The sequence below is a fragment of the Aquimarina macrocephali genome (assembly GCF_051627225.1).
In the GTDB taxonomy this organism is placed as follows: domain Bacteria; phylum Bacteroidota; class Bacteroidia; order Flavobacteriales; family Flavobacteriaceae; genus Aquimarina; species Aquimarina macrocephali.
This window is the reverse complement of the sequence record NZ_CP151795.1, coordinates 1,499,898-1,557,568: the sequence shown is the minus strand read 5'-3', so window position 1 is coordinate 1,557,568 and position 57,671 is coordinate 1,499,898. Positions and strand designations below refer to the sequence as shown.

The following is a 57,671-nucleotide window of genomic DNA, read 5'->3' as shown; positions in this document are numbered from 1 at the left end:
TAAAGCATTGGATAGCTATCTGGCGGCCTTAAAATACTCTAGTGCATCCAATAATAAAAACTTTTACTATCTAACCAAACACAATATTGGTAGCTTAAAAGAAGATATAGGAGAATTTGATGAGGCGGCTACAATATTTAAAGAAGTCATAGATTATGAAGATAAAAATAATATAAGTGGTATAGGGCATTTAGTTACCATGTTACATTTAGCAGATTCGTATAGAAAACTAGAATATAGGGATTCTGCCACCTTTTATAATACCAAAGGAATAAAAGAATCGCTTAAAGATAGTTTAGAGCTTTATCCTTTTTTTGTGTTACATGAAGGCATCAATTTATTCTATAAACAACAGTATCAAAATTCACTAGATAGTATAAACAAAGCAATGCCTTTTATAGAGGAATTTAGACCAAGAGTAGAAGAGTCATTGGTTAATACCTATATCCATTTGGCAAAACTCTATAAGGAATTTGATAATAAAGAAAAGTACCTGGAGTATTTATTAAAAATCAATCAATCGTATGACCGTTCGGGTTTTGTTTCTATAGAAATGCGAGAAGGATATGAACTATTGATTGATCACTATAAATTGGTAGATGATAAAAATAAACAGTTATACTATATTAATAAATTGTTTGCCGTAGATAGTATCCTGGATACCAATTATAAAAACCTAAGTAAAAGAATAGTGTTGGAGTATGATACACCGAAACTATTAGAAGAAAAGCAAAATCTAATTGATGCTCTAGAACAAAAGGAGAAAAAGACGAGTATAAAGTTTATCATTGTCGTCTTTTTTGCTGTGGTACTGATCATTGTTGTTGTCCTGATCTATATTAAAAATGTAAGGTATAGAAGGCGTTTTAAAGAACTAATGCATACACCAACCCTCAATACTGCTTTACCTAAAGAAGTATTGGATAAGGATCCTGCAACACCAGAAGCAATAGGGATTTCTGAGGATATTGTAAACTCAGTCTTAGAAGGCTTGCAAAAGTTTGAAGATAAACAGGGGTATGTATCGGCGAATATTACTACCGGGGAGTTGGCCAAAAAACTACAGACCAATTCTAAATACTTATCTAAGATCATTAATACGTATAAGAAAAAAAGCTTTAGTGTGTATATAAATGAATTGCGTATTGAGTATGTGATCGAAAAACTAAAGAATGAATCAAAATTTAGATTATACACTATCAAAGCAATTTCTCGCGAAATAGGGTTTAATACTACCGAAGCTTTTTCTAAATCCTTCTACAAAAAGACGGGAATTTACCCTTCTTACTTTATCAAGCAACTCGAAAAAGGAAAATATGTAACTATTTGATTTTAAATTATTTAAAAGTCTGATTTCTTAGAATACAGACTAGTAGTTCCTTTTTTTACTTTATTTTTTTAAGGTTATCCCCTACATTTGTTTTGAACTCATAACATAAAAACTCATGAAAAATCAACATCAAACAAAGAAGCTGGGATTAAAAAAACTAAACATTACCCTATTAACATCACATAAACTATCGCAGATCAGAGCTGGAGAAGTGCCAAGTGCTGCAGTTAATGGATGTGAACATTCTGTATTTGCTGATTGCCGAAGTTTTAATAAACCGCCATGTGGTAATCAAACAGATATTAATGATCTTGTTGCATATAGATAAACATTGATTACAATTGCAATACAATAAGTACTACGTATATATTAATCAAGTAGAAAAAAAATAATCGCCCTGACTTAGACAAGTCAGGGCGATTATTTTTTTAGAGGTTAGTTATTATTTCAATACTTTTGATAGGCTAACCAAAACCAACTATGCGAGCCATCTATCTTACGCTATTGATCTTCTTGTTATCATTTTTTGGGTATGGGCAACAATTTCAAATCCCGGATTCGTTACAGGATAAGAGTATTGATGAACTTGAAAATTTAAGTTATAAGTATTATCCCGATACGCTCAAATACAAAATTCAGGAAATATACGATTAAAGCTATCGCACAAGAGGTCGGTTTTAATACCGCAGAGGCGTTTTCTAAAACGTTCTACAAAAAAACAGGGATATATCCCTCGTATTTTATAAAAAAGCTGGAGGGGTAGAGTTTTGGGTTTGAGTACACACCTGTCACTTCGAGTGCCGCGCTTTTGGGTGTGGTGTATCGAGAAGCATGTTATTATGGATTCCAGCCTACGCTGGAATGACACGTCGCTGAGTGGTTATCATGTTGAGCATATTGACTACTCGTTTGTTATTCTGGCTTACGCCAGAATCCATTATGCCTGTCATTCCGGACTTGATCCGGAATCCACATTGGAGTAATAATTTTGATATGGAATTGCATTTTTACTTAATACACGCCGTCACTTCGAATGCCGCACTTTTGGGTGTGGTGTATCGAGAAGTTATTTATTCTTAAGTTAGTGGTTTTTGTTTTGTTCCTCTGTAGTTAATAAGTTCAATTATCTTTTTTTGAGGTCTTATTCTGTAGATGATGTAATTGTTTTTATCTATGACCGCCTTATGAGTGTGCTTATATTGACTTGTTGAAGGATAGATTTCGGGGTATTTCGCAATTCTTTCTATAAACTCCTTTATTTTAATCTCCAAAGCTTGTATTTCTTTATGAGTCCATTCGGCTTCTAAATACTCTAATACTTTTTCTAATCCTTTTAGTGCCTGTGGTGTCCAAACAATTTTTAACGTCATTTCTTAAAACGTTTCATTACAGTATCATTATCGATATATTCTCCTCGATTTGCTTGTGCTATTCCGGTTTTGATTTCTTCTTGTTCTTCACTATTCATTTCTGTCCACCAATCGGTTTGTTCTTCCTCAAAGACCTTTTTAAGTTTAACCAAAAGTGTTTCCTTTTGCGTTTGCAATAGTAAATGCATCAATTCTAATTTTGTAGCTTCAATATTCATCACACTCATTTTTACATTTATAACAAAGATAACTAGTTTTTGTAAAACTTTAGAAAGTATATCGAGAAGCAATCGAAGGTTTTGTTTGATAGGTGTGTTAACCATTAAAAACAAAAAAACCCGGCACTGTTATCAGGCCGGGTTTAATTTTATTTTATCAATTCACCATTTTTATCGTGAAAATGATATTCTAAATACGTGTAAGCGTCTCTAGGTACAATCTTTACCCATCGTTTATGGTTAAAATACCATTTGGATCGGGTGGATGGAAATCCTTTGGTTAAAAAAGCTGCAATAAAAGGATGCGCACTTAGCGTTATCTTTTTATGATCTTTTTTAATTAATTTTTCTAATTCGACTTTCATTTTTTCTACCAATACTATAGGCGCCTCAACTTCGCCATTTATTCCGTTTGGATCATCCTCTCGGGTTTTGATATTCATTTCTGGTCGAACGCGTTGCCGCGTAATTTGAATCAAGCCAAATTTACTTGGCGGTAAAATTTTATGCTTCGCCCTATCGTCTTTCATCTCTTCTCGCAATTGGTTGAAGAGGGTTCTACGGTTATCTGCATTATTCATATCGATAAAATCGACTACAATAATACCTCCCATATCTCTAAGACGCAGTTGGCGGGCTACTTCAGCTGCACTAATCAGATTTACTTCTAGTGCAGTATCTTCTTGGTTTTTGGCTTTATTAGATCGGTTACCGCTATTTACATCGATTACATGCATTGCTTCTGTATGCTCTATAACCAAATAAGCGCCCTTACTCATAGATACCGTCTTGCCAAAACTTGTTTTGATTTGCCGTTCAATACCATATTTTTCGAAAACAGGTATTTTAGGATTATGAAGTTTTACAATTGATTCCTTTTTTGGAGCAATTTCTTGCAGATACTCTTTGATTCGGTTGCAGAGATCTTCATCATCTACAACAATAGAAGTAAAAGTGTCATTAAATACATCTCTTAATATAGAAGATGCTCTATTCATTTCACCTAGTACTTTTGAAGGGTGATGAGCTTTGTGCAATTTTTTACACATGCTTTGCCATCGTCCCATTAGATTTTCTAAATCTTTGTCTAGTTCTGCTACTTTTTTGCCTTCTGCTACTGTACGTACAATAATTCCGAAACCTTTTGGCTTAATACTTTTTACAAGCCTTTTTAGACGTTCTTTTTCTTCTGAGGATTCTATTTTTTGAGAAATAGAAATTCGATTCGAAAAAGGGACTAAAACAATATATCGACCGGCAATCGAAAGCTCTGAGCTAATTCGAGGGCCTTTGGTAGATATCGGTTCCTTTACTATCTGTACTAATAGTGATTGATTTGATTTTAACACATTGGTAATAGTACCGTGTTTATCAATATCGTTCTCAAAAGGAAAATCCTTAAGAGAATAATTTTTTAATTTACCTGTGCTTACACGTTTTATGAATTTAAGTAATGAAGATACTTGAGGACCAAGGTCATGATAATGCAAAAATGCATCTTTTTCATAGCCTACATTAACAAATGCGGCGTTTAGACCTGGGACAGATTTACGGATTTTGGCAATAAAAATATCACCTACCGCAAAATCACTGTCGTCTTCTTCCTTATGTAATTCAATTAGTTTTCCATCCTTTAATAAGGCAAAATCCGTAGAGGAACCTGACCTAATGATCAATTCGTTGTTCACTCTGATTAGATTTTTATCCCGATAATTATCGAGATGGATTAAACAATTTTTTCACAGGAATTTTTTACAATTCCGTTGAAATAAAACAAAGATACCGGTAGTGGGGTAGTATGTTTTATTTCGATTTCAAAGAACTTAACTTTTTAAATGAAAAAAGTAGTTAGAAACTACTTTTTCTTATGGCGGTTGGCTCTTCTTCTTTTTTTACGCTTGTGCGTAGCTACCTTGTGTCTTTTACGTTTTTTACCACTTGGCATAGTGTATGCTTTTTATATTTATAATTATTTATTTTACTTCTACGTTAGTTTTTACACCTTCTACAAATACTTTTGCAGGTTTAAACGCAGGTATATTGTGTGCAGGAATTTTGATCGTAGTGTTCTTAGAAATATTACGGCCTGTTTTTTCTGCTCTGGTTTTGATAATAAAGCTACCAAATCCTCTAAGGTATACATTATCTCCACTCTCTAGTGAACTTTTCACCTCTTCCATAAAGGTTTCAACCGTTGCCTGAACATCACCTTTTTCTATTCCTAATTTTTCCGAAATTTTTGCTACAATATCTGCTTTAGTCATTATATTACCTATTTAGGGGTTTTTAAATTTTCAAGGGGGCAAATATAAGAATTTAAAATCCAAAATATCAATACTTAAGATGATATTTTCATCTTTAAACGTTTAATTTTGTAAAACTTATAATTTTACTATGATATTTTCTAAAAAACTCATTACGTGGTACTTACAAAACAAAAGATCGATGCCATGGCGAGAAACTAAAAATCCATATCATATTTGGCTTAGTGAAATTATACTTCAGCAGACCAGAGTGGCGCAAGGATTACCATATTATATATCATTTACAGAGGCTTTTCCAACAGTATTTGATCTTGCAAATGCAAGTGAAGAAGAAGTGTTAAAATTGTGGCAGGGATTGGGATATTATTCCAGAGCCAGAAACTTGCATGCCACTGCAAAATACGTTGCAAATGATTTAAATGGCGTTTTTCCTACTACATATAAAGGTCTTTTACAATTAAAAGGAGTTGGAGATTATACAGCGAGTGCAATAGCTTCTATATGTTATAAGGAAGCAGTTCCTGTTGTAGACGGAAATGTGTATCGGGTATTATCACGGTATTTTGGAATCGATACACCTATTAATAGTACAAAAGGAGTAAAAGAATTCAAAGAACTTGCAATAACCTTAATGGATCATGAGGAACCTGCAGAGTATAACCAGGCAATTATGGAGTTTGGAGCACTACAATGCAAACCCAAAAGCCCGTATTGTATTATATGCCCGCTACGAGATAGTTGTGAGGCACTAAAAAATGGAAAAGTAGAAGTGCTACCGGTTAAAATCAAAAAACTAAAAATCAAGAAACGTTACTTTAATTATTTGGTGTTTTTTACAGAAGATAAGAAAACAATTATCCAACAAAGAGTAGGTAATGGTATATGGAAAGGGTTATATGAATTTCCTTTAATAGAAAGTGACGCGATAGATATAGATACGATATCGTCTCACACTGTTTTTAGAGAAATGATAAAAGATAAAGAGTACGAAATTATACCACACCAGGAAGAACCTATAGTGCACAAATTATCTCATCAGCATCTGTATACTCGATTCTATATCATCAAATCAGATATCCCTTCAAAAGTAAACCAGGATCAAAAGATCGTTGATTATGAAGAAATACATGCATATCCCGTTCCTATTCTGTTAGGTAATTTTATAGATATATTTTTTCAGCAGAATTGATATTGAGAAAGATCTAAAACCTAAGTTAAGACGATTGGGGTATCATTTATGTATTAATTTTTTTATTACATTTACTATAAACAAAGTTATTTAAAGCTACTTTGAAAAATAAGAAGTATTAGGATAGCGTTATTTAGTACAGTTTGTCATTTCTTTGCAATGATAAACCAAAACAACAAATCATAAACTAAAATGTCTGGAACATTAAATAAAGTAATGCTTATAGGGCATACGGGTGATGAGGTAAAGATGCATTATTTTGAAGGAGGTAGTTGCATAGGTAGATTTCCTCTTGCTACTAATGATTCGTATGTAAATAAAAGCACAGGAGAGCGTGTAAATACTACAGAGTGGCACAATGTCGTAGTCAGAAATAAAGCTGCAGAAATTTGCGAGAAATACCTTAATAAGGGAGATAAGGTATATATTGAAGGTCGTCTTAAAACCAGAAAATGGCAAGATGAGCAAGGAAAAGATAGGTATAGTACAGAAATACAGTGTACAGATTTTACTTTTCTTACACCTAAGAATGAGAACCAACCTTCTGAGCACAAACCTCAGAATACACCTCAAACGAATACACCTGCTGCCAGTAATTCGCAGGAAGTTTCATCTAATTCACCAGCGACAGAAGACGATGATCTTCCGTTCTGATATGTCTAACTAAACAAAGATAATTTGGACCCTGATCCTGAACCGTTATTTATTTCACTATTTGTTTTTGATTTTATGCAAACCATTAATGTGGTTGTACTGGTAGTGCTGCTCATTTTTTCTGCATTAATATCAGGTAGTGAAGTAGCTCTTTTTTCTTTAACTCCTGCAGATCTTAAAGATGAAGAGAATGCGTCTAAGAATCTTAAGATTGTGTCTAAATTACTAGATAACCCTAAGAAGCTATTAGCTACCATATTAGTAGCGAATAATTTTATCAATATAGCGATAGTGTTGCTTTTTGATACCTTAGGTAAGATATATTTTAGCAATCTTGATTATGTTTGGTTAGGTTGGATTAATGTAAGATTTGTGGTCGAAGTAGGGGTCGCAGCATTCCTGATTTTATTGTTTGGTGAAATTTTACCCAAACTATATGCCAGTAGAAATAAAGTGAAATTTGCCAAATTTATGGCAAGACCTTTAGCAGTTCTGGATTGGATCATTGCGCCGATTAGTATGCCAATGCGTAGTATCACTGTTGGGATTCATAATCGATTAGGGAAACAGAAATCTAATTTGAGTGTAGATCAATTATCACAAGCATTAGAATTAACCTCAGACAAGGATACTACAGACGAAGAGAAGAAAATATTAGAAGGTATTGTGTCTTTCGGAAATACAGATACTAAACAGGTGATGCATCCTCGTATGGATATTTTTGCGTTAAATAGTGCAACTGCATATCAGGAAATTCTTCCTGAGATTATCGAGAAAGGATATTCCAGGATTCCGGTATATGAAGATAGTATTGATAATGTAATTGGGATTCTATATGTAAAAGACCTATTACCTTATATTAATACACCTTCTTTTGATTGGACATCTTTATTAAGATTACCGTATTTTGTGCCAGAGAATAAAAAACTAGATGATTTACTTAATGATTTTAAAGATAAAAAAAATCATCTGGCTATTGTTGTGGATGAGTATGGCGGAACCAGTGGTTTGATTTCTCTCGAGGATATTATAGAAGAGATTGTAGGAGATATTAGTGATGAGTTTGATGATGAAGATTTAATATTCTCAAAATTGGATGATCGAAACTATGTTTTTGAAGGAAGAACGGCTTTAAAAGATTTTTATAAAGTACTGAAACTCGAAAACAACGGCGTTTTTGAAGAAAAGAAAGGAGATGCAGAAACCATAGCAGGATTGTTATTGGAGATTTCTGGGAGTTTTCCGAAACGTGGGGAAATTATCAAAGTAGATCAGTATGCGTTTAAAATAGAATCGTTGGATAACAAGCGAATAAAACAAGTGAAATTGACCATTAACGAAAATGAAAATAGTTAGATTTTTTATAGTGACCAGCGTATGTATGCTATTTTCTTGTGGAGGTGAAGTATTGCCTAAGCCAGAAGGAATGCTACGATTAAGTTATCCTGCTCCCGAGTATAAGGAGCTGGTATTGCCTTGCCCTTATTCTTTTGAAAAGAATGAATTTTCAGAACTTCGTAGAGCCAGAAGAAATAAAAATTGTTGGTATAATCTAGAGTATAAAAAGCTAAGAGCTACAATGTATATTTCTTATTATGAAATTAATAATAACCTGGATTCATTACTTAGGGATGCTCAAAACCTTACTCAGGAACATGTGATCAAAGCAGATGGGATCGTGCAAACACCTTATGCAAATGAAGAAAATAAAGTATATGGTGTGTTTTATGAGGTTTCTGGCGATGCTGCTTCTCCATCTCAGTTTTATGCAACCGATAGTATTCGGCATTTTATAGTAGGTTCTATGTATTTTAAGGTGAAACCTAATTATGATTCTATACTTCCTGCTGCGAATTATTTGCGTAATGATATGAGGTATTTTATGGAAACTCTTCGTTGGAAAAAGTAAAAACTTTAAAATACGTTTATTAATAGAAGTGAAAAGAATCATTTTGTGACAAATTGAAAAAAGTTTAAACCATTTTATAGTTAATTTTCTTCCAAAAGGTATTCTGTGTACTTATAATTTTATCACTTTTGCAACTTACTTCGCAAAAATGCAAAACACAAAACTAAAATGGATATATCTGGCAGTACTCTCTCTGGTTTGGGGTAGTTCATTTATTCTTATCAAAAAATCATTGATCGGACTTACGCCACTACAATTGGGTGCTTTAAGAACGCTATTTGCGGCAACATTTTTATTCTTGATCGGGTTTAGGAGTATGCGAAAAATAGCAGCATCGGATTGGAAATGGATAATCATATCTGCCTTTGCAGGAACATTCATCCCTGCGTTTTTATTCGCCTTTGCCGAGACAGAAATTGATAGTGGTATAGCATCAATCCTTAATTCTACCACACCATTGGTTACTTTGATCCTGGGGATGTTGATTTTCTCTATGCGATTTAATAAAAACCAATTCTTTGGTGTGATTGTAGGGTTAATTGGTTGTGTTGCTCTTATATTAGAAGGAGCTTCGGTTAACCCCAATCAAAACTATTGGTATGCGTTATTAGTGCTTTGTGCTTCGGTATGTTATGCAATAAATGTAAATATCATAAAAAGATATATGCAGCATATCTCGCCTATGGCAATTGCTAACGGAAATTTTGTTGTATTAGTGATTCCGGCTTTAATCGTCTTATGTTTTTCAGATTTTTTTAAAACAGAAGTGATAACTAGCCCAAAAGTACATATGAGCTTGATGTATGTTTCTATACTAGCAATAGTAGGTACGGGTATTGCCAAAGTATTGTTTAATAAACTGGTGCAGATCAGTACTCCGGTATTTGCGACTTCGGTAACCTATACGATTCCTATTGTAGCCATGCTGTGGGGGATATTGGATAATGAGAAATTTACATTTTATCAAGTGCTAGCTTCTGGAGTTATTATCCTGGGAGTATATTTGGCTAATAGGAATAGGTAATTCTCATTCTCATATGTTGCTGTTAAACAATAAATTAACAAGCTTTTAAGGTTAAAAAACTCTTAAATTCCTTACTTTTAAGAGAGAATCCTAAAGAGCGAAACCATGAAAAAATCAACTATTCCTGTTATATATGGACTTCTTATTGCTATTGGACTTATTGCGTATTTTTTAATCCTTTCTTTGATCGGTGTACAAACAGAACCTGTTTTTAGTTTAGGAAATGGTATTATAGTAGCTCTTGGTTTGTACAAAGCCATGAAAAACTACAAGCAGGAAAAAGGAAGTGATTTTGAATATCAAAAAGGATTTATGGCAGGGCTTTTTACTGGGTTTAATGCTACAATTGTTTTTATTATTTTCTTTGCGATCTATGTAACTAATATCAATACTGATTTCTTACCAGAAATGCTGGCGAATTGGAGTTCGCATTATCATGTAGGAGTAGGAATAGTTGTGTTTGTTGCAGCAGTTATGGGGTTTGCCACTACTTTTGTGCTTACGTTATCTTTTATGCAATTATTTAAAGAAAGTTGGAATCCAAAAAAAAATCGCAATTCAAAGCCTGTAGAGGCATAAAATATTTGTCATTTAATTAATTAGCAGTATATTTGCACCCGCCTATTTAAAAATAGGCGCAGTTCTTTATTTATAAAAATAATTAATTAAACGTTACGCTATGTACGCAATTGTAGAGATAGCAGGGCAGCAATTTAAAGTTGCAAAAGACCAAAAAGTATTTGTACATCGTTTAGCAGGAGAAGAAGGAGACAAAGTCTCTTTTGATAAAGTTCTTCTTGCGGCAGATGGAGATAAAGTTACTTTAGGCGCCCCAGCTATAGATGGAGCTCAAGTAGGAGCAAAAATCACAAGACACCTTAAAGGTGATAAAGTTATTGTTTTCAAGAAAAAGAGACGTAAAGGATACCGTGTTAAAAATGGTCACCGTCAATCTCTTACAGAAATTATTATCGAAAGTATAGTAACTTCTGGAGCTAAGAAAACAGCAACTAAAAAAACTGAACCAAAAGCTAAAGCAGAGAAAGAAGTAAAAGCTTCTGCTCCTAAAGCTGAAACTAAAGCAGCCGCTCCTAAGAAAGAAGCAGCAAAGCCAAAAGCTGATAAAGAAGATTTAAGCACTAAGACAGTAGCTGAATTAAAAGACATGGCTAAGGCTCAGGGAATTTCTGGTATTTCTTCTATGAAGAAAGCAGAATTAATTGAAGCTTTACAAGGAAAATAAAAAACGGCAGGTAACCCCTGTAAGTATTAACAATATAAAACCGAAAGAAAATGGCTCATAAAAAAGGAGTTGGTAGTTCGAAAAACGGTAGAGAATCAGAATCGAAACGCTTAGGTGTGAAGATATTTGGTGGACAAGCTGCCGTGGCTGGTAACATCATTGTAAGACAAAGAGGTACAGCCCACAAACCAGGCGAAAATGTATACGCTGGTAAAGATCACACCCTACATGCTAAAGTAGATGGTTTAGTGAAATTTACTAAAAAGAAAGACAATAAATCCTATGTTTCTATAGTTCCATTTGAAGCATAAAGGATCTTTCCTTTGTAATATAAAAAACCCTTTTCTTGTATAGAAAAGGGTTTTTTGTTTGTTATAAGCTCTCTAATGCGTACTTTGGATTTAAGGAATTTTCTGTTTTGACCTCTCAGAACCGAGCGGTTAAAGACTTTTTCCCTATTCTTAAAAAAAAGAAATATATTTATCATCAAATTTAAAAACCTAATCATGAAAAAGTTATTATTATTAACATTGTTAATGACTGTTACCCTTGCTTTTAGTCAAAAAAGAAAAGATCAAGAAGGAAGTATTAAAAATCTGAAAGGTATCACAGCGTATAATTTAGTTTTCGATTACGAAAATCTTAAAGTTGACAAGTTTGATACTGAAGAAGAATTCCTGAAAAACAAAATGGAAAAGAGAGAAGCTAAAGAAGCTGGTAAAGGAGAAAAATTTAAAAAATCCTGGTTTGCTGATCGCGAAAATTTATTTGAACCAAAATATATAGAGTCTTTCAATAAACGTTTTGATGGTGGAGCTGTTAAAGTTGAAAAAGGTTTAGAAGGTGCTACTCATACTATGAAAGTTAAGACAACATGGATTTACCCGGGATATAATGTAGGTGTTATGAAACAGCCATCTAAGGTAAATGCAACAATCATTGTATATGAAACTGGTAATCCTGATAAAATATTATTCTCTACAAAATATTTTAAGGTACCAGGAAGTAATTTTTATGGAGCCGATTATAACTCTGGATACAGAATAGCCGAGAGTTATGCTAAACTAGCTAAGGAAATGGCAAAATATATCCTTAAAAAGGCAAAGTAATATTGGTTAATCTTTGGTATAACTCAAAAATAGAAAAACGATGAATACTTTAATAGCTAAAGCATTATGTTGTATCTTCTTTTTATGTATAACCTTTGATGCAACTTCACAAGATATTCCTAAATACGACTATCTTGAGGTTATTGTAATTCAAAAGGCAAATAATAGAGGTAAGGTAAAAAGAATTAAGGTTGAGGAGCAGACCTCTTTGGTGGGCAAACAAATAACCATTAAGCAATTAGAGGACCTAGAGAGGACTTCAGATTTACTGAATTATATGAATGCCGCTAATTGGGAGTTTGTAGATCGACAATCTATTGTTTCTGAAGAGAATGATCCTGTATGGATGAGTTATATCTTTAGGAAAAAGAAATAATAATACTGCTATTGTTCTAAATAAAAACCCCTTATCGAAAGATAAGGGGTTTCTTGTTTATTTCTAAAATCTAACCGCCACAGCGATCTTTTTTTAGTATCTGTAATATTCTGGTTTGTAAGGCCCTTCAACAGTTACACCAATATATTCAGCTTGATCTTTGCTAAGGTCGGTAAGTTCTACTCCAATTTTAGCAAGGTGTAATTTTGCTACCTTTTCATCTAAGTGCTTCGGAAGCATGTATACCTTGTTTTCATAACTTTCGAGATTAGTCCAAAGTTCAATTTGTGCTAAAGTCTGATTGGTAAATGAATTACTCATTACAAAACTTGGGTGTCCTGTTGCGCAACCTAGATTTACTAAACGACCTTCGGCAAGAAGTATAATGTCATTACCTCCAATATTGTACTTATCTACTTGAGGTTTGATCTCAATTTTCTCGCTTTGCGAATTTAACCAAGCCACATCAATCTCATTATCAAAATGTCCAATATTACAAACAATGGTTTTATCTTTCATTGCTTGAAAGTGTTCTCCACGAACAATATCTTTATTTCCGGTAGTAGTAATAACAACGTCCGCTTTTCCAACAACAGTTTCTAGTTTTTTCACTTCAAAACCGTCCATGGCTGCTTGTAAAGCACAAATCGGGTCAATTTCAGTAATAGTTACTATAGAACCGGCCCCTCTAAACGATGCAGCGGTACCTTTACCTACATCTCCATATCCACAAACAACAACACGTTTACCAGCAAGCATTACATCGGTAGCACGACGAATCGCATCTACAGCACTTTCTTTACATCCGTATTTATTGTCAAATTTTGATTTAGTAACACTATCGTTTACGTTAATCGCAGGCATAGGAAGTGTTCCATTTGCCATACGCTCATATAGTCTATGGACTCCAGTAGTTGTTTCTTCAGATAAACCATTAATTCCTTCTACTAATTCAGGATACTTATCTAACACCATATTAGTTAAGTCTCCCCCATCATCAAGGATCATATTTAAAGGTTTGCGATCTTCGCCAAAAAATAGAGTTTGCTCTATACACCAATCAAACTCTTCATCATTCATACCTTTCCAAGCGTATACTGGGGTACCTGCTTCTGCAATAGCAGCTGCAGCTTGATCCTGAGTAGAAAATATATTACAAGAACTCCAAGTTACTTCTGCTCCAAGAGCCTGAAGTGTTTCTATTAACACTGCAGTCTGGATCGTCATATGAAGACAACCTGCGATACGAGAACCTTTAAGAGGTTGCTCATCTTTATATTCTTCACGAAGAGACATAAGTCCTGGCATTTCTGCTTCAGCTAATTCGATTTCTTTTCTTCCCCAAGCAGCTAATGAAATATCTTTCACCTTGTAAGGAACATAAGGTACAGTTTTGGTACTCATAGTAGTTAATTTTATGTTTATGAAGTGCTTTCTGGTATTTCGCACTAAATTGTTCTAAATTCGTTCCCGAAAAATCGAATAATATTCCTTTTTCGGTTTGCAAAGGTACATAATAACTTTAAGAATTTAAATGCCTCTTTACAAAACTATAACAGTAGATGAAACTACTAATGTGTTGATTTGGAAGATTGAAGAATCTTACGAGTCCCTATGTCAGGGAATAGAATTAACACAACACTGCCAGAATAGAGTAGATAATATGAAATCTGATATGCATCGCAGAGGCTTTATGAGCGTTCGACATCTGCTGGCTGCATTTGGTTATACCGATCATGATCTGTATTATGACGAATTTGGAAAACCACATCTTAAAGATGGAAAACAAATTTCAATTACCCATTCTTATGAATTTGCAGGAATCATAATCAGTGATAAACTCGTTGGAATCGATATCGAAAAACAAAGAGAAAAGATTCATAAAATTGCGCATAAGTTTGTGAATGAATTTGAGAATGATTCTCTAGAAAAACAAAGACTGGATAAGACTCGTGCATTAACTATAATTTGGGGAGCCAAAGAATCTTTGTATAAGTTATATGCAACGGCGGGCTTGAGTTTTGAACAGCATATTTTTATTTCTCCTTTTACATTAGAATATCCATTTGTTTATGGAGCTGTTAATTATAAAGATGAAATAACTCATTATGATATGGCATTTATAGAGTTTGAAGGATTTACCTGCGTATATGCTTTACCAGCTTCAGAAATATGAATTTTATAACCACAAATACATGAATATTTTATGGGAAATATCATACATAAAAAGATAACATGCAAATATCAATAGAATTAACCCTTACCCCTCTTCAAGCTGATTTTGAAGAACATATTATTCGTTTTATAAAACGGTTACGAGCATCAGAGTTTACAGTTTTAGAAAATCCTTTAAGTACTCAGATTTATGGAGAGTATAATAAAGTAATGCCTTTTTTGACTTTAGAGATTAAAAATGCATTTGGAGATATGGATCACGTTTTGGTGTATATGAAAATGGTAAAAAGCAATAGAAGTAATTATGAGCCCCATTTTTGAATTTTTATTTGGGCAGTATTCAGAATACTCCGATTTACACATAGCCCTCGAGATTATAGCGGCACTTTTTGGTCTGTTAAGTGTGATCTTTGCCTGGTTTAATAAGATTTGGGTGTATCCAACAGGTATTATTAGCACTGCAATTTATGTGTATTTATTATTGCAATGGTCATTATTAGGAGATATGATGATCAACGCGTATTATTTCATAATGAGTATTTATGGGTGGTATATCTGGACCCGAAAAGTAGATGAAACACATGTCACTCCAATCGCAAGAACAACTACTGAAGAAAAGAATATATCAGCAATAATTTTTATCATGACCTTGCTTTTTGTGTATGGAGTTTATGTTGTTTTTGATAAGTTGAATGATTGGACGGCCTATATAGATACTTTAACTACGGCAATATTCTTTGTTGGGATGTGGCTAATGGCAAAAAGAAAAATCGAAAACTGGGTTTTTTGGATTATTGGAGATATTATTTCGGTACCGTTATATTTTTATAAAGGATTTACATTTACCAGTTTGCAATATGTATTATTTACGATTATCGCAATTTTTGGATATATCACATGGAAGAAAAGCTTAGACAACAACCCAGCAATTGTATAAAAATAGTATTGTTTGGCCCAGAATGTACGGGCAAAACTACATTATCTAGGCAATTGGCAGCGTATTATAACACCGAGTGTGTTCCTGAATATATGAGGGAATATTTGCAAAGAAAATGGGATGAGACCAAAGAAGTATGTGTATACGATGATATGCTTCAGATTGCAGAAGGTCAAATGAAATTAGAAAATGAAATGGCCCAAAAAGTTAACACCCTGTTGTTTTGTGATACAAACCTTTTGGAACTAAAAGTATATTCAGAAGCATACTATGACGGGGCAGTTCCCGAAACCTTAAATAAAATTTCATTAGAAAATGTTTATGATTTGTATCTTTTGACTTATATTGACATTCCTTGGATTGCCGATGATCTAAGGGACAAACCCCACGAACGAGAAGAAATGTTTTTAAGATTTAAAGAATGTCTTGAAAAACATAATCTTCCATATATCGTCATAAAAGGAGATAAAATATCTCGTTTTGAAAAAGCATTGACACACATTAGCCAACTAATAGAAGATAAAAGTGAATATAACGGATAAAGATATTAAGTTAATTAAATCAAAAGGATTAACGATTGATAAAGTACTCTCACAAATAGAAATTTTTAAAAATGAAATCCCTTTTGTTGCATTAAGAAGTGCAGCAACACTGGATAATGGAATCCTTAAGTTTTCTGAACACTATCACTCAGAACTTACCAAGTTATACGATTCTAGAGTGCCGCACCTTGATACTATAAAGTTTGTTCCTGCATCTGGTGCAGCTACACGAATGTTTAAAGATTTATTTCGGTTTCTTGATAATTATGATTTTAAAAAAGAAAGCCTTAATTCTTATACGAATCATGAAAAAGCAAATGCAATACGTCTTTTTTTAATAGGCCTGGAAAAATTTCCATTCTATGATATAGTTATGGAAAAAGTAAAAAGCGCCTATCCTAAATTTAGATCTTTATCCGAAGGGAAGCAATTGTATATTTTTGTCGAAATGATGTTGAAGGAAAAAGGATTAAACTATGGGACTTTTCCTAAAGGGTTGTTTCCTTTTCATAAATATGACGATAGTATAGCAACCTCTTTTGAAGAGCACTTATATGAAGCAGCAGGTTATAATGCTAACAATAAAGGCGATTCTAAACTACATTTTACCATTTCTAAAGAACATCTCGAAGCTTTTAAGGGAGAATTTGAAAGAATTAAGAAAGAAGTTGAAGAGAAGACTAATACTAGTTTTAGTATTACATACTCATTTCAAAAAACAGAAACAGATACTATTGCAGTAACAGAGGATAATGAACCGTTTAGAAAAGAAGATGGGTGTTTGTTATTTAGACCTGGAGGACATGGAGCGTTGATCGAAAACTTAAATGATTTGGATGGAGATATCATTTATATTAAAAATATAGACAATGTAGTAGTACGTAAATATCAGGATGAAGTTTCGGGATATAAAAAAGTACTTGCAGGTAAGTTAATCGAAATTCAGGACGAAGTATTTAGGATATTAAATGCGATTGATGAAAAGAAACCATCAGAAGCAGAATTAAAGGATATCAAGAAATTTTTAGTGAAGCAACTTAATGTTAGGTTACCATTGGATTTTGATAAGTTTTCTGATACATATAAACTTCAATTCTTGCGAGAATCTTTAAATCGACCTATTCGGGTTTGTGGTATGGTGATTAATGAAGGAGAACCGGGAGGGGGACCATTTTGGATAAAGCGCGAAAACGGAAGATTGGTATTACAGATTATCGAGGCACCACAAATTGATAAAAAAGATCGTAGACAAGAAGAGATTCTTGGTAATGCTACTCATTTTAATCCAGTTGATTTGGTATGTGGTGTACGAGATTATAATGGAAATAAATTTGACCTGCTGGATTTTGTGGATCCTGATGCAGGATTTATTACAGAAAAAACTATGAATGGTAAGATCCTAAAAGCACTGGAACTTCCTGGATTATGGAATGGTGCAATGGCAAATTGGATTAGTGTGTTTGTAGAAGTGCCATTAACTACATTTAACCCTGTAAAAACAGTAAACGACTTACTTAAGTCGGCGCACCAGGTAACTCTTTTTTCGTGAATACTTCAGTAATTATAAATGAACTAAAATTTAAAGCCATTCGAAGTTCTGGATCTGGAGGTCAACATGTAAATAAAGTATCTTCAAAAATAGAGCTAACTTTAGATATTATGACATCTACAGGATTTACCGATGATGAAAGATTAAGGTTAAACCAGAAGCTGTCTTCCAGATTAACCAAATCTGGTGTTTTAGTATTACAATGTGACGATAGTAGAAGTCAACATAGAAATAAAGAACTGGTAATTAAAAGGCTTTTGGATATTCTTAAGGCTAGTCTCCATATTCCTAAGAAAAGAAAACGAACTAAACCATCTAAGGGAGCTATCAAAAAACGCTTAGATAACAAACAAAAGCATTCGTTAAAGAAAGCTAACCGTAAAAAGCCTTCTTTATAAGTGAATTTCTTTTTCCAAAACGTGTAATATTTCTACACTTTTGTGTGGATTCTACATTTTCTACACTTAAATGATTATACATGTAAAAATAATAAAACACTGGTAATCAGATATTTAAATTGTTTTTCCTTCAGACTGCATCTTTGGAACAATTATTACTATTTATTAACTGTAGAAATAATTCAGTAACCCAAAATGAAAAAGTTACCAATGATAGTAGCGATTGTAGTAAGTATCTTTTCGGCACAGGGTGTTGTAGCTCAGGACGAATTAGCCGTTCTAAGTGATGATCTCGAGTTTAGAGATTATGAGTATGAGCAGCAGGAATATACTGAAATCAATATTGTAGAACTGCCATTATCAATCCAAGAAGCAGCTGCCAAAGATTTTGCAGAGTTAAGGATTGTAAAAGCATATATGTCTAAGGATAATACATATAAAATTATCTTACAAGGTAAAGACGATAATACAAAAGTTGTATTTGCAAGCGCTAATGGCAAATGGATAAAGCCAAACGACAATAAATCTTAAATCTAGGGGTAGAAAAGAATATCGTTTTGCAACCAAGGACGATATAAAGTTGTTTAGTGCTAAAAAAGAGACTCAATCCCAAGGGTCTCTTTTTTTATGTTTTTATTCGAACTAAGTATTTTAAATTGTAATTTTATACAATAGCTTTTTTTAGGTAATAAATTTTTAAATATGTCTAAGATACTTATCGTTGAAGATGATGTGGCTTTTTGTACAATGCTCAAGACCTTTTTACAAAAAAAGGAGTATAAGGTCTTTACAGCATTTTCTGGTAATGAAGCTATTCAAAAAATTAAGAAAGACACTTTTGATGTTGTACTTTCTGATGTAAGATTACCTGATAGTGATGGTATTACTTTATTAGCCGAAATTTTAAAACATAATTCGGATACTCAAGTAATTATTATGACGGGTTATGCCGAAATCAATATGGCCGTTAGCGCCATTAAGCAAGGAGCTTTTGATTATGTTTCAAAACCATTTAATCCAGATACTATACTGCATACTATAGAAAAAGCATTATACAAACAAGGAGCTATATCAGACAAAATAGTTAAAGAAAAGGAAACGAGTGTAACATCGCCTAAAATACCAAAAAGAGCTAATAATTCTTTTGTTCGCGGAGTTAGTGACGCTTCCAAAAAACTAAACGAATATGTAGCTCTGGTAGCCCCTACACGTATGTCTGTTTTAGTAATAGGTGATAGTGGTACGGGTAAAGAATATGTTGCAAGTAGTATTCATAAGGCAAGTAAGCGAGCAGACAAACCATTTGTTGCAGTAGATTGTGGGGCTATTCCTAAAGAAATAGCCTCTAGTGAGTTTTTTGGTCATATAAAAGGATCCTTTACCGGTGCTGTAAATGATAAAGTAGGTCATTTTGAGGCTGCAAATAAAGGCACACTGTTTTTAGATGAAATAGGTAATCTAAGTTATGAGTTGCAAGTTCAATTGTTAAGAGCACTACAGGAACGAAAAATCAAACCCGTAGGTAGTAATAAAGAAATAGAAGTAGATATTAGAGTAATAGTCGCTACCAATGAAGATCTTAGTCATGCCGTAAAGGAAGGAGATTTTCGAGAAGATTTATATCATAGATTAAATGAGTTTTCTATCAAGGTGCCACCATTGCGAGATAGAATTGAAGATCTGATGCTTTTTGCGAATCACTTTCTTGAAGAGTCAAATATCGAATTAGAAAAACATGTAGTTGGATTCGCTGATGAAGTATTAGAAGCATTTAAAAAGTACAATTGGCCTGGTAACTTAAGAGAATTAAGAAATATGGTGAAACGATCTGTTCTTCTTTCTCAAAGCGATATGATTACATTAGATGTATTGCCAAATGATATTGCATATGCTCCTCATAATGCAAAACAAACCTATGGTTTGTTTAAAAATCAGAATGAACAAGAGTTGATTCTTGATGCGTTAGAAAAAGCAAATGGAAATAAGGCTAAAGCTGCTAGAATGCTTTTAATAGATCGAAAAACACTGTACAATAAATTAAAACAGTACGATATTAGTCTTTAATTTTCTACCTTTAATTTATCAATTAAATCTTCAATTTTTTCGATACCATCATTTGTTAGATTCAGTATAGCTTTTTTATTGAGATCATATTGATCAGGATGTTCTAGTTTTTCTAGAATAGGAACTACTTCTTTTGCCTTGATTTGTTTAAACATAGGAAGCATTTTATGAGCAATCTTTTTAATATGATAGATATCTTTTTTTCTGATTGTCATTTTTAATTCTTTAACATTGCCAATAGTACTTTCATAAAATGTATCTAGAATTGCATATAGAGAATCAGAATCACCTTGTGCAAAAAGCATTAAATCACTAAGAGAATATTGCTCGTCAGAAAGGTTAAGATCATTCTGAGTTGTCCCATTATAATTGATTAAATCAACACTAAGTACCTTGGCAATAAGGTTAATTAGTTCTGTTGGAGCATATGGTTTTCGTAAACTAGCAGCAAATCCGGCCTCTTGGTACTCCATAAAAGAAGTGTCTGTTCTACCAGATAATGCAACAACCGGTATGTTGGATTGATTTGCATTACTTTTTATAGATTGTAAAAGTTCAAATCCGCCCATTTTTGGCATTTGGATATCGGTGAGTACAAGATCGTATGTATTGGTCTGTAATAATGAGATGGCCTCGATACCGTTTTTACAAATATCATAAGTCAGACCAGCTAATGTAGCTACCTCGCTAGTTAAAGCTAATTGACTTGGGTCATCATCAACAATCAAAACTTTCTTATTTGTAAAATTTTGTATTTCTGAAACTTCTGATTCTTCTTCGGGGATTGATATATCAGACTGTTTAAGAGGGATGTAGAATGTGAATTTACTACCTACATTGAGCTCGCTATCTAATTCAATCTTACCTTTTAAGAGTTTAATTATTTTTTTGGTAATAGCGAGTCCTAAACCAAAACCGCCATATTTTTTCTCGGTATTATCATCTCCTTGAGAAAATTCTTCAAAAATATAATGCTGTTGTTCCTTTGTAATTCCGATTCCTGTATCTTTTACAGATATGACCAATTGTTTTTCTGATAAGCCGTTTTCGATAACCTTACTGTCAATTGTTATAGAACCTTCATTAGTAAATTTATAAGCATTATTTACCAAATTTGTCAATACTTGTTTTATTCTAAAAGGATCTCCTAAATACTGCTTTTTTAATTGACTTTCTGTTATAATCCTGATATCAAGATTTTTCTTGTCATTTATAGGAATAACACTGGAAATAGTATTTTCTATTAATTTTTTTGGAGAGAACGGAAGCTCTTCAATTACCATTCGGCCAGCTTCAAGTTTTGATAAATCAAGAAGGTCATTTACCAGGTGAAGAATATAGTCAGATGATTTCTTTAAGTGATCCAGATAATGTTTTTGCTTATTATCTAGCCCCGTTCTTTCTAATAAATCTGAATATCCAATAACTGTATTTAAAGGAGAACGAAGATCATGAGTAACCGTGTTAATTAAAGACTCTCGTGTTTTTAAAAGAGATTCGGTATATGTTTTTTCGGCTTCGAGTTCATTACGATATTTTTGACTTTTAGAAACATCTTTAGTAATCAAAAACAGAAATATAATTGCTATTAGTAGACTGATGGCTGCGATTACTACAATAATATCGGCGGTATTATTTAAAACTTGATTTGAAGCTTCTAGACGTGCAAAATATTGATTTCTTTCATTACGTTCAATAGAAGCAAGTAAATCTCTTAGTTGTTTTGTAATGATTTGATCTTTTTTGAGAAGATTGTTCTCCTTTAGTGTTATTTCACGTCTAGATTTTTTATCCTTTTGCTCAAGTTCTGCAAGTACTTGTTTTACAGAAGTAGCCAATGAATCTACAGTCTGATTGGTAAGTCGTTTTGCATTATCCTGTTTGGTCAATTCCAAAATATTAATCAGCGCCCTTCTTGTACGAGGGTCATATTTTTTAAATCGGATATCATATTTAGTATATCCACCAAAGCTTTTGTTTACTTTTTCCAGTTCATCAATAGCAGTTTCGTATAACCCTTTTTGTTTTCGTTGCTCATAAATTTTAATAAGCTCTTCGAGGTTTTTATTTTTACTATCAATAAGAAGTTTGATACTATCGATTTTTCGAGTTTGCAGGGTGTCATCAGAAATTTCAGAAACCTGATTAATCGTTTTTAGTATGGTGTCTATTTTGGTTTTATAGGTAATATATTTTTTAACATCAGAAGTCTGAATGATATTTCTTGTTAAACTTTCAGCTTCATATAACCCTGTTATAGTTTCACCAACAAGGAAGAGTTTCTCATTATTTTGATTTTTGATTTCGGCAATTTGGGTATAGTTTCCTAATTGCTGGTAGATAACCCAAAAAGCAGTTACAGCAAGTAAACCTGCAAGTAAGTAACCTGCAATAATTTTAAAAGTAACCGATCTTTTCGTATTCTTCATAACCCTTTTATAACTTCAAAAACCCCAAAGCATTGCTTTGTTTTAGTATAGATTCGACATTACATCAAATAAATGTACAATAAATCAATAAAACACAGTATTTTTGCGCCAAAATCTCAAAGGGGTGCTTTTTAAGTTTTTAACGTAAAAGGCTGAGATCATACCCGATGAACCTGGGCAGGTAATGTTGCCAAGGGACTGTGGAACTAAAAAAGGTACTATGTGCCTAGTTTGTGACATGCGAGATAACACTTTAGATAGAACGTATATCCTTAATGTTATTAAGCATTTTTTAATTACTAATTTTTAAAACAGAATAATAACCCCTTTTATTCGTAATGAATGTTTACGAATGAAAAACGTATTATTTTATCTTACACTTTTCTTATTGAGCATTAACCTCACAGCTCAGGAAAAATCAACAGATTCTACTCAAACTAAGATAGAAAAACTAGATGAAGTCTTAGTAAAATCTGTACGTGTAGAAGCAGATTCACCAATTACTCATTCTAATTTGTCTAAAGAGGAACTGGCATCACGCAATCTAGGTCAGGATATTCCGGTTTTATTAAACTATTTACCAGGAGTAGTTACTACTACTGATGCAGGAACAGGAATTGGGTATACATATATTAGAGTAAGAGGTAGTGATGCATCAAGAGTAAATGTTACATTAAATGGGATACCTTTTAATGATTCAGAGAGCCAGGGTACATTCTGGGTAAACCTTCCTGATTTTGCATCTTCTGTCGAAAATCTACAGCTTCAGCGTGGAGTAGGAACTTCAACTAATGGTTCGGGAGCTTTTGGAGCTAGTTTAAATCTATTAACAGATGCCGTTTCTGAAAAAGCTAATGCAGAAATTTCGAATACCGTGGGATCCTTTGGTACCAGAAAACATAATCTGAAATTTAGTACAGGTTTAATCAATGAAAAGATAGAAATAGCGGGTCGTTTATCAGCTATTGCATCAGACGGTTATGTCGATCGTGCTTCTTCAGATTTAAAATCATATTTCGTTCAAGGATCTTATGTAAATGATAATACTTTAATTAAAGCAATTACTTTTGGAGGACACGAGATTACATATCAATCATGGAATGGTATCGATAAGACTACTTTAGAAAATGACAGACGATTTAATCCAATAGGATTTCAATACGATGCAGAAGGAAATCTTCAAGGGTTTTATGAGAGTGAAGTAGATAATTATAAACAGGATCATTACCAATTGCATTGGAATCAAAGATATAACAACAACTGGTCTACAAACCTAGGTTTAAATTATACGTATGGTCGAGGGTTCTTTGAGCAATATGTAGATGAGTGGCATTATGGTAATGTGTTATTTTCTGATCAGGCAACTTTGGCATTTCTGGGAGTAAATCCTGTTACTGTTAACGGAGAAGAAATTACACAAACCGATTACCTACGCAAAAGATGGTTGCAGAATGACTTTTATGTTGCAAATGCAAGTGTAAACTATAAAGATAATAGTTTTGATATCGATTTTGGTGGATTCTATAGTTATTACGATGGAGACCATTTTGGTGAAATTATTTGGACAGAGAACCCTATCGGTTTTCAGAGTGGAGACAAATACTATTATGGAAATGGGAAGAAAACCGAATATACTATTTTTGGTAAAACAACCTATAGAGTCAATGATAAATGGAGTGCATTTTTAGACCTGCAAGGACGTTTTGTAAATTACGAAACCACAGGGTTAACTTCAAAAAGAGTTCCGCTTCAAGTAGATAAAAGTTACTCATTCTTTAATCCAAAAATGGGAGCAACCTTTCATGTAAATGACGCAAATCATGTATATGCATCTTATGCCAGAGCGAATAGAGAACCAAGAAGAGATGATTTTGAAAATGGTATTGATACAGCAGAGAGACTTAATGATATTGAATTAGGATGGCGATTAGCAAAAAACAAAGTAATAGTAAATACCAACCTTTATTATATGTGGTATAAAGATCAATTGGTGTTAACAGGAGCACTGGATGATGTAGGCGCACCAATTCGAGCAACTAGTGGAGAAAGTTATCGTTTAGGAATCGAAATAGATGCAGATATTACACTTTCTGATCAATTTATAATTAAACCCAATATTTCATTAAGTACTAATAAGAATAAAGATTTTGTAACCTCTAGAGATGGTAGTTTAGTCGATCTTGGAAATACAAACATCTCATATTCTCCTAATATTGTAGCGGGTAATATGTTTGTTTATCGCCCTATAAAAAACCTTCAATTAGGGTTGCTGTCTAAATTTGTAGGAGAGCAATACATGGGTAATATTGATAGTGAAACTTCGAAACTCGATAGTTTCTTTATAAATGATCTTAATGTGGTATATGAAATCAAAAACATTCCTGTTTTTAAATCTATAGTATTAACAGGATTGGTAAACAATATTTTTGATGAGGAGTATGTGTCTAATGGATACTTTTTTACATTTGATGATGATTTTTCTAATCCAGGTACAATAACTACTGTCGAAGGAGCAGGTTTTTATCCACAGGCAGGAATTAATTTTTTACTTGGAGCAACATTAAAATTTTAATTAAAAACTCAAGTTTAAAAGTAATTTTAAACTTGAGTTTTATTACTTTTATAACATAAACTTTAGGGGTGTCCTTAACTTCGGTTAGGTCTGAGAAATACCCTTTGAACCTGATGCGGTTAGTACCGACGAAGGGAAAAGTAAATGTCACATTTTTTATAGATGTGATTTTTCTTCTCTATTTAGGCAATTAGGACCTAAGGTTTATGGAATTAATCTAAAAAAGATGACCGTAAACGTTAACAATCAATCTCAATTAATTTTAAAAAATAGCTCAATAAAAAAACTGTTAGAACAATTGGATATTGTTCCTAACGGAATTGCTATTGCTATTAATAATAAAGTCGTTTCTAAAGAAAAATGGGAACAGACAATGATTGAAAACGATGATGATATAGTAATTATAAAAGCCACTCAAGGCGGATAGGATTAATTATAGATCATTAAGAATATCATAAAAAACTAATAGCAAAGAGTATAATCAAAACCTGAAACACAATATTTATGAAGAAAAAAGATACAGCACCGCAGGATACTATAATTAGTACTACACCTTTTCCGAGTTCAGAAAAAATCTATGTATCTGGAACTATTCATCCAGAAGTTAAGGTAGCAATGCGAGAGATCAGGTTGAGTGACACCGTTGATAGTGTTACAGAAAAAAGAACGGCTAATCAATCTGTCACGGTATATGATACAAGTGGACCGTATACGGATCCTTCAAAAAAAATCAATGTTCATAATGGGATCGAACCTATACGAGAACCATGGGTTTTAGATCGCGAAGATGTAGAAGAATTAGATAGTTTTTCTTCAGAATATTGTAATGAGAGGTTAAAGGATTCTAGTTTGGATCACTTGCGATTTAATCATCTTCGTAAACCAAAACGAGCTAAAAAAGGAAAAAATGTTTCCCAGATGTATTATGCGAAACAAGGTATCATTACTCCCGAAATGGAATATGTAGCTATACGCGAAAATCAAAAACTTCAAGAAGTAAAACGCCTTTCGAAGCAACATCCTGGGCAAGATTTTGGAGCTAGTATTCCAGAGGTAATTACTCCAGAGTTTGTGAGAGAAGAAGTTGCAAGAGGTAGAGCTGTAATCCCATCTAACATCAACCACCCAGAAAGTGAACCTATGATATTAGGGAGAAACTTTTTGGTAAAAATAAATGCAAATATTGGTAATTCTGCCACAACATCAAGTATCGAAGAAGAAGTAGAAAAGGCAGTGTGGGCATGCCGCTGGGGAGCAGATAATATTATGGATCTTTCTACAGGAAAAAACATACACGAAACCAGAGAATGGATTATTCGTAACTCACCAGTACCGATAGGAACTGTACCTATTTATCAGGCATTAGAAAAAGTGAATGGTAAAGCCGAAGATTTAACGTGGGAGATCTTTAAGGATACATTGATCGAGCAGGCAGAACAAGGAGTAGATTATTTTACTATTCATGCAGGAGTACGTCTGGCGTATGTACCGATGACAGCAAAACGTATCACTGGTATTGTTTCTAGAGGAGGATCTATTATGGCAAAATGGTGTCTTGCGCATCATCAAGAAAGTTTTTTATACACGCATTTTGAAGAAATATGCGAGATCATGAAAGCCTATGATGTAGCATTTTCACTAGGAGATGGATTGCGCCCGGGTTGTATTGCAGATGCTAATGATGAAGCGCAGTTTGCAGAATTAGAAACCCTGGGAGAGTTAACAAAAATTGCATGGAAACATGATGTGCAAACTTTTATTGAAGGGCCAGGACATGTGCCAATGCATATGATCAAAGCAAATATGGATAAGCAGTTAGAAGCTTGTGGAGAAGCACCTTTTTATACCTTAGGACCTTTGACTACCGATATCGCTCCTGGTTATGATCATATCACTTCGGGAATCGGAGCTGCCATGATTGGTTGGTATGGGACAGCAATGTTGTGCTATGTGACCCCAAAAGAACATTTGGGATTACCTAATAAGGAAGATGTGCGTACGGGAGTGATTACCTATAAATTGGCAGCGCATGCCGCAGATTTAGCAAAAGGACACCCTGGAGCACAACATCGAGATGATGCCTTAAGTAAGGCACGTTTTGAGTTTAGATGGGAAGATCAATTCAATTTATCTCTGGATCCAGAACTAGCAAGAGAATATCACGACGAAACACTACCAGCAGAAGGTGCAAAAATTGCTCATTTCTGTAGTATGTGTGGCCCAAAATTCTGTTCGATGAAAATATCTCAGGAGGTACGTGACTATGCTGCAAAAAAAGAAATTGATGATCGAAAAGCACTCGAAGCAGGAATGCAGGAAAAAGCAGAAGAGTTTAAAGAAAAAGGAAGCGAAGTATATTTGTAGATCATAGTAATCAAGACATCAGGTTTCCGTAATTTACTGATACCTGATATTTGAGCGCCGAAACCTAATATATAAAACCTATGTTAATCATATTAACCTCAGAACGAGAATTAGAGAACGAAGCAGGTGAAATCAATAAACTTTTCGATAATGGTCTGGAGATATTGCATTTTCGCAAACCAACATTAGATGTAGAAGGGTATAGAACTTTGCTCAACCAAATTGACACAAAATACCATAGCCGTATTATGGTACATCAATTTCATGAGTTATGCGAAGAATTTAATTTGAGAGGAACTCATATTCAGGAACAACCACGACTAGATTTAGAAGAAAAATTAGAAGAGTATGTTAATGATTATAAAACGAAAGGTTTTAAAATAAGCAGCTCTTTTCATTCTAAAGAGGATATTAAAAACTGTCTTGTTGATTTTGAATATGTTTTGTTGAGTCCCGTTTTTGGTTCAATTTCTAAAGCGGGATATAAAGGAAAAGGATTTGATGTCAATGATCTAGATGAATTTGTTATAGGAATGGGTGGGATTAATGAAAACACATTGCAAGCAACATTTGATCTGGGGTATAGAGGAGTCGGTGTTTTAGGCGGGATATGGAATACAGAGGATTCATTAAAAAGCTTCAAAATGATTTATGATAAACTTAAAACGATACAAACTATTTAAAGTTGATTCTTAATAAGAATGGTAAAAAGACCGTATGTACTTACTATTGCAGGTTTTGACCCGTCAAACGGAGCTGGACTTACTGCAGATATTAAAACGATTGAAGCATTAAAGGGCTATGGTTTGTCTGTTTGTACTGCAAATACTATCCAGAATGATGTTGAATTCAAAACATGTTATTGGGTCGATATTGATGTGATAAAAAGTCAAGTAGAAATACTATTTGATCGTTTTGAAATAGCGTATGTAAAAATAGGAATCGTTAAGAGTTGGAAAATACTTAATACAATTATTGATGTTTTATTAGAAAAAAATAATGCCATTAAAATTGTTTTAGACCCGGTATTAAAGTCTAGTTCAGATTTTGATTTTCATTCTTCTAACGACAATTCAGATGATCAGGATAATATCGAGAAACAGTTTGAGACTGTATTAGATAAAATCTACCTTTTGACACCAAATTATAATGAAATAGAGAAGTTGTACTCAAGTAAAACTATCAAAGAAACAATTGCTTATATCTCTAGTAGAACTAATCTTTTTCTAAAAGGAGGGCATAGAAAAGAAGCAGTTGGAAAAGATGAACTATTCACTACAAGTGGAAAGAATTTTATGTTTAATCCCAAAAGACAAAATGTATCAGAAAAACACGGAAGCGGTTGCGTACTTTCTTCTGCAATTACTACATATTTGGCATTAGGATTTCCATTAATAAAAGCTTGTTATAGAGGAAAAAGATATACCGAAAAAGTACTGGTTTCTAATAGTAGTTTGCTGGGATATCATAGAATTTAATAATAAAGATTATGAAAGAAGTAGGTTTACAATATATCTCACAAGGCAAAACTCCACAGGAGCATCTTGATAACATAAAAAATGCTTGTAAAGCTGGTTGCAAATGGATACAACTACGTCTTAAAGAGGTTGATATGGCTACTTATTTAAATACAGCGTTGCAATGTAGAAATATCTGTGATCAATATGATGTAATTATGATTATCAATGATAATGTAAGTGTGGCAAAAGCTGTTCTGGCCGATGGCATACATTTGGGATTAAGTGATATGAATCCTCGGGGGGCACGAAAAATCCTGGGAGATAATTTTATTATTGGCGGTACTGCAAATACTATAGAAAACTGCTTACAACATAGTAAAGATGGTGTTGATTATATAGGTCTTGGGCCTTATAAACATACAATAACCAAGAAGAAACTAAGTCCAGTATTAGGGATTGATGGTTACACAAGTATTCTTACCAAATTGAAAAATCAAAATTTAGAATTACCCATAATTGCGATTGGAGGAATTATAGAGAAGGATGTTGCAGCACTTATGCAGACAGGAGTTTCAGGAATTGCCATTTCGGGAGAATTGACAAACCAGGTGAATTTGAAGAAAAAAATAGAATCTATAAAAAATATAATGGTTTAAAAGCTATTGACCAATCGTTAAGAAATGGAAAAATTAAAAATTGCAGATAAAGAATTTTCATCCCGTTTATTTACAGGAACAGGAAAGTTTAGTTCTTCTGGATTAATGAAAGAAGCGTTACTTGCTTCAGAAAGTGAGCTGGTAACGGTAGCATTAAAGCGGGTTGATGTTAATAATGAAAATGATGATATTTTAAAACATTTGGATCATCCGCGAATTAATTTACTCCCTAATACATCTGGGGTCCGGGATGCTAAAGAAGCAGTCTTTGCTGCTCAATTGGCAAGAGAAGCACTAGAGACCAATTGGATAAAGTTAGAGATTCATCCGGATCCAAAATATTTATTACCAGACCCTATTGAAACCTTAAAAGCAGCTTCAGAATTGGTGAAACAAGGATTTGTGGTCATGCCTTATATTCATGCAGATCCTGTTTTATGTAAACGATTAGAAGAAGTAGGAACGCAATGTGTGATGCCACTAGGTGCGCCTATAGGAAGTAACAAAGGCTTAAAAACATTAGAGTTTTTAGAAATTATCATAGATCAAAGTAATGTTCCTGTAATCGTAGATGCAGGTATCGGAAGCCCATCGCATGCAGCACAAGCGATGGAGATTGGTGCAGATGCTGTATTGGTAAATACGGCTATTGCAGTATCACAGCAACCAATAACGATGGCAAAAGCATTTAAAATGGCTGTAGAGGCTGGTCATATGGCATATAATTCAAAATTAGCCCCTATTAGACAGCATGCAGAGGCGAGTAGCCCGTTAACGAGTTTTTTGAATGAATAGTTTCAAAGATATATTCGAACGATATGATTGGGATGAAACACTTTCCAGTATCTTTTCTAAGACAGAAGCAGATGTTACGAATGCTCTTGCCAAATCCAAAAGAGACCTCGAAGATTTTAAAGCACTAATTTCTCCCGCTGCAAAACCATATCTAGAACATATGGCGCAAATAAGTAGCTATACTACTAAAAAACGCTTTGGCAACACCATCCAGATGTATACTCCAATGTACCTGAGTAATGAATGTCAAAATATATGTACGTATTGTGGGTTTAGTATGACTAATAAAATTCCGAGAAGAACATTAACCAATAAGGAGATTCTGGAGGAGGTAGATTTCTTGAAATCAAAAGGATATGATCATATCCTTCTGGTTACCGGCGAGGCAAATAAAATAGTAGGAGTAGATTATATTAATAATGCAATACAACTCATACAATCAAAGTTTGCCAATATTACTATAGAAATACAACCATTAGATCAGTCTGATTATGAACTATTGATCAAGAATGGTTTGTATGCAGTATTAGTGTACCAGGAAACATACCATAAAGAAGAGTATAAAAAACATCATCCAAAAGGAAGGAAATCTAATTTCGATTATCGATTAGAAACACCGGATCGATTAGGTAAAGCAGGAATTCATAAAATAGGATTAGGAGCTCTTTTTGGTCTAGAGGATTGGAGGGCAGATAGCTTTTTTACAGCATTACACCTTAACTACTTGCAAAAAACGTATTGGAAAACAAAATATTCGATATCCTTCCCGAGACTTAGACCATACAGTGGCGGACTAGAGCCAAAAGTAGAAATGACAGATTCGGATTTGGTGCAATTGATATGTGCTTTTCGATTGTTAGATGAAGATGTAGAATTGTCTATGTCTACCCGAGAAAGTGAAGTGTTTAGAGAACATATTGTAAATCTTGGAATCACTTCTATAAGTGCCGAATCCAAAACTAATCCGGGAGGTTATGTTGTAGAGCCACAATCTTTAGAACAGTTCGAAATTTCGGATGAACGTTCTACAGGAGATGTAGTAAAAATGCTTAAAAATAAGGGGCTAGAAGTCGTTTGGAAAGACTGGGCTTATAATTGGAAATAAATTGTAATATATTTAACCCGGGTTTAAGGCCAAAAAAAGCACTATTGTAAATATGGATATATAATTTTATTTTTATGAGTAGGATAATTACTGTAATTTCTCTTCTTCTCTTTTGGAGCCATTCAGGCTATGCTCAACAAGAACAGGATACAGAAACAATAAAGTATACAAACCCAATACTGGTGGAATTAAAACCTAATATACCAGTAATGCTTACAGATTCTTTATCTATTCTATTAACGGGTTATTCTCATAAACGCCCACCATATCCCGGTACCAGTGGTCCAACAAAAACTACTATCCAGTTATCGCTTTCTAAAGGGAATAATTGTGGGAAAATAGAAGTTTGCAGGTATGGTTTACAAGGAAAAACAGAATATACATATGCGCCTTCATTATGGAACGAGTATGAATTTAAGTTAAAGGATTTTGATTTTCTACTGTCTTTTAATGTTGTGATTTCAAAAAAACAAGATACAGATTAAAAAGATACTGGTTTTTTTCTTTTTATAATTAGTTAGAGATAAATAACGTATTTCCTTCTCTTCGCACCCTATATCGTCTTAATCCAAATTGACCATCACCAGAGGTTTGCTGTCCTGTAACAATATTGTAACTGTTTCCATCATCACAATTGCAAGTCGAGGTAATCCCATCTATTGTCTGGGCAGAACAAGAACTAGGAGAATGATTAGGGTCGCTAAGCTCAAAAGCAGAATACTGTGTGTTATCAATATTATAAATGATGACTCCTTTAATACTTCCGTTTTCAGAGTTATCTACAAAATGATTACTCGGGAATTTAAGCTTGTTAAATTGAGGTAAATTAAGATTGATTTGATAATTAACACTCGAAGGAGGTAGAAATTGATTATTGTCTCCATTATCATCACTACTGCATGATAAAATTAAAAGAACACTTGCTAAAAATAAAGTCTTTTTCATAACACTAATATTGTATTGGCAAATTACGTAAATTTGTAGTCTTCAGTAAAATTTTTGTTATCTTTGAATAACAAATCCCATTCTTATGGGATTTTTTGTATTTATATAAACGATGAAGTTATGAGCAAAGTATCTTATTATACTGTAGAGGGGCTTAAAAAATTAAGAGACGAACTAGGTCAACTTAAGGATGTAGAGCGCCCAAAAGCTTCTCAGGCAATAGCTGAAGCACGTGATAAAGGAGATTTAAGTGAGAATGCCGAGTATGATGCCGCAAAAGAGGCACAGGGATTATTAGAGATGAGAATTTCTAAAATGGAAGAAACTCTTTCAAATGCACGTTTAATTGACGAATCTCAATTAGACACGTCTAAAGCCCTTATACATTCTACTGTAAAGATCAAAAATCAAACTAATGGTGCCGAAATGACCTATAAATTGGTAGCACAAAGTGAAGCAGATCTTAAAACAGGAAAAATATCTGTAGATTCTCCTATCGGAAAAGGTCTCTTAGGGAAAAGTGTTGGCGAAATAGCCGAAATACAGGTCCCTAACGGGATTATGAAGTTTGATGTTGTAGAGATTTCAAGAGAATAAAAGAAGTAATTTTTTAGATTTTATTACAAGCCTTTTTTAATTTTTTAAAAAAGGCTTTTTTATGGTTTTGACTTACAGATAAATAAACTATATTTCCAAAACCGTAACCCAACTAAAATTTAATTAATGTCTACCCTATTTACTAAAATTGTAAATGGCGAAATTCCATCGTATAAAGTGGCCGAAGATGAGAATTATTACGCCTTTTTGGATATTAGTCCAAATGCTAAAGGACATACACTTTGTATTCCTAAAAAAGAAGAAGATAAAATATTTGATCTGGCCGAAGACGAATATCTGGAGTTAATGCGCTTTTCTCGTAAAGTAGCTAAAGCTATAGAAAAAACAGTCTCTTGTAAACGTGTTGGTATTGCCGTTGTAGGCTTAGAAGTACCTCATGTACACGTGCATTTAATTCCATTAAATGAAATGAAAGAAATGACTTTTCAGCATAAAATTTCTATGGCGGAGTCTGATTTTAAAACACTGGCAAAAGAGATTCATTCGAATTTATAAAGACATATGCAAGAATCTGATTTTAAATTATCTCTACAACTTCGTATTGATTGGAGTGAGATGGATACCTATCAGCATGTGAACAATGTAAATTTCATGAAATATATGCAAAGTGCACGTGTTCAATTTTGGGAAGTAACAGGTTTGGCAAAATTATATGCCGAAACTAAAAAGGGACCTATGTTGGTTTCTACCCGATGTGATTTTAAAAACCCTTTGTTTTTTCCAGGAAATGTAGTAATTAAAACTAAAGTCGATTTTATTAAAAACTCTAGTTTTGGATTATACCATCAATTGTATAATGATGAGGGTGTACTTTGTGCAGAAGGTCACGATGTAGCCGTTTGTTTTGATTTTAATACAGATAAAACCTTTCTGATTACAGATGAATTACGAGAGGTTATGAAACAATATTAGATTCCTAAAAGATCGGGCCTGTAAAGATAGATATACAGAAAAGCTGCTATAGTGATCGCAAGAAGTAATAGAATATAAAACAATTTGGTAAAACGTAATGATCCAGATTGACGAGTGATTGTTTTTTTATGATAATCATAGACTCTTTCTATATCTGTGGTCCACTGTCCCGGAAAAATTTGATTTTCACATTTGTTACAGTTAATACTTTCTACAATATTGCTTTTGGTTTTTACCAGAAATTTCGATTTTAGTCTTTGCTGTTTGAAAGAAAGTATCATGCCATCGGTAGAGTAACATTCTGGACAATTATTGTTAAGAGTTGTTTCTTTTAAAATAATATACTCAGTTTTCACTTTGTTTTAGATTTGGCGTTAAATAGGTATTCTATAACGTTGCGAAAAAAATATTGTTATACCCTTTTAGGAAAATTTAAGATTAAGAAGTAACTCCAGACTTGCGAAGTGTGATTTGAAAAGTAGTGCCTTTACCAATATCGGATTTAAGAACTTTAATTTTTCCTAAGTGATATTCTTCTATAATTCTTTTTGATAAGGACAAACCTAAACCCCATCCTCTGCTCTTAGATGTATACCCGGGCTCAAAAATTTTAGTAAACTTACTTTTAGGAATACCCTTACCGGTATCTTTAATTCGTATAAAAACCCGTTTTGCATCATCTATAAGGTCAATTTCAAGATCTCCTTTTCCTCGTACCGCATCAATAGCATTTTTTACGAGATTTTCGATTGTCCAGCTATATAATTGGGAGTTTAATGATACTTGAATAGGTTTATCGGGTAAATTAAGCGAAAAATTAATGAGTTTAGAGCTCCTGGATTGAAGATATGTATAAGCGTTTCGGGTTTCTTCTACAATATCAACATCTTCAAGGTTGGGAATAGATCCAATTTTAGAAAAACGTTCTGTAATTATCTTTAATCGTTCAATATCTTTTTCTATTTCTACGATATATTCTGGATTTACATTTTCGGTTTTAAGGATTTCGTTCCAGCCTACCAATGAGGATAATGGTGTGCCGATTTGGTGAGCAGTCTCTTTAGCCATACCTGCCCATAGTTTATTTTGTTCACTAGCTTTAGAGGTGGTAAAAAAGAAATAAATTACTCCAATTAGTAAAAATATAATGATGGCAATGGTCATTGGGTAATATTTCAGTTTATTTAAAATATCCGAATTTCCATAATAAATATATTGAACGGTATCTTTAAGATCGAGTTCTATTGGGTCATTTTCTGATTTTAACGTTTTTAAATATGACTTAAGCTTATCTTCATCTGTTACTTCATTTTTAGATAAATTTTTAAAATAACTTGGATCAGGTTTCCCTAAAGAATCTCTAATAAAATCACCTTTAGAATCTGTGATGATGATAGGAATAGATTTGTTTGTAGTATTTATGACAATAGATAATTCGAGATAGTCATCGGATTGTTCGCTATCTAATGCTTTCTGGGATTGCACCCATATTTCAACTTTAGTTCGTTCATCATCCTTAAGACGTTGCATGAATAACGATGTATTCCATAAAACGAGACCGGTTATTACTAAAACAGCTATAATGATAAAATAGCTCGAAAAATTACGCTCATCAGAAAAATTCATACAGACTAGTTAACTAAATCCTAAATATAAACGTTTTAAAACGATTTTATTGTTTATAAAACAGATTCTAAAACCTGTTCATTTAATGATTCTAAAACCAAACTTTTATATATTTGCTCAATATAAAACAAATTATGATTACAATTGATCCATCAGAGGTTACTACTGGAAAATTACATGGTTTAATTCTTGGAGCAATCGGTCCCAGACCTATAGCTTTTGCTAGTACGATGGATATAAATGGCAATGCTAATTTATCTCCGTTTAGTTTTTTTAATGTATTTAGTGCGAATCCACCGATTCTTATTTTTTCTCCGGCAAGAAGAGTAAGAGATAATACTACAAAACACACATTAGAGAATGCGAAATCTACCAAAGAAGTAGTCATTAATATTGTGAATTATGATATTGTTCAGCAGATGTCATTATCAAGTACAGAGTATCCAGAAGGGGTTAATGAATTTGAAAAGTCTGGGCTTACCATGGTACCTTCAGAAAAAGTCAAAGCATATCGTGTAGGAGAGTCTCCGGTACAGTTTGAATGCAAGGTTAATCAAGTAGTTCCTATGGGTGATGAAGGAGGAGCTGGTAATCTTATTATTTGCGAAGTAGTTCTTATGCATATTAATGAGAATGTGATGGATGAAAATAATAGAATAGATCAGCATAAGATAGATCAGGTTGCCCGTATGGGAGGTAATTGGTATAGTAGGGCTAATATGGGGATGTTTGAAGTGCCTAAACCATTAAGCTCAATAGGGATTGGTGTAGATGCATTGCCAGAAGAAGTAAGAAGCAGTACTGTTTTTACAGGAAATGATTTAGGTAAGCTTGGAAATGTAGAAGGAATGCCAACAAAAACTGAAGCTTTAGAATTTGTTAATAACCATAATGATATTAAGGGTAAAATTCAGGAGGCTAACCTAATAGAAATTCATAAATTTGCAAAGCAGTATCTTGATCAGGACGATATAGATACTGCATGGAACATTTTAGCAGCAAAATAATAATTCAATAAGATGGAAGTACAAGGTAAAGTAAAGATGATTGGTGAGACTCAAACCTTTGGAAGCAATGGTTTTAGAAAGAGAGAAGTTGTAGTTACTACTGAAGAGCAATACCCACAACATATCATGGTAGAGTTTGTTCAGGATAAATGTGACTTATTAAACCCTTTTCAAGTAGGTCAGGATGTAAAAATAAGTATTAATTTACGTGGTCGTGAGTGGGTAAATCCACAGGGAGAAACTAAGTATTTTAATTCTATCCAGGGATGGAGAATTGAGAGTTTGCAACCTGCAGCTCAGAATGCTTCTGCTCCTCCAACTCCGCCAGTAGATGCCTTTGAGCCTGCAAAAGATTTTTCTGAAGAAGAACATGATGATTTACCGTTCTAAATAGATTTTTTAGACAGTATTTTAATAAAAAGAAAAAAGTCCGATATTATTCATATCGGACTTTTCATTATTGTGGTTTTAGGTTAACCTTTTAATAAAACTCAAAAAAGCAATGATGAACAAAATTTATCTTAAAAGGTCCTAACAAATATTGCGATTTTTTTGGTCAATTCAAACAACTGATTGATATTTAACGTTGTATAAAGATTTATAAGTATATTTTGTACATTTTAACAGATACAATACAATTTCCACCAGTAACTCTTGCTGATACGAATGGTCTTTTGGCTATAGGAGGAGATCTTTCGGTCGATAGATTACTGGAGGCATATCATAACGGAATTTTTCCCTGGTATGATGAGGATCAACCTATTCTATGGTATAGTCCTGATCCAAGAATGGTGCTTTTTCCTTCAGAACTTAGAGTAAGTAAAAGTATGCGCCAACTTATCAGAAAAAATAAGTTTGAAGTAACATTTAATAAAGCTTTTGAAAGTGTTGTACAACACTGTGCAACAATCACACGTCCAGAACAAGAAGGTACCTGGATCACAAACGATATGCAAAAAGCGTATAAAAAACTTCATGAGTTAGGATATGCTATCTCTGTAGAGGTTTGGCAAGAATCAGTTTTGGTAGGTGGGTTGTATGGGATTTTGTTAAGAGAGAAAAAAGTATTTTGCGGTGAGAGTATGTTTTCTAAAGCTAGTAATGCTTCTAAATATGGTTTTATTACTTTGGTAGAGTGGTTAATAGCAAAAGAAATACAGTTGATCGATTGCCAGGTGTATACTGATCATTTGGCAAGTTTAGGTGCCAGAGAAATTACAAGGGCAGCGTTTATAAAATATTTGAGGTAAGATGAGTTAGAGATTGATTTTTCATCTGATTTCAAAAATAATTAAAAAAAGATTTTAATAACTTCTTAAAATGTAGCATCAATGGTTATTCATAATTTAGGATTAAAAAACTCAATTTTAAATCAATTTATTTTAGAACTAAGAGATGTTACTATACAGAAAGATGCAATGCGTTTTAGGAAAAATATTGAACGAATAGGCGAAATTCTAAGTTACGAATTAAGTAAAACTTTGGATTATGAAACCAAAACAGTTCAAACACCTTTAGGAACCAAGGAAATTTCGGTACCTAAGAATGCGCTTGTATTATGTTCTATTCTTAGAGCTGGATTACCATTGCATCAAGGGGTATTAAATTATTTTGATACTGCAGAAAACGGATTTATTTCAGCATATAGGGATCATCAAAATGATGATGATGATTTTGAAATTGTGGTAAAATATCTGGCTTCGCCTTCTTTAAAAGATAAAACTTTGGTTTTGGCAGATCCAATGCTGGCAACAGGAAAAACTCTTGAGAATACTTTTACTGTGATGAAAAGACATGGTATGCCTGAGCAAGTACATATTGTTTCTGTAATTGGATCAGAGCAAGGGATATCATATATTAAAAATGTGTTTCCAGAAAATACTCATCTTTGGATTGCTGCAGTTGATGAAAAACTAAATGATAAGAGCTACATTATTCCTGGTCTCGGTGATGCGGGAGATTTATCTTTTGGAATAAAACTTTAAGCTATTCTTCATAATTTTCGGATAGTTTCTTTAGAACACTAATTGCTTTGTTTTCATCTTTTTTGTCAACAAAAATATGATCATGATAATAGCCGGCAATTACATTACAACTAATTTTATGTTTTGCTAATTCTGTCGAAAAAATAGCTGTAAGACCTACCGCATCTAGAGAAGAATGGATTTTTAGAGTTATCCATGAGGCAATATATTCATAAGAAAGATTAAGTTGTTCTGCTTTTTTGCGATCAAGTATAATAGTTACTCCTTCCTGTTCTTTAAATTCACCAATACTATCTTCTCTGGGGATATTATCTGTATTTTTTACTGTAGAAAAAACAAACTCACCAGCCTGTAATACAGGAGACATGTTTCTGATTAAAGTAGTTAAATTAGTTTCTCCACTCATTTTTTGATGTTTTTAATGTGTTTCTAAACTTCTTTGTATCTAAAACAACCCACTTCGTGATCATTTACCATTCCAATAGCCTGCATAAAAGCATAAATAACGGTAGAGCCCACAAACTTAAACCCTCGTTTTTTTAAATCTTTACTTACGATATCAGAAGTTTCTGTAGTAGCCGGACAATCTTTATGGTGAGGCCAATTGTTCTGAACTTGTTTTCCATTTACAAAACCCCAGATATATTCATTAAAACTACCAAACTCTTCTTGGATTTTGATAAAATTCTGAGCATTAGTTATTGCAGAATTTACTTTCAGCTTATTGCGAATGATTCCAGCATTTTGTAATAGTTCTTCTTTCTTTGTGTCGTTATATTTAGCGACGATTTTATAATCAAAATTATCAAAAGCAACCTTAAAATTTTCTCGTTTTCGTAAAATGGTAATCCAACTCAACCCAGCTTGAAAAGTTTCAAGAATTAAAAATTCGAATAAAAGCTGTTCGTCGTGTAATGGTACTCCCCACTCAGTATCATGGTAGGCTTCATATAATGGATCGCCAATACACCAACCACATCTGTGTTTTTGCATAGTATATACTTAGTTTGTTTTATAGATCAAGTTTCTAAAATACTGTTTATTTTAAAAAGAAATTGAACAATCAGGCAGTAGTTTTTTAATTTTTTCTTTTTCTAGATCAGATAAATTATTACCAGATAGATGAATAATTTTTAATTTTTTTAAATCTTTTATAGATTCTGGTAAAGAAGTGAGATTATTGCTGTCCAAATAGAGTTGTTTTAAGTTTTTAAGCTTGTATAGGGACTCTGGTAAACTTGCAATACTATTATAGGATAAAGAAAGAGTTTCCAGTTTTTTTAGTTTCTCAAAGGATTTTGGTAATTTCTTAAGTTGATTACTTATTAGATATAATTTTTGCAAATTTTTAAGCTCTCCTATCGATTCTGGTAACTCTGTTAGTTCGCTATCTGAAAGGTACAGGATATCAACATTTTTCTTGTTTTCTAAGGCCTTCTTCAAGGAGTAGTAACTGTTTTCAAAATTAATTTCACAATTTGGCAATAGTTGCTTACTTGCTTCTTTTTTAGTTTTAGAAAGCCTATTGCCTGATAAATTAAGATCTTTTAAGTTGGTTAGATTTTCAATGGTTTTTGGTAATTCACTGATTTTATTAGCATTTAAATACAGAAGTTTTAATTTCGAAAGATTTCCAAATGTTTCAGGAATTCGATCCAATTTATTTTCTTTACAAATCAACCACTCCAGATTGTTTAGATTTCCGAAAGATTCTGGCAATTCATCAATTTGATTATCTGATAGATTTAATGCTTCTATGTTTTTTAGATTTCCAAATGTCAGAGGCAATTCAGAAAGTCGATTTCCTTCTATAAGAAGTTCTTGTAAGCTGGCAAGGTTACCAAAAGTATTAGATAACTCGATAAGCTGATTCTGTCTCAGATCTAATTTTTTTAGATTTGTAAGATTACCAAAGGATTCGGGTAAGACCTTGATCTGGTTGTTTTTTAGAAATAACCATCCTAGTTTTTTTAAATTTCCAATAGATTCGGGTAGTGTGAGAATCAGGTTCTCAGATAAAAGTAAAACCTCTATATTTTGTAAATCACCAAGAGATAAGGGTAGGTCGACAAGTTTGTTCTTTTTTATGTTAAGCGTTCTTAGTTTTTTTAGATTTGAAATAGTTTCTGGTAATTTGCTTATTTCATTCCCTTCTAGGTTGAGGTAGTGTAGCTGTTTTAATTGTATTACAGACTCAGGTAGTTTTGTGAGCTTGGTATAACTAAGATCTAACTTGTACACATGATCTTTATTGATCAATGCCTCTTGTAATGAGTTGTAAATTTTATTTTCCTGACCAATAGCAGTCATATACCCTATTAATAGTATAGTTATAGTAAATAATTTTTTCATGTATTTAAAATTTTCTATCGAAAACCCCTTGAAATGATGCTATAAGTCTGTAGTGTGTAAAGTGTATAATGTCCCTCTTGTAAAGTTATTATTTAAATTCCTGACTGTTAGCTTCAAAACCATATTTTTTTGCCTTTATGTTAAAGATTTATTAGAAATTGAATACAAAGATTGAAATCTAATCACACGTAGAGTACACTATTAACAGTAAAAATAAACCCACTGTTTACAGGGTATATATAATATCTGTAAGTTTTAAGGATAACTATCGTCCTATGTATAAGAAACCTTTAAGAATTGACAATTATAAGGTTTTGATATAAAAAGATGATTTTTTAGACATTGCCAGATAATGTAATAATAAATTAAAATGCTCATAAGCTTGATATTAAAAGCTAGACATTTTAGACAGTAAATATATTGTTTTACCTATTTTTGAAAGCTATAATTATGGAACAACCTACTACTATGACAATACCCGAATTAATAACTAAAGGAATTGATAATTCATACACATACCAGGAATATAAGAATCTGATTAGTGACTTGTTAACTGAAGATAAATCTACTGGTCATGAACAATCTGAAGCATTAACAAATTATAGTATGCTTAATGACCGTAGAATGAAACGATGGGATAAGACCTTGAAAATAGACGAATCAATTACCGCTTCATTTTCTAATGCCAATCTAGATGTAACCTGGGTAGTATTAACAGAAGGATGGTGTGGGGACGCTGCACATGTATTACCTGTGTTGAATAAACTTGCAGAATTAAATGAGGGGATAGATTTAAAAATCATCTCTAGAGATGATCACGATGAGTTGATGAATAATTTTTTGACCAACGGAGGGAAATCAATACCTAAATTAATTGCATATGATAATCAAAGCAAAGAGGTGTTAAATTCATGGGGTCCAAGACCTTCTGTAGCGACACAAATGGTAAATGATTATAAAGAACAGCATGGTAGCTTAAATCCAGAATTTAAGCAAGATTTACAAGTTTGGTATAACAAGGATAAAGGCACGAATATTGCCGAAGATGTATTAAAACTACTGTAGTTTAAGATCCATAATTAAAGTAATATGTAATAGTACCTTCTTGTTCTTCTATGTCAGAACGAGAGAATAAAGCCTTTCTGGCATAATCCATTGCATTGTCAAAAAGACATTCGTTTCGGGTAGTAGAATTTCTCTTGTCAACTTTGGTATTAACTACATATCCATTTTTATTGACTTCGATTTTTACGACTACTTTACCGCTTCCGTTACATGTGTATACAGGATTAGGTAGATCTATAGATTTTCTGTTTTTTAAGCTATAAGTAAGAGAGCTATTTCTATTGTTAGTTTCTTTACCTTCTGGTTCTAGTTTTTCCTTTTTTTCATTTTCATTTTTCTCTTCTTCATCAATAGGAACCTCACCTTCTGTAGGTGCAGCTTCTTCACTTTCTTCGGAAGCAGCTTCGGTTTCTGTCAATGATTTCATTCGTTGTTCAAACTCTTCAGGATCTTCAAAATCTTCGTTAAAGGCCGAATGTGTTCTTTTGGCAGCAATTAATTGTCGATCTTCCTGAGCGATTAATTCTTCTTCAGGTTGTTCTTCTTCGGCAAGAAACTCTTCAGGGATTTCCATTAGGATTTCAGATTGTTCTTTTTGCTTGTTTATCATATTGATATTGTAAAGGCTTAGAACAACGATCCCCATCAACATTGATGTGATAATCAGAGCTTTATGTTTTTCTACAAATTCCATAGGTATCTATAACTACTTTTATTCTACAATATTTTATGTAGTTTCAATTTTTGGGCATAACTGGTTTTCAAAAGATTCAATTGTAGTAGCATCTTCAACAGAAAATGATCCTATTTTAGTCCTTCTTAAAACAGTTAAGTGAGCCCCACTATTTAATGCTTTTCCAAAATCATGTGCTAGTGATCTAATATATGTCCCTTTGCTGCATACAACTCTAAAATCTACTTCTGGTAATTTGATTTTGGTGATTTCGAATTCATTTATAGTAATTTTTCGGGAGCTAATTTCTACAGTTTCTCCTTCACGGGCATATTCATATAATCGTTTACCGTCTTTTTTTAAAGCCGAAAAAATAGGAGGATACTGATCTATTTCTCCAATAAAAAGAGATGTTGTTTCGTGTATAGTTTTTTCAGAAATATGGTCTATAGGAAAGGTCTTATCAATCTCGGTTTCCAGATCATAAGAGGGTGTTGTTGCTCCAAGCAATATTGTTCCAGTATATTCTTTGGCTTGTCCCTGAAATTCCTGTATACGCTTAGTAAATTTTCCTGTGCAGATAAGTAATAACCCTGTTGCAAGAGGATCAAGTGTTCCTGCATGACCTACCTTAATTTTTTTGATACCAAAATTCTTCCGGATAAGCCAACGAAGTTTATTTACAACTTGGAAAGATGTCCATTGCAGCGGTTTATCGATCAAAAGGATTTGACCGTCTTTATAATTTTGTTCGGTTAGCATTATAGATGGGGGCTATTTAATAAAACCAAAACTGATGGCTAATAAGCCAACAAGAATACAATATACGGCAAAATAAGTTAACTTACTCTTTTTTACCAAGGAAATCATCCATGTACATGCAAAAAGCCCTGAGACAAATGCAGCCAGAAAGCCAAGGGCTAATGGGATACTGTTTTCTGATGAAAAAGTAAGGTCGCCACCAAGTATATCTTTAGCAATTTTCCCTATAATCAACGGAACAACCATTAAGAAAGAAAAACGAGCGGCTTTGGTTTTGTCATTTCCTAACAATACCGATGTAGATATTGTTGCACCACTTCTTGAAATCCCAGGAAGCATTGCAATTGCCTGTGCAATACCAATTACAAATGCATTTGAATTACTTACTGATTTTCGAGTGCTTTTAGCTTTATCCGCAAACCATAATAGTGCAGCTGTAATAAGTAGCATAAAGCCAACAAACATAATATTACCTCCAAAAAGTTTTTCTAATTGCTCCTCAAAAAATAAACCTACTAAAACAGCAGGAATCATAGAAATGATGATTTTAAAAGAAAAGAGGGTTTCTTGGTTTTTTTTGAATTTCAATACTCCTTTTATAATCTCTAATATATCTTTTCTAAAGACTACCATGGTACTAAGTGCTGTTGCAAAATGTAGCACTACGGTAAAAAGTAAAGATTCTTCTGGAACACTTTGATCGCCTAAAATAGCTTTGCCAAGTTCGAGATGACCACTAGAAGAAACAGGTAAGAATTCGGTAAGCCCTTGTATTATACCTAGAATAATTGCATCAATGATTTCCATAGAAAATTTTGGGATTTCTTAAATTTGACGCAAAGATATAACTACCGGAAAATAAAATGTCAAATTACTGTTTTTTCTTCTTCTCAGGATTTAGAAGAATAGCATATACTTCGATACCAAAACCAATTAAAACAATAGTTGGTGCTAATCGAATCCTTCTAAAATTATAGATATCAGGATTAAAAACATTAGGATCATCACTTCCTCCTCCTGCCATGAGAATAAAGCCAAGAGCAATTACTGCTATTCCTATGGCCATAACGATATAGTTTTTCTTTCCAAAAACAAAATCAGGTTTTGGAGGCGTATTTTTATTGGATTGTTTTTTCATGCTCATCGTTATCAATTTCGTTAAATATCACATTATTATCAATCATTAATTTTGATATATGTCCCATATTTTTATCACGGGTAAATATAGTCCATCTTTCTATACCATACAAAGTAACTTTTTTATTAAGAATATCAGAGCGCAATTGTTCTACTGTTAGTTGATATTGCAATCCACGATTGATATAGTAGTGATGCTCATCATTCTTAAGGATAATCACGATATCAAATCCCGGTCCTTCCTGTATGTCGGTTACAATTCCTTCGATTTTCATAACATCCTCTGGCTGCACGTTGCGTACAGGTCGAAATGTTTGTATCACTGCTATCATAAAGCCAACAAAAAGTACAAAAATGATCGAAAGATATATTTTAGCGATTTTACCCATTACAGAAATATTATTATGTTTTTGATTTAATATTAAGTGTTATTTTTTTTCAAAGTAACGCATCTTACCTTTTTAACTATTATGCATAAAAACGATTATGATGAGATGTTTTTTATAGAACCCAAAACTATGTTTTTTCAAGAATAATTATATAAACTTTAACAATTATATGAGCAATAGGAAACCGTGTTTTAAGTTTTAGTCCCTTAACCAAAACAAAAATAATAATTACACAAAAAATTTAAAACCATGAAAAAAATCATTTTATTCGTATTTATTTGGACATCAATTATCCATGCTAAACATGCTGATAGTCCTATATCTGGTATTTTCGGAAATTCTGAGAATAAAGCAATTTATGATGAAACTGGAAATGTTTCAGAAATCAGCAATAGAAATAATTTTACAACTAGTGCGACTGTTAGTTGTACAGAAGTTGTTGTTGCTATCGTTTTTGATCGGTATGCTTCAGATATCAGTTGGAAAATAGAAAGAGAAAATGGACAAGTTGTAGTATCAGGAAGTGGTTATCAAAACTCTGCTCCAGATGTTTCAGAAAATGTATGCCTAGAAGATGGGATTTATACATTTATTATTAGTGATTCATATGGTGATGGGCTTTGTTGTTCTTATGGGCAAGGATCGTATACAGTATCATTAAACGGGACAGCACTTGTTTCGGGAAGCTCATTCACTTCTTCAGAATCCAAATCATTTACTATTGGTAAAGCTTCGCCACCACCAACTCCATTAAATTTAGTAGGATCAGATATTACAAGTAATTCAGTACGTCTTTCCTGGGAGACTCAAGGAGAAGTTACAAACCTTACCACTTTTGACATATATAATGGTAATGAAGTTGTAAAAAGTGTAAAAGGAAGTAAAACAGTTACTCTGGATGGATTAACACCAGAGACATTGTATAGCCTTTCGGTAAGAGCAAAAAATGTTCAGGGAGATTTATCAGAGTTTTCTAATAAAATAAGTATCACTACGCTAAAAGGAACTGATGGTGGATTTTCTAAAGAAATGTTAGATCTTCTAAAATTGGTAAACGAAGCTAGAGCGGCAGATGGTAAGCAACCATTAAAAATGAATGCTAAACTAGTTGCAGCGGCAGAGTTTCATGCAAATGATATGAAAAATAACAACTTTTTCTCACATACAGGTTCTAATGGGTCAAGTGTGAGTAATAGAGTTCAAGATCAAGGATACTCATGGAGTAGAGTAGCAGAAAACATAGCAAATGGACAGCGTACTGTTCAGGAAGTACACAATACGTGGATGAATAGTTCTGGGCATAGAGGAAATATCTTAAGTGCTAATTATACGGAGATAGGAATGGCTAGAGTGGCCAATCTTTGGGTTCAGGTATTTGCAAGACCATTATCCTCTGCGTTCTCAAATGATAATTCTATAGCAGTAAGTAAAATAAGCCAACAATTAGAGATATACCCTAACTTGTTATCAGGTGATCAAAATAAAATTAATATTGTAGGCCATAACGCTAATACTGTTTATAAAGTATATAGTATGACAGGTAGAACAATACATCAAGGAAAAATAAATGGTAATACTTTAGAGGTAAATGATTTATCTCCGGGAATGTATTTGATCAATTTTGTTATGGATGGAAAAACCGTCACTAAACGATTAGTAAAAAAATAAGATCAGAAAAAGAATAGTATCACTATAATCTTTATAATGTAATCAGGCCCTTATTTTAAGGGCCTGATTTATTTTTTGAGAAAACAAACACAATGATTAACCTTGCTGTAAACAGTACAGTTAATGATATCCTTAATAAGAACCCTTGTTTCTGGACTATATTAATCCGTTGTGCATTTAGAAATTAAAAAAGCTCAAATGCATAACGGGTTATATTAGTCTTTTTATAGAGATACTATTAAAACAGACTAATAATATAATTCATCAGTTCTTAGATTCAAGAACCGTTGTGTAGCAAAGAATGTACTGATCCAGGTGATGAGCACACCAATTCCAAAAATACCGGCAAATAAAATAATAAGTAAGATTTCATCATCAAGCAATGCCAGTTCTGGGAATGTCTTATTAAGATAATACAATACAATCCCAACTCCGATTAAAGCTACAATTGCTCCTATCATTCCTAGTCGTACACTTTTCCATACAAAAGGCTTGCGAATAAATTTCTTTGTAGCACCTACCATTTGCATAGTCTTAATAATAAATCTTTTAGAGTATACCGATAAACGTATAGAACTATTAATAAGTAATACAGCAATAAAAGTAAAAATACCACTAATGAGAAGTACCCAAAAACTAATGCGTTTTATATTATCATTTAATAATGAGATCAAAGGTTTGTCGTAGATTACTTCATCCACAAAATCTTTTTTGATGATAGAAGCATTTATTTCTTCAATTTTTGCCTGATCGACAAAATCAGCTTTTAAATAAACATCAATAGAATTTTGAAGCGGATTATATCCTAGAAAATCCATGAAATTCTCTCCTATGTCCTTGCTATGCTCTTCGGCAGCTTCATCCTTAGAAATAAAAGTAGTTGATTTAGTATATTCTGCCAGAGCCAGAGTTTTTTCCAGTTGCTTGATTTCAACATCTTTGGCGGTATCCTTTAAGTAAATTGTAAGTGCAATTTTTTCTTTAAAATGATCTGCTACTTTTTTAGTATTTAATACCAATAAGCCTAATAAGCCCAATAAAAATAATACCAAAGAAATACTAATAACAACAGAAAAATAAGAAGAGATTAGTCGTCGTTTTTGATATTTTTCAAAAGATGAGCTCATAAATAAATTGATTTGTGTGTAAAAATAATAAAGTTAATGAGACTTTTTATTCTAAAACGCACCTCATTTTAGAATAAATTACTCGAATTACCCCCATTACAGAACGGGATCTGTTTTTACTTTATTATCAATTTTATCAACTTCAGTTTACCAATTAACGTATTCTTAGACGTAATTATTTTTTAAGTTTATGATCATGATAACCTAAGTAAAATATAGTATAGGTCTTTATTCTGATTTTAAAAGTAGTATTATACCAAAATGTTAAGTATCAAAAATAAGAATTAAAAGGCTGTACTTCCCATGTTTTATTAATACTCTAGGGCTGTCTACCTTTTGTCCCCTTGTTTTTTTTTATTCTTCAAGAATCAGTAATTAAGTTTGAAAGACAACGAACCTAACTTTCTAATAAAAACCAAAAATTTATAACTATGAAAATCAATTGTATTGCTAAATTTATTTTAGCTGTGACGGTAATTTTATTTTTCCAATCTTGCGAAAAGGATGATAATTTTGGACCTACTGTTTCTCAAACCACATTAGGTGCTAGCAACATTAAAAAAACTGTGCCTAGGTATTCCTTGTCTAATTGGATGGGGGCAATTAATAAAAATGTAAGCCTTTCTGCATTGAGTATCCCTGGAACACATAATTCTGGAGCAAGATATGATCACCCTATTCTTCCGGGCACTGCAAAAAACCAAAATTTAACCATTGGACAACAGTTAAATAGTGGTACTCGCTTTTTGGACATCAGATGTAGACATTTTAAAGATGGTTTCACGATACACCATGGATCGGTATATCAAAAACTTAATTTTAATAATGTGTTAAACTATTGTTTTGACTTTTTAAACAAAAATCCTACCGAAACCATTATCATGTCGGTAAAAGAAGAGCATGACTCATCTGGTAATAGCCGTTCTTTTGAGGCTACTTTAGACAGTTATATTAACCAAAATCGTAGCAAGTGGTATTTGGGAGAAAATATCCCTAGATTGAATAACGTAAGAGGAAAAATTGTACTATTAAGAAGATTTAATAAAAGAAGTAGTACACCCAAAGGTATAAATGTTACCAATTGGAAAGATAACACCACCTTTACTATAAATAATGCAAATGCAACTTTACAGATACAAGATAAATACAAAATTTCTGACAAGAATAATAAATGGAATAGTGTAACTAGCTTATTGAGAGCTGCCAAAAACGGAAATAGTAATACGATGTACATTAATTTTGCTAGTGGTTATAAACCAGGTTGGTTTGGCATACCTAGAATATCCGAGATTTCTAATTTTATCAATCCTAAAATAAGTAATTATTTTAGGAACAATACTTCTGGTCGTTATGGATCCATCATGATGGACTTTGCCACAGCTGATAGAAATAAATTAATTATTAAAACTAATTTTTAGTACGTAAACCCATAAATAATTCTACTAATAGCATCAGTAAAACAAGGAAAATCCCGTTCTACAACGGGATTTTCCTTGTTTTACTGTCAATTGTATTAGCTATAGTGTATAAACAACAATTAAGGTTCTGCATCTTTTATAGTTTGCTGATTATCATGATGAGTCCCCCTTTTGTCCCCTTGCTTTTTTTTGTTCTCCATTGGTTAATAATTAGGTTTGACTCAATAAAAACCAAAATTTATTAACGTAAAACCTAATTATTAACAAAAACACAATCAATTATGAAAACAAACAAACCTAGTTTATTATTAAGGTATAGAGCTATTGCTTTTACAGGGTTTTTTTTAGGAACACTAATATCCTGTCAAAATGATGATCTTACCAATGATACAACAACCTCAAATCTTGAGGCAAGAGAACAATATCTAAATGAAGACATTCCTGATGGTATTAGTAATTTGGTTATAACAGAACAATACAGTACAGATTCTAATGCAAAAACATTAGAAGAAGAAAACTGTATGACAAAAAATATTTCTTTTAATCAAACCGATTCTGATTTTTTTCTATTAGATCCTAATAGTTCTTTGCTTTGGCCGGGTAATTTATTAGCTTCTAGATCTATACAAGAAGGAGCGCCTGTGTCAATTCCTATTTATGGAGAAGATCGAAATCCTATAGAAGTAAGAATAAATGTGTTGTCAGGAACACCTACTTCAACACATAAAACGATCCAAGCTCCAACACCAGGAAAAGTGCAGGATAATCTAAATGCTATTTTGAATAGTTACTATGATAGTGGTGCAAAATTTCCTGCAAGTTTTCAAATATCTATAGAAAGAATACATAACGAACAACAATTGCAAGTTGCTTTAAGTGCTGGGTATTCAGGGCCAAGCGTCGATATATCTGGAAAGTTAGGAATTAACTTTAAAGAACAAAAAACCAGATTTGCCGTTACGCTTCAGCAACGTTTTTTTACTACTTCTGTTTCCCCAAAAGAGAACATAATCGGCCAATATGGCTGGTTAAGTAATAGTGTTGTCCCAGAAAGGCTTGATCCGTATGTAACCGATTTTAAAGAGGTTAGTGCGGATCAGGCAAACCCATCTTCTTTTATAGAATCAGTCACGTATGGGCGGTTATATACTATGATATATGAGTCTACAGAAAGAGCATCAGATGTAGAAGCTGCTTTGAAATTTGCTTATAATGGTGGAATTAGTGATGGTAATGCTAGTCTGGCTGTTCGTCACAAGAATATTTTTAGAAATGCCACTGTAAAGGTTAGACAACTAGGAGGAGATCCTGCAGATGGTATTGCATCCTCATTGTCTGGTTTAGCTAATAACTTAGAAAAAGTTGTAGAATTTTTGAAAAAAGGAGCAAATGTGTCGCGTCAAAACCCAGGATATCCGATTTCATACAAAGTTAATTATGTTAAAGGTAATAGGCCTTTTAAAGTAATTCAAAACATAAAATATAAAGTTAGAACATGTGATCTTGTAAATTATGAGACGATTAGAATAGACCCTCTCGATGCTGCTGTACATGAAGGTAGTGATCATAATACTAGTGGAGCCGAGCTTTTTGGAAGATTATATGTGCAGAAATATGATGTAGAAAATCGCAATTGGTATCGAGTAGGTGAAAAAATATATTGGGGTTATGGGATAGAACATAGGATACGTGATTATTACCCGATAAAAGGAGAGAATAGAAAAAAAGAAATAGGAAAAGGGAAAGTGATCGATTTTAAAGTAAAAACAGGAAGCAATCAACGTTTTAGAGTTGTCTCAGAAATAGGAGAATGTGATGCCAGTTGTTCTCCATGGAGCGATACAGCATCAGGAGGGAGAAGATATATTACGTATCAATATGATACTACATCAAAGAAATGGGTAGATTACAAAAGACACAATCCACATGTTTCAAATTATACCATAGGTACATCCTTTAACCAAAGAACCTGGAATGGAGCCAGATCTAAAGCTAATGATGGGATTGTAGTATATGTTGATTATTCGTCATATGTTATAAAAAAATAAGATACTGCTTTAACTAGTTATTTCAAGAAAGGGAGTGTTATTGTAAAAGACACTTCCTTTTTTGTTTTGATCCAAAAGACTAAGAAACTTCAAGAATTTATTAAATTTGAGCATATATGTTGATCCATAAATCATATTAAAAAGAAAAATCTAATATGCATATAGTTATTATAGGAGTTGGAGGAGTTGGTGGATATTTTGGAGGAAAAATTGCCAATTCTGGTCAGAAAGTAACTTTGATAGCCAGGGGAAAACATCTTGAAGCTATTAAAAAGAATGGATTACAAGTTAAAAGTATCAATGGGGATTTTGTGACTCACCCATTTTATGCAACGAATCAGATTGATACTGTACAAAAAGCAGATGTAGTACTGATCTGTACAAAATCCTGGCAGGTTGCAGAGGCAGCAAAATCTATTCATCCTGTTTTAAAAGAAGATACTATTGTTATTCCATTACAAAATGGAGCAGATAATGCAGAAAAAGTAGGTTCTGTATTAGATACAAAGCATGTTTTGGGAGGGTTATGCAAAATCTATAGTAAGATAGAAAGTCCAGGTGTTATTTCTCATTTTGGTCATCAACCCGAAGTTGTTTTTGGCGAATTAGACAAAAGTAAAACAGATCGTCTAGAGGTAGTAAAAGAAGTGTTTGACAGAGCAGGCTTTAACAATGTAATTTCTGAAGATATAGATGTTGATATCTGGAGCAAATTTATGTTTATTACTACAGTTAGTGGTATTGGTGCACTTACCCGGGCTACTATAGGAGAAGTATATGAAAACCCAGAGACCTATCGTATTTTAGAACAAACAGCTACCGAAATTTATAAGGTAGGTATTGCTAAAGGAGTTTCATTACCAGAGGATATTGTACGTCGAATTCTGGTTTTTATCAGTAAACAACCCTACAATTCTACAGCTTCTATGCAACGTGATATTATGGAAGGCAGACCTTCAGAATTAGATAATTTTAACGGTTTTATTGCAAAAGAAGGAGCAAAATTAGGAGTTCTAACACCTGTAAATACCTTTATATATAGTTGTTTGTTACCGATGGAGACTAGAGCCAGAACTTTATAAAATCGATAAAAGACTTCTAATATTATTACATTTCTTCAAATTAGACACAATAATATTAGTATATACCATATTTTTGCACTTCTCATAAAAATGGTAATACAGAAATAAACGTAATGAGCTACGATTTTAATATTATTGAAGCCAGATGGCAAAAATATTGGGCAGAAAAAAGCACTTTTAAAGCTGAAAACAACAGTGATAAACCTAAATATTATGTATTGGATATGTTTCCATATCCATCAGGCGCAGGATTACACGTTGGACACCCATTAGGGTATATTGCCAGTGATATCTATGCACGATATAAACGTCATAAAGGATTTAATGTATTACACCCGCAAGGATATGATTCTTTTGGATTACCGGCAGAGCAGTACGCGATCCAGACAGGGCAGCATCCTGCAATAACAACCAAAGAAAATATAGCTCGCTATCGTGAGCAATTAGATAAAATCGGGTTCTCTTTTGATTGGAGTCGCGAAGTAAAAACCAGTGATCCTAATTTTTATAAATGGACACAGTGGATCTTTATAGAGCTTTTTAATTCGTGGTACGATAAAGATGCTGATAAAGCAAGAGCGATTGATGATCTGGAAACTGTTTTTATATCAGAAGGAAATGCAAAAGTAAATGCAGTTTGTGATGAAAATATAACACCATTCACTGCCGGGGATTGGAATAATTTTTCTTCAAAAGAAAAGCAAGAAGTACTATTAAAATACAGATTGACCTATTTGGCAGAGACCGAAGTAAACTGGTGTCCGCAATTGGGAACAGTATTGGCAAATGATGAGATTGTAAACGGAGTTTCTGAGCGAGGAGGATATCCTGTGATTCGTAAAAAAATGACACAGTGGAGTATGCGTATTTCTGCCTATGCAGAACGATTACTACAAGGATTAGAAACAATCGATTGGACAGATTCTCTAAAAGAATCACAACGTAACTGGATCGGGAAATCTGTTGGTGCCAGCGTTATGTTTACTATAAAACAACACGATGAAGTAATCGAAGTGTTTACCACACGTCCTGATACTATTTTTGGTGCTACGTTTATGACATTAGCTCCAGAACATGAATTGGTTGCTAAGATAACAACTCTCGAACAGAAAGCTGATGTAGAAGCCTATATCGAAGCAACAGCCAAACGTAGCGAACGTGAGCGTATGGCAGATGTAAAAACCATTAGTGGAGTATTTACAGGGGCATATGCAGAGCACCCATTTACCAAAGAACCAGTACCTGTCTGGATCGGAGATTATGTATTAGCAGGGTATGGTACCGGAGCTGTAATGGCAGTGCCATGTGGGGATCAACGTGATTACGATTTTGCAAAACATTTTAATATACCTATCACTAATATTTTTGAAGGAGTAGATATTTCTGAAGAAGCTTTTGCCGATAAAGAAAAAACCATAATTGGAAATTCTGATTTCCTTAATGGTTTAAACTATAAAAAAGCAACCAAGACTGCTATTTATGAATTAGAAAAACTAGGTCAGGGGCAAGGTAAAACCAATTATAGATTACGCGATGCGGTATTTAGCCGTCAACGATATTGGGGAGAACCGTTTCCGGTATATTATGTAGATGGGATGCCACAGATGATCGATGTAGCACATTTACCGTTAGCACTACCCGAAGTAGAAAAATATCTACCTACAGAAACCGGTGAGCCGCCATTAGGCCGCGCCGATGTTTGGGCATGGGACGCCGAGAAAAATGAGGTGGTTTATAATGACCTAATAAATCACACTAGCGTCTTTCCTTTAGAATTAAATACCATGCCAGGATGGGCAGGGAGCTCGTGGTATCCGTTTCGATATATGGATGCTGGTAATGATTCTGAATTCGCTTCCGCGGAAGCGATGCAGTACTGGGAAAACGTGGACTTGTATATCGGAGGGAACGAACATGCAACCGGTCACTTATTATATTCTCGTTTCTGGACAAAATTCTTAAAAGACAGAGCATACCTTACCGTTGATGAGCCATTTAAAAAACTAATCAACCAAGGGATGATTTTAGGAACTAGTGCTATTGTGTATAGGATTAGCGGTTCTAATACGTATGTTTCTAAAGGGTTAAAAGATCAATATGAAACAGAAGAACTTCGTGTGGATGTAAGTTTGATCAATAATTCGGATGAACTAAATGTGGATGCTTTAAGAAAATGGCAACCACAATTTAATGATGCTGATTTTGAACTTGAAGATGGAAAATACATCGTAGGTAGAGAAGTAGAAAAAATGTCGAAACGATGGTTTAATGTGGTGAATCCAGATGGTATTTGTGAGCAGTATGGGGCAGATAGTTTACGTTTGTATGAGATGTTCCTTGGGCCATTAGAACAAGCAAAACCGTGGAATACTGCCGGGATTACAGGGGTGCATTCTTTTCTTAAGAAATTATGGAAATTATATCATGATGGCGAGACATTTGGTGTAACCGATACCGAACCTACCAAAGACGATTTAAAAACATTGCATAAAACTATCAAAAAGGTAGAAGAAGATATCGAGAATTTCTCGTTTAATACATCGGTAAGTACCTTTATGATTGCGGTAAATGAATTGACAGCTCAAAAATGTACTTCGAGAGCGATTTTAGAATCCTTGATCGTATTAATTTCTCCTTATGCTCCTCACATCGCAGAAGAGTTATGGTACAAATTAGGACATAAAGAATCTATATCGACAGCAGCATTTCCTGTTTTCGAAGAGAAACATCTGGTAGAAAGTACCAAGCAATATCCGATTTCGTTTAATGGCAAAATGCGTTTTACGATGGAGTTATCGTTAGACCTAAGCAAAGATGAGATCGAAGAAGCAGTTATGGCGCATGAAAAGACACAAGAACAACTTGCTGGTCGAGAACCTAAAAAGATAATCGTAGTACCTGGTAAAATTGTAAATGTGGTTGGGTAGTATATTGATTTTTAATGTATTACTTCATTGAGATGTTTAAGGGTAAAAGTAGGACCGTCAACCTCACTTTGTGTGATGGTTTTACCATTATTTGATGTTAATTTATTGTTTTTTTTATTTTTTAATCAAAAAATAATTAGTGATATAAAAACAGAAAATATCAATCTGTAAGTGATTTTTGATTTCTATCGAAAAAATTTCAATAAAAACGAAATATACTGTTGAAAAACTAATTTTTTTAGGAAAAATCAAAGATTCTTCAAAATTGTTAAGATTGTATTTTTTGAAGTTTTTTAATTGTGTATTTTGCGAAAAACATATATTTTTGGCACAAAAATTAGAGATATGGTAATTGGTGTTCCCAAAGAAATCAAAAATAACGAGAACAGAGTAGGTGTAACTCCTGCCGGGACTATGGAGCTTGTTAGACATGGTCATACTGTTTTCATACAGCAGAATGCTGGTCTTCAAAGTGGTTTTGAAGATGAAGAATATATCAAAGCAGGTGCTAAAATTTTGCCTACTATAGAAGAGGTATATAGTACTGCTGAAATGATTATTAAGGTCAAGGAACCTATTGAGCCAGAATATAAATTGATCAAAAAGGATCAATTGGTGTTTACATACTTTCATTTTGCATCGGGAGAAGCATTAACTAATGCAATGATTGAAAGCGGTTCGGTTTGTGTTTCTTATGAAACTGTTGAAGATCCAGATCGAAGTCTTCCATTATTAACTCCGATGAGTGAAGTAGCAGGACGTATGTCTATCCAACAAGGAGCTAAGTTTTTAGAAAAACCATTAAAAGGAAGAGGAGTTCTTCTTGGTGGTGTTCCTGGTGTTCCACCAGCAAAAGTATTAGTACTTGGTGGAGGTGTAGTAGGAACTCAAGCTGCTAAGATGGCTGCAGGAATGGGAGCTGATGTAACGATTTTGGATATTAGTATGAAGAGATTACGCTACTTAGATGATGTAATGGCTGCAAATGTTAAGACAGAATATTCTAACGAGTATAATATTCGTAAGCATATAAAAGATTCTGATTTAATTATCGGAGGAGTATTAATACCAGGTGCAAAAGCACCAAAATTGATCACTCGTGATATGCTTAAAGAGATGCGCCCAGGAACTGTGGTAGTAGATGTAGCAGTAGATCAGGGAGGTTGTTTTGAAACAACAAAACCAACAACGCACCAGGATCCAGTATATATTATTGATGATGTTGTACATTATTCTGTTGCAAATATGCCAGGTGCAGTACCATATACGTCAACTTTGGCATTAACTAATGTCACTTTGCCATATGCAGTACAATTGGCAAATAAAGGCTGGAAAAAAGCTTGTAATGAAAATATACCACTTAAAAAAGGACTAAACGTGATTAACGGTGATGTCGTATATCCTGCGATATCCGAAGCTTTTAATCTTCCTTTAAAAGATGTAAATGCATATTTGAATTAAACTCGATTTATTGGCTAACTCAAGTTTATTTAATCAAAAACCTCGTTATTATGGCGAGGTTTTTGTATTTTATATACCAAGTTTAATTACAATAAAAAAAGTGAATAGTTATGATGGGATATTATATTATTGCGGGAGTCATATTTTTGGTGAGTACCTATGTAAGCAATAAACTCAAAAGTAAATTCAAGAAATATTCTAATATCAGTTTGCAAAATGGCATGAGTGGTGCAGAAATTGCTACGAAAATGCTACAGGATAACGGGATTCGTGATGTGCAGGTGGTCTCTACAGCAGGAATGCTTACAGATCATTATAATCCGTTAAATAAGACAGTAAATTTGAGTGAAGGAGTGTATAGTCAACGTAATGCAGCGGCAGCGGCAGTTGCTGCTCATGAATGTGGTCATGCTGTGCAACATGCCACATCATATAGTTGGTTAACAATGCGATCAAAGATAGTACCTGCTGTAGGAGTTGCAAGTAAACTCTCTAATTTTGTGATTATGGGAGGGCTTATTCTTTCAGCATCTGGAATGATCTTTGGGAATACTATTTTCCTGGTTGGGATTATATTATTCGGAGTAACCACATTATTCGCATTTATTACACTTCCTGTAGAGTATGATGCTAGTAATAGAGCATTGGCATGGTTAGAAAATAATAATATGCTTACTACCCAGGAGCATGCAGGGGCAAAAGATGCATTGAAATGGGCTGCTCGTACCTACGTAGTA

Annotated in this window: 63 protein-coding genes and 1 riboswitch (2 of these 64 cut by a window edge); of the genes, 45 read left to right on the top strand and 18 right to left on the bottom strand. The window is 33.3% G+C overall.

The window, feature by feature from the left end; translation table 11 throughout:
* The 3 genes from AAFU52_RS07055 to AAFU52_RS07045 form a co-directional block, all read left to right on the top strand.
* A protein-coding gene (locus tag AAFU52_RS07055; protein ID WP_438425937.1) for a helix-turn-helix domain-containing protein crosses the window boundary here: on the top strand, positions 1–1,330 show its 3' portion. The gene continues 389 nt to the left of window position 1, outside the view; 1,330 of the gene's 1,719 nt are visible here — the last part of the coding sequence; the start codon falls outside the window, past its left edge; it ends in the stop codon at positions 1,328–1,330.
* Positions 1,331–1,445: 115 nt separating this feature from the next.
* Positions 1,446–1,658 (top strand): hypothetical protein, encoded by a 213-nt coding sequence (locus AAFU52_RS07050; RefSeq protein WP_024768285.1) that lies wholly within the window; start codon positions 1,446–1,448, stop codon positions 1,656–1,658.
* A 152-nt stretch (positions 1,659–1,810) separates the two neighbouring features.
* Positions 1,811–1,984: a hypothetical protein gene (locus tag AAFU52_RS07045; RefSeq protein ID WP_161635220.1), complete on the top strand. Its 174-nt coding sequence runs from the start codon at positions 1,811–1,813 to the stop codon at positions 1,982–1,984.
* A gap of 422 nt (positions 1,985–2,406) precedes the next feature.
* Here AAFU52_RS07045 and AAFU52_RS07040 read toward each other — a convergent pair whose 3' ends face one another.
* From AAFU52_RS07040 to AAFU52_RS07025, 4 genes are all read right to left on the bottom strand, one after another.
* On the bottom strand, positions 2,407–2,700 hold the full coding sequence (locus AAFU52_RS07040; RefSeq protein WP_024768284.1) for a type II toxin-antitoxin system RelE/ParE family toxin: 294 nt from the start codon (positions 2,698–2,700) through the stop codon (positions 2,407–2,409).
* Positions 2,697–2,918 (bottom strand): hypothetical protein, encoded by a 222-nt coding sequence (locus tag AAFU52_RS07035; RefSeq protein WP_024768283.1) that lies wholly within the window; start codon positions 2,916–2,918, stop codon positions 2,697–2,699. Before AAFU52_RS07035 ends, AAFU52_RS07040 begins: the two co-directional genes overlap by 4 nt.
* 149 nt (positions 2,919–3,067) lie before the next feature.
* The gene (locus tag AAFU52_RS07030) at positions 3,068–4,606 is read right to left on the bottom strand and encodes an Rne/Rng family ribonuclease (protein ID WP_024768282.1); all 1,539 of its coding nucleotides are present in this window, start codon (positions 4,604–4,606) and stop codon (positions 3,068–3,070) included.
* A 285-nt stretch (positions 4,607–4,891) separates the two neighbouring features.
* The gene (locus AAFU52_RS07025; protein WP_024768281.1) at positions 4,892–5,182 is read right to left on the bottom strand and encodes an HU family DNA-binding protein; all 291 of its coding nucleotides are present in this window, start codon (positions 5,180–5,182) and stop codon (positions 4,892–4,894) included.
* Between the two features lie 130 nt (positions 5,183–5,312).
* On the opposite strand from AAFU52_RS07025, the gene mutY reads away from it, so the two are divergent.
* The 10 genes from mutY to AAFU52_RS06975 all read left to right on the top strand — a co-directional run bounded on the left by mutY (position 5,313) and on the right by AAFU52_RS06975 (position 12,686).
* Complete coding sequence (gene mutY / locus AAFU52_RS07020; protein WP_438425936.1) at positions 5,313–6,371, top strand: A/G-specific adenine glycosylase; 1,059 nt, start codon at positions 5,313–5,315, stop codon at positions 6,369–6,371.
* A gap of 192 nt (positions 6,372–6,563) precedes the next feature.
* Positions 6,564–7,025: a single-stranded DNA-binding protein gene (locus AAFU52_RS07015; RefSeq protein WP_024768279.1), complete on the top strand. Its 462-nt coding sequence runs from the start codon at positions 6,564–6,566 to the stop codon at positions 7,023–7,025.
* Positions 7,026–7,049: 24 nt separating this feature from the next.
* Positions 7,050–8,381 carry a gliding motility-associated protein GldE gene (locus tag AAFU52_RS07010; protein ID WP_438425935.1) on the top strand — a complete coding sequence of 444 codons (1,332 nt, stop codon included), beginning with the start codon at positions 7,050–7,052 and terminating at the stop codon, positions 8,379–8,381.
* On the top strand, positions 8,368–8,934 hold the full coding sequence (gene gldD / locus AAFU52_RS07005; protein ID WP_438425934.1) for a gliding motility lipoprotein GldD: 567 nt from the start codon (positions 8,368–8,370) through the stop codon (positions 8,932–8,934). Before AAFU52_RS07010 ends, gldD begins: the two co-directional genes overlap by 14 nt.
* A 148-nt stretch (positions 8,935–9,082) precedes the next feature.
* Entirely contained in the window at positions 9,083–9,958 is an 876-nt protein-coding gene (locus AAFU52_RS07000; protein ID WP_438425933.1) for a DMT family transporter, read from the top strand.
* A 105-nt stretch (positions 9,959–10,063) separates the two neighbouring features.
* Positions 10,064–10,537: a DUF4199 domain-containing protein gene (locus AAFU52_RS06995; protein WP_024768275.1), complete on the top strand. Its 474-nt coding sequence runs from the start codon at positions 10,064–10,066 to the stop codon at positions 10,535–10,537.
* A gap of 100 nt (positions 10,538–10,637) precedes the next feature.
* Positions 10,638–11,201, top strand: a complete 564-nt coding sequence (rplU, locus tag AAFU52_RS06990) for a 50S ribosomal protein L21 (protein WP_438425932.1) — start codon at positions 10,638–10,640, stop codon at positions 11,199–11,201.
* A gap of 50 nt (positions 11,202–11,251) precedes the next feature.
* Positions 11,252–11,512, top strand: coding sequence for a 50S ribosomal protein L27 (gene rpmA / locus AAFU52_RS06985; RefSeq protein WP_024768273.1), 261 nt, complete (start codon positions 11,252–11,254; stop codon positions 11,510–11,512).
* A gap of 195 nt (positions 11,513–11,707) precedes the next feature.
* A complete protein-coding gene (locus AAFU52_RS06980; protein ID WP_438425931.1) occupies positions 11,708–12,310 on the top strand; it encodes a hypothetical protein in 603 nt (200 codons plus the stop codon).
* 40 nt (positions 12,311–12,350) lie between these two features.
* The gene (locus tag AAFU52_RS06975) at positions 12,351–12,686 is read left to right on the top strand and encodes a hypothetical protein (RefSeq protein ID WP_024768271.1); all 336 of its coding nucleotides are present in this window, start codon (positions 12,351–12,353) and stop codon (positions 12,684–12,686) included.
* Between the two features lie 93 nt (positions 12,687–12,779).
* On the opposite strand, the gene ahcY is transcribed toward AAFU52_RS06975, so the two are convergent.
* Positions 12,780–14,090 (bottom strand): adenosylhomocysteinase, encoded by a 1,311-nt coding sequence (gene ahcY, locus AAFU52_RS06970; RefSeq protein ID WP_024768270.1) that lies wholly within the window; start codon positions 14,088–14,090, stop codon positions 12,780–12,782.
* 130 nt (positions 14,091–14,220) lie between these two features.
* Here ahcY and AAFU52_RS06965 point away from each other — a divergent pair, with 130 nt between their 5' ends.
* The 8 genes from AAFU52_RS06965 to AAFU52_RS06930 all read left to right on the top strand — a co-directional run bounded on the left by AAFU52_RS06965 (position 14,221) and on the right by AAFU52_RS06930 (position 20,351).
* Positions 14,221–14,862 carry a 4'-phosphopantetheinyl transferase family protein gene (locus AAFU52_RS06965; RefSeq protein WP_024768269.1) on the top strand — a complete coding sequence of 214 codons (642 nt, stop codon included), beginning with the start codon at positions 14,221–14,223 and terminating at the stop codon, positions 14,860–14,862.
* 59 nt (positions 14,863–14,921) lie between these two features.
* Positions 14,922–15,182 carry a hypothetical protein gene (locus AAFU52_RS06960; RefSeq protein WP_438425930.1) on the top strand — a complete coding sequence of 87 codons (261 nt, stop codon included), beginning with the start codon at positions 14,922–14,924 and terminating at the stop codon, positions 15,180–15,182.
* On the top strand, positions 15,166–15,798 hold the full coding sequence (gene pnuC / locus AAFU52_RS06955) for a nicotinamide riboside transporter PnuC (RefSeq protein ID WP_024768267.1): 633 nt from the start codon (positions 15,166–15,168) through the stop codon (positions 15,796–15,798). The genes AAFU52_RS06960 and pnuC overlap by 17 nt, the downstream gene beginning before the upstream one ends.
* A complete protein-coding gene (locus AAFU52_RS06950) occupies positions 15,759–16,340 on the top strand; it encodes an AAA family ATPase (RefSeq protein WP_024768266.1) in 582 nt (193 codons plus the stop codon). The genes pnuC and AAFU52_RS06950 overlap by 40 nt, the downstream gene beginning before the upstream one ends.
* Positions 16,324–17,889: a DUF4301 family protein gene (locus AAFU52_RS06945; RefSeq protein ID WP_024768265.1), complete on the top strand. Its 1,566-nt coding sequence runs from the start codon at positions 16,324–16,326 to the stop codon at positions 17,887–17,889. The genes AAFU52_RS06950 and AAFU52_RS06945 overlap by 17 nt, the downstream gene beginning before the upstream one ends.
* On the top strand, positions 17,886–18,287 hold the full coding sequence (gene arfB / locus AAFU52_RS06940) for an alternative ribosome rescue aminoacyl-tRNA hydrolase ArfB (protein WP_024768264.1): 402 nt from the start codon (positions 17,886–17,888) through the stop codon (positions 18,285–18,287). Before AAFU52_RS06945 ends, arfB begins: the two co-directional genes overlap by 4 nt.
* A gap of 195 nt (positions 18,288–18,482) precedes the next feature.
* Positions 18,483–18,818: a hypothetical protein gene (locus AAFU52_RS06935; RefSeq protein WP_024768263.1), complete on the top strand. Its 336-nt coding sequence runs from the start codon at positions 18,483–18,485 to the stop codon at positions 18,816–18,818.
* 171 nt (positions 18,819–18,989) lie between these two features.
* The gene (locus AAFU52_RS06930; protein WP_024768262.1) at positions 18,990–20,351 is read left to right on the top strand and encodes a sigma-54-dependent transcriptional regulator; all 1,362 of its coding nucleotides are present in this window, start codon (positions 18,990–18,992) and stop codon (positions 20,349–20,351) included.
* On the opposite strand, the gene AAFU52_RS06925 is transcribed toward AAFU52_RS06930, so the two are convergent.
* The gene (locus tag AAFU52_RS06925; protein WP_438425929.1) at positions 20,348–22,780 is read right to left on the bottom strand and encodes an ATP-binding protein; all 2,433 of its coding nucleotides are present in this window, start codon (positions 22,778–22,780) and stop codon (positions 20,348–20,350) included. The genes AAFU52_RS06930 and AAFU52_RS06925 overlap by 4 nt on opposite strands.
* A 352-nt stretch (positions 22,781–23,132) precedes the next feature.
* Here AAFU52_RS06925 and AAFU52_RS06920 point away from each other — a divergent pair, with 352 nt between their 5' ends.
* The 9 genes from AAFU52_RS06920 (at position 23,133) to AAFU52_RS06880 (ending at position 32,217) form a co-directional block, all read left to right on the top strand.
* The gene (locus AAFU52_RS06920; RefSeq protein WP_438425928.1) at positions 23,133–25,352 is read left to right on the top strand and encodes a TonB-dependent receptor; all 2,220 of its coding nucleotides are present in this window, start codon (positions 23,133–23,135) and stop codon (positions 25,350–25,352) included.
* Positions 25,353–25,406: 54 nt separating this feature from the next.
* Positions 25,407–25,506, top strand: a riboswitch (TPP riboswitch).
* A 72-nt stretch (positions 25,507–25,578) separates the two neighbouring features.
* Positions 25,579–25,779: a sulfur carrier protein ThiS gene (gene thiS / locus AAFU52_RS06915; RefSeq protein WP_024768259.1), complete on the top strand. Its 201-nt coding sequence runs from the start codon at positions 25,579–25,581 to the stop codon at positions 25,777–25,779.
* A 77-nt stretch (positions 25,780–25,856) separates the two neighbouring features.
* A complete protein-coding gene (thiC, locus tag AAFU52_RS06910; RefSeq protein ID WP_024768258.1) occupies positions 25,857–27,716 on the top strand; it encodes a phosphomethylpyrimidine synthase ThiC in 1,860 nt (619 codons plus the stop codon).
* A gap of 80 nt (positions 27,717–27,796) precedes the next feature.
* Positions 27,797–28,399 (top strand): thiamine phosphate synthase, encoded by a 603-nt coding sequence (locus tag AAFU52_RS06905; RefSeq protein WP_438425927.1) that lies wholly within the window; start codon positions 27,797–27,799, stop codon positions 28,397–28,399.
* An 18-nt stretch (positions 28,400–28,417) separates the two neighbouring features.
* Complete coding sequence (locus AAFU52_RS06900) at positions 28,418–29,194, top strand: hydroxymethylpyrimidine/phosphomethylpyrimidine kinase (protein ID WP_024768256.1); 777 nt, start codon at positions 28,418–28,420, stop codon at positions 29,192–29,194.
* A gap of 11 nt (positions 29,195–29,205) precedes the next feature.
* A complete protein-coding gene (locus AAFU52_RS06895; RefSeq protein WP_438425926.1) occupies positions 29,206–29,832 on the top strand; it encodes a thiamine phosphate synthase in 627 nt (208 codons plus the stop codon).
* 24 nt (positions 29,833–29,856) lie between these two features.
* Positions 29,857–30,627, top strand: a complete 771-nt coding sequence (locus AAFU52_RS06890; RefSeq protein ID WP_438425925.1) for a thiazole synthase — start codon at positions 29,857–29,859, stop codon at positions 30,625–30,627.
* Positions 30,620–31,732: a 2-iminoacetate synthase ThiH gene (gene thiH / locus AAFU52_RS06885; RefSeq protein WP_438425924.1), complete on the top strand. Its 1,113-nt coding sequence runs from the start codon at positions 30,620–30,622 to the stop codon at positions 31,730–31,732. The genes AAFU52_RS06890 and thiH overlap by 8 nt, the downstream gene beginning before the upstream one ends.
* A gap of 74 nt (positions 31,733–31,806) precedes the next feature.
* Positions 31,807–32,217 carry a hypothetical protein gene (locus tag AAFU52_RS06880; RefSeq protein ID WP_438425923.1) on the top strand — a complete coding sequence of 137 codons (411 nt, stop codon included), beginning with the start codon at positions 31,807–31,809 and terminating at the stop codon, positions 32,215–32,217.
* A 28-nt stretch (positions 32,218–32,245) separates the two neighbouring features.
* On the opposite strand, the gene AAFU52_RS06875 is transcribed toward AAFU52_RS06880, so the two are convergent.
* Positions 32,246–32,677, bottom strand: a complete 432-nt coding sequence (locus tag AAFU52_RS06875) for a Rieske (2Fe-2S) protein (protein WP_438425922.1) — start codon at positions 32,675–32,677, stop codon at positions 32,246–32,248.
* Between the two features lie 120 nt (positions 32,678–32,797).
* Between AAFU52_RS06875 and greA the strand changes: the two genes are divergently transcribed.
* From greA to AAFU52_RS06860, 3 genes are all read left to right on the top strand, one after another.
* Complete coding sequence (gene greA, locus AAFU52_RS06870) at positions 32,798–33,274, top strand: transcription elongation factor GreA (protein WP_024768250.1); 477 nt, start codon at positions 32,798–32,800, stop codon at positions 33,272–33,274.
* Positions 33,275–33,400: 126 nt separating this feature from the next.
* Positions 33,401–33,790 (top strand): HIT family protein, encoded by a 390-nt coding sequence (locus tag AAFU52_RS06865; protein WP_024768249.1) that lies wholly within the window; start codon positions 33,401–33,403, stop codon positions 33,788–33,790.
* Positions 33,791–33,796: 6 nt separating this feature from the next.
* The gene (locus tag AAFU52_RS06860; RefSeq protein ID WP_024768248.1) at positions 33,797–34,207 is read left to right on the top strand and encodes an acyl-CoA thioesterase; all 411 of its coding nucleotides are present in this window, start codon (positions 33,797–33,799) and stop codon (positions 34,205–34,207) included.
* On the opposite strand, the gene AAFU52_RS06855 is transcribed toward AAFU52_RS06860, so the two are convergent.
* Positions 34,204–34,563, bottom strand: a complete 360-nt coding sequence (locus AAFU52_RS06855; RefSeq protein WP_024768247.1) for a hypothetical protein — start codon at positions 34,561–34,563, stop codon at positions 34,204–34,206. The two genes, AAFU52_RS06860 and AAFU52_RS06855, sit on opposite strands and share 4 nt — an antisense overlap.
* A gap of 82 nt (positions 34,564–34,645) precedes the next feature.
* The gene (locus AAFU52_RS06850) at positions 34,646–35,833 is read right to left on the bottom strand and encodes a sensor histidine kinase (protein ID WP_024768246.1); all 1,188 of its coding nucleotides are present in this window, start codon (positions 35,831–35,833) and stop codon (positions 34,646–34,648) included.
* A gap of 134 nt (positions 35,834–35,967) precedes the next feature.
* On the opposite strand from AAFU52_RS06850, the gene AAFU52_RS06845 reads away from it, so the two are divergent.
* The 4 genes from AAFU52_RS06845 (at position 35,968) to upp (ending at position 38,825) form a co-directional block, all read left to right on the top strand.
* Entirely contained in the window at positions 35,968–36,840 is an 873-nt protein-coding gene (locus AAFU52_RS06845; protein WP_024768245.1) for a flavin reductase family protein, read from the top strand.
* Between the two features lie 12 nt (positions 36,841–36,852).
* Complete coding sequence (locus tag AAFU52_RS06840; protein ID WP_024768244.1) at positions 36,853–37,230, top strand: DUF3127 domain-containing protein; 378 nt, start codon at positions 36,853–36,855, stop codon at positions 37,228–37,230.
* A gap of 221 nt (positions 37,231–37,451) precedes the next feature.
* The gene (aat, locus tag AAFU52_RS06835) at positions 37,452–38,090 is read left to right on the top strand and encodes a leucyl/phenylalanyl-tRNA--protein transferase (RefSeq protein ID WP_024768243.1); all 639 of its coding nucleotides are present in this window, start codon (positions 37,452–37,454) and stop codon (positions 38,088–38,090) included.
* 81 nt (positions 38,091–38,171) lie between these two features.
* Positions 38,172–38,825, top strand: coding sequence for a uracil phosphoribosyltransferase (gene upp / locus AAFU52_RS06830; RefSeq protein WP_438425921.1), 654 nt, complete (start codon positions 38,172–38,174; stop codon positions 38,823–38,825).
* A gap of 1 nt (position 38,826) precedes the next feature.
* On the opposite strand, the gene AAFU52_RS06825 is transcribed toward upp, so the two are convergent.
* From AAFU52_RS06825 to AAFU52_RS06815, 3 genes are read right to left on the bottom strand one after another with little or no spacing between them, the layout of a single operon-like run.
* The gene (locus AAFU52_RS06825; RefSeq protein WP_024768241.1) at positions 38,827–39,231 is read right to left on the bottom strand and encodes an ACT domain-containing protein; all 405 of its coding nucleotides are present in this window, start codon (positions 39,229–39,231) and stop codon (positions 38,827–38,829) included.
* 23 nt (positions 39,232–39,254) lie between these two features.
* On the bottom strand, positions 39,255–39,818 hold the full coding sequence (locus AAFU52_RS06820; protein WP_024768240.1) for a DNA-3-methyladenine glycosylase I: 564 nt from the start codon (positions 39,816–39,818) through the stop codon (positions 39,255–39,257).
* A 51-nt stretch (positions 39,819–39,869) separates the two neighbouring features.
* Positions 39,870–41,177 (bottom strand): leucine-rich repeat domain-containing protein, encoded by a 1,308-nt coding sequence (locus AAFU52_RS06815; RefSeq protein WP_438425920.1) that lies wholly within the window; start codon positions 41,175–41,177, stop codon positions 39,870–39,872.
* A gap of 450 nt (positions 41,178–41,627) precedes the next feature.
* Here AAFU52_RS06815 and AAFU52_RS06810 point away from each other — a divergent pair, with 450 nt between their 5' ends.
* Positions 41,628–42,242, top strand: a complete 615-nt coding sequence (locus tag AAFU52_RS06810; protein WP_438425919.1) for a thioredoxin family protein — start codon at positions 41,628–41,630, stop codon at positions 42,240–42,242.
* A gap of 1 nt (position 42,243) precedes the next feature.
* On the opposite strand, the gene AAFU52_RS06805 is transcribed toward AAFU52_RS06810, so the two are convergent.
* The 5 genes from AAFU52_RS06805 to AAFU52_RS06785 all read right to left on the bottom strand — a co-directional run bounded on the left by AAFU52_RS06805 (position 42,244) and on the right by AAFU52_RS06785 (position 45,203).
* Positions 42,244–42,936, bottom strand: coding sequence for a hypothetical protein (locus tag AAFU52_RS06805; RefSeq protein WP_438425918.1), 693 nt, complete (start codon positions 42,934–42,936; stop codon positions 42,244–42,246).
* A gap of 33 nt (positions 42,937–42,969) precedes the next feature.
* Positions 42,970–43,677: a tRNA pseudouridine(55) synthase TruB gene (truB, locus tag AAFU52_RS06800; RefSeq protein WP_024768236.1), complete on the bottom strand. Its 708-nt coding sequence runs from the start codon at positions 43,675–43,677 to the stop codon at positions 42,970–42,972.
* A gap of 12 nt (positions 43,678–43,689) precedes the next feature.
* Complete coding sequence (locus AAFU52_RS06795) at positions 43,690–44,484, bottom strand: undecaprenyl-diphosphate phosphatase (protein ID WP_024768235.1); 795 nt, start codon at positions 44,482–44,484, stop codon at positions 43,690–43,692.
* 64 nt (positions 44,485–44,548) lie between these two features.
* Positions 44,549–44,815, bottom strand: coding sequence for a DUF3098 domain-containing protein (locus tag AAFU52_RS06790; protein WP_024768234.1), 267 nt, complete (start codon positions 44,813–44,815; stop codon positions 44,549–44,551).
* Entirely contained in the window at positions 44,796–45,203 is a 408-nt protein-coding gene (locus AAFU52_RS06785; protein WP_024768233.1) for a hypothetical protein, read from the bottom strand. The genes AAFU52_RS06790 and AAFU52_RS06785 overlap by 20 nt, the downstream gene beginning before the upstream one ends.
* Before the next feature lie 249 nt (positions 45,204–45,452).
* On the opposite strand from AAFU52_RS06785, the gene AAFU52_RS06780 reads away from it, so the two are divergent.
* Positions 45,453–46,871 (top strand): CAP domain-containing protein, encoded by a 1,419-nt coding sequence (locus AAFU52_RS06780; protein WP_024768232.1) that lies wholly within the window; start codon positions 45,453–45,455, stop codon positions 46,869–46,871.
* Positions 46,872–47,119: 248 nt separating this feature from the next.
* Here AAFU52_RS06780 and AAFU52_RS06775 read toward each other — a convergent pair whose 3' ends face one another.
* Complete coding sequence (locus AAFU52_RS06775; RefSeq protein ID WP_024768231.1) at positions 47,120–47,998, bottom strand: cell division protein FtsX; 879 nt, start codon at positions 47,996–47,998, stop codon at positions 47,120–47,122.
* A gap of 431 nt (positions 47,999–48,429) precedes the next feature.
* Here AAFU52_RS06775 and AAFU52_RS06770 point away from each other — a divergent pair, with 431 nt between their 5' ends.
* The 6 genes from AAFU52_RS06770 to AAFU52_RS06745 all read left to right on the top strand — a co-directional run.
* On the top strand, positions 48,430–49,416 hold the full coding sequence (locus AAFU52_RS06770) for a phosphatidylinositol-specific phospholipase C (RefSeq protein WP_438425917.1): 987 nt from the start codon (positions 48,430–48,432) through the stop codon (positions 49,414–49,416).
* Between the two features lie 281 nt (positions 49,417–49,697).
* Positions 49,698–51,464, top strand: coding sequence for a thiol-activated cytolysin family protein (locus AAFU52_RS06765; protein WP_438425916.1), 1,767 nt, complete (start codon positions 49,698–49,700; stop codon positions 51,462–51,464).
* Between the two features lie 155 nt (positions 51,465–51,619).
* Positions 51,620–52,546 (top strand): 2-dehydropantoate 2-reductase, encoded by a 927-nt coding sequence (locus AAFU52_RS06760; protein WP_438425915.1) that lies wholly within the window; start codon positions 51,620–51,622, stop codon positions 52,544–52,546.
* A 113-nt stretch (positions 52,547–52,659) separates the two neighbouring features.
* A complete protein-coding gene (gene leuS, locus AAFU52_RS06755) occupies positions 52,660–55,473 on the top strand; it encodes a leucine--tRNA ligase (protein ID WP_438425914.1) in 2,814 nt (937 codons plus the stop codon).
* Between the two features lie 345 nt (positions 55,474–55,818).
* Positions 55,819–56,934 carry an alanine dehydrogenase gene (gene ald / locus AAFU52_RS06750; RefSeq protein ID WP_024768226.1) on the top strand — a complete coding sequence of 372 codons (1,116 nt, stop codon included), beginning with the start codon at positions 55,819–55,821 and terminating at the stop codon, positions 56,932–56,934.
* A gap of 110 nt (positions 56,935–57,044) precedes the next feature.
* Positions 57,045–57,671 carry the 5' portion of a zinc metallopeptidase gene (locus tag AAFU52_RS06745; protein WP_024768225.1) on the top strand. The gene runs 66 nt beyond the window's last position, so only the first 627 of its 693 coding nucleotides appear in the window; its start codon is at positions 57,045–57,047; its stop codon lies beyond the right edge, outside the window.

Coding starts and splice junctions, on each gene's coding strand:
- AAFU52_RS07050 (WP_024768285.1), top strand. CDS start 1,446: ATGAAAAATCAACATCAAACAAAGAAGCTGGGATTAAAAAAACTAAAC.
- AAFU52_RS07045 (WP_161635220.1), top strand. CDS start 1,811: ATGCGAGCCATCTATCTTACGCTATTGATCTTCTTGTTATCATTTTTT.
- AAFU52_RS07040 (WP_024768284.1), bottom strand. CDS start 2,700: ATGACGTTAAAAATTGTTTGGACACCACAGGCACTAAAAGGATTAGAA.
- AAFU52_RS07035 (WP_024768283.1), bottom strand. CDS start 2,918: ATGAATATTGAAGCTACAAAATTAGAATTGATGCATTTACTATTGCAA.
- AAFU52_RS07025 (WP_024768281.1), bottom strand. CDS start 5,182: ATGACTAAAGCAGATATTGTAGCAAAAATTTCGGAAAAATTAGGAATA.
- mutY (WP_438425936.1), top strand. CDS start 5,313: ATGATATTTTCTAAAAAACTCATTACGTGGTACTTACAAAACAAAAGA.
- AAFU52_RS07015 (WP_024768279.1), top strand. CDS start 6,564: ATGTCTGGAACATTAAATAAAGTAATGCTTATAGGGCATACGGGTGAT.
- gldD (WP_438425934.1), top strand. CDS start 8,368: ATGAAAATAGTTAGATTTTTTATAGTGACCAGCGTATGTATGCTATTT.
- AAFU52_RS07000 (WP_438425933.1), top strand. CDS start 9,083: ATGCAAAACACAAAACTAAAATGGATATATCTGGCAGTACTCTCTCTG.
- AAFU52_RS06995 (WP_024768275.1), top strand. CDS start 10,064: ATGAAAAAATCAACTATTCCTGTTATATATGGACTTCTTATTGCTATT.
- rplU (WP_438425932.1), top strand. CDS start 10,638: ATGTACGCAATTGTAGAGATAGCAGGGCAGCAATTTAAAGTTGCAAAA.
- rpmA (WP_024768273.1), top strand. CDS start 11,252: ATGGCTCATAAAAAAGGAGTTGGTAGTTCGAAAAACGGTAGAGAATCA.
- AAFU52_RS06980 (WP_438425931.1), top strand. CDS start 11,708: ATGAAAAAGTTATTATTATTAACATTGTTAATGACTGTTACCCTTGCT.
- AAFU52_RS06975 (WP_024768271.1), top strand. CDS start 12,351: ATGAATACTTTAATAGCTAAAGCATTATGTTGTATCTTCTTTTTATGT.
- ahcY (WP_024768270.1), bottom strand. CDS start 14,090: ATGAGTACCAAAACTGTACCTTATGTTCCTTACAAGGTGAAAGATATT.
- AAFU52_RS06965 (WP_024768269.1), top strand. CDS start 14,221: ATGCCTCTTTACAAAACTATAACAGTAGATGAAACTACTAATGTGTTG.
- AAFU52_RS06960 (WP_438425930.1), top strand. CDS start 14,922: ATGCAAATATCAATAGAATTAACCCTTACCCCTCTTCAAGCTGATTTT.
- pnuC (WP_024768267.1), top strand. CDS start 15,166: ATGAGCCCCATTTTTGAATTTTTATTTGGGCAGTATTCAGAATACTCC.
- AAFU52_RS06950 (WP_024768266.1), top strand. CDS start 15,759: ATGGAAGAAAAGCTTAGACAACAACCCAGCAATTGTATAAAAATAGTA.
- AAFU52_RS06935 (WP_024768263.1), top strand. CDS start 18,483: ATGAAAAAGTTACCAATGATAGTAGCGATTGTAGTAAGTATCTTTTCG.
- AAFU52_RS06930 (WP_024768262.1), top strand. CDS start 18,990: ATGTCTAAGATACTTATCGTTGAAGATGATGTGGCTTTTTGTACAATG.
- AAFU52_RS06925 (WP_438425929.1), bottom strand. CDS start 22,780: ATGAAGAATACGAAAAGATCGGTTACTTTTAAAATTATTGCAGGTTAC.
- AAFU52_RS06920 (WP_438425928.1), top strand. CDS start 23,133: ATGAAAAACGTATTATTTTATCTTACACTTTTCTTATTGAGCATTAAC.
- thiS (WP_024768259.1), top strand. CDS start 25,579: ATGACCGTAAACGTTAACAATCAATCTCAATTAATTTTAAAAAATAGC.
- thiC (WP_024768258.1), top strand. CDS start 25,857: ATGAAGAAAAAAGATACAGCACCGCAGGATACTATAATTAGTACTACA.
- AAFU52_RS06905 (WP_438425927.1), top strand. CDS start 27,797: ATGTTAATCATATTAACCTCAGAACGAGAATTAGAGAACGAAGCAGGT.
- AAFU52_RS06900 (WP_024768256.1), top strand. CDS start 28,418: ATGGTAAAAAGACCGTATGTACTTACTATTGCAGGTTTTGACCCGTCA.
- AAFU52_RS06895 (WP_438425926.1), top strand. CDS start 29,206: ATGAAAGAAGTAGGTTTACAATATATCTCACAAGGCAAAACTCCACAG.
- AAFU52_RS06890 (WP_438425925.1), top strand. CDS start 29,857: ATGGAAAAATTAAAAATTGCAGATAAAGAATTTTCATCCCGTTTATTT.
- thiH (WP_438425924.1), top strand. CDS start 30,620: ATGAATAGTTTCAAAGATATATTCGAACGATATGATTGGGATGAAACA.
- AAFU52_RS06880 (WP_438425923.1), top strand. CDS start 31,807: ATGAGTAGGATAATTACTGTAATTTCTCTTCTTCTCTTTTGGAGCCAT.
- AAFU52_RS06875 (WP_438425922.1), bottom strand. CDS start 32,677: ATGAAAAAGACTTTATTTTTAGCAAGTGTTCTTTTAATTTTATCATGC.
- greA (WP_024768250.1), top strand. CDS start 32,798: ATGAGCAAAGTATCTTATTATACTGTAGAGGGGCTTAAAAAATTAAGA.
- AAFU52_RS06865 (WP_024768249.1), top strand. CDS start 33,401: ATGTCTACCCTATTTACTAAAATTGTAAATGGCGAAATTCCATCGTAT.
- AAFU52_RS06860 (WP_024768248.1), top strand. CDS start 33,797: ATGCAAGAATCTGATTTTAAATTATCTCTACAACTTCGTATTGATTGG.
- AAFU52_RS06850 (WP_024768246.1), bottom strand. CDS start 35,833: ATGAATTTTTCTGATGAGCGTAATTTTTCGAGCTATTTTATCATTATA.
- AAFU52_RS06845 (WP_024768245.1), top strand. CDS start 35,968: ATGATTACAATTGATCCATCAGAGGTTACTACTGGAAAATTACATGGT.
- AAFU52_RS06840 (WP_024768244.1), top strand. CDS start 36,853: ATGGAAGTACAAGGTAAAGTAAAGATGATTGGTGAGACTCAAACCTTT.
- upp (WP_438425921.1), top strand. CDS start 38,172: ATGGTTATTCATAATTTAGGATTAAAAAACTCAATTTTAAATCAATTT.
- AAFU52_RS06825 (WP_024768241.1), bottom strand. CDS start 39,231: ATGAGTGGAGAAACTAATTTAACTACTTTAATCAGAAACATGTCTCCT.
- AAFU52_RS06820 (WP_024768240.1), bottom strand. CDS start 39,818: ATGCAAAAACACAGATGTGGTTGGTGTATTGGCGATCCATTATATGAA.
- AAFU52_RS06815 (WP_438425920.1), bottom strand. CDS start 41,177: ATGAAAAAATTATTTACTATAACTATACTATTAATAGGGTATATGACT.
- AAFU52_RS06810 (WP_438425919.1), top strand. CDS start 41,628: ATGGAACAACCTACTACTATGACAATACCCGAATTAATAACTAAAGGA.
- AAFU52_RS06805 (WP_438425918.1), bottom strand. CDS start 42,936: ATGGAATTTGTAGAAAAACATAAAGCTCTGATTATCACATCAATGTTG.
- truB (WP_024768236.1), bottom strand. CDS start 43,677: ATGCTAACCGAACAAAATTATAAAGACGGTCAAATCCTTTTGATCGAT.
- AAFU52_RS06795 (WP_024768235.1), bottom strand. CDS start 44,484: ATGGAAATCATTGATGCAATTATTCTAGGTATAATACAAGGGCTTACC.
- AAFU52_RS06790 (WP_024768234.1), bottom strand. CDS start 44,815: ATGAAAAAACAATCCAATAAAAATACGCCTCCAAAACCTGATTTTGTT.
- AAFU52_RS06785 (WP_024768233.1), bottom strand. CDS start 45,203: ATGGGTAAAATCGCTAAAATATATCTTTCGATCATTTTTGTACTTTTT.
- AAFU52_RS06780 (WP_024768232.1), top strand. CDS start 45,453: ATGAAAAAAATCATTTTATTCGTATTTATTTGGACATCAATTATCCAT.
- AAFU52_RS06775 (WP_024768231.1), bottom strand. CDS start 47,998: ATGAGCTCATCTTTTGAAAAATATCAAAAACGACGACTAATCTCTTCT.
- AAFU52_RS06770 (WP_438425917.1), top strand. CDS start 48,430: ATGAAAATCAATTGTATTGCTAAATTTATTTTAGCTGTGACGGTAATT.
- AAFU52_RS06765 (WP_438425916.1), top strand. CDS start 49,698: ATGAAAACAAACAAACCTAGTTTATTATTAAGGTATAGAGCTATTGCT.
- AAFU52_RS06760 (WP_438425915.1), top strand. CDS start 51,620: ATGCATATAGTTATTATAGGAGTTGGAGGAGTTGGTGGATATTTTGGA.
- leuS (WP_438425914.1), top strand. CDS start 52,660: ATGAGCTACGATTTTAATATTATTGAAGCCAGATGGCAAAAATATTGG.
- ald (WP_024768226.1), top strand. CDS start 55,819: ATGGTAATTGGTGTTCCCAAAGAAATCAAAAATAACGAGAACAGAGTA.